The sequence below is a fragment of the Natrinema saccharevitans genome (assembly GCF_001953745.1).
GTDB classification, from domain to species: Archaea; Halobacteriota; Halobacteria; order Halobacteriales; family Natrialbaceae; genus Natrinema; species Natrinema saccharevitans.
Genome location: NZ_LWLN01000001.1, coordinates 224,584 through 280,413, shown reverse-complemented (window position 1 = coordinate 280,413; position 55,830 = coordinate 224,584). Strand labels below are relative to the sequence as shown.

Sequence of the window (55,830 nt, the reverse complement as noted above, 5' to 3'; positions counted from 1 at the left end):
TAGCGTCGTCCTCGCGGTCATCATGGTACTTGCCGTCCTCGGGATCGTCCCAGTCGTTGCCGCCCGCGTTCCGATGCCGCTCATGGTCGCGATCCCCGTCACGCCGCTGTTGTTACCCGGCTGGCGGATGCGCCAGGAAGAACAGAAGGTGAAAGATCGGGACGGCGAGTTCCCCAGTTTCATCCGGGCGCTTGGCACCGTCGAGAGCGTCAAACAGACCTCGACCGGCAGCGTCCTCGAGAGCCTGCGACGCAAGGACTTCGGCGCGCTGACGGACAACGTCGATGCGCTGTACAAGCGACTGAACATGCGAATCGACGACATCCGGTCGTGGCGACTGTTCGCCGCCGAAACGGGCTCCTACCTGATCCAGAAGTTCGGCGACATGTACGTTATCGGCCGCCAGATGGGCGGGGATCCGCAGGTCCTCGGCCGAGTCATCAGTGAGAACCAGAACGAGGTCCTCAAGGTCAGGGAGAAACGCGAGCAGGCGACGATGACGCTGATCGGCGTCCTCTACGGCATCACGGCGGCGGCCGTCTTCTCGTTTTTCGTCGGTCTCGAGGTCGTCGATATCATGATGGGAATCACAAGCGAGATGGACCTAGAACAACAGAGCGACGTCGCCGGGAACCTGCTCAGTACCGAACAGTACGACATTCAGACCATCGAGTACCTGTTGCTCCTGACGATCCTGATCAACGCCGCGCTCTCGGCGGTCATGATCCGGATCACCGACCGAGGACACATCATCAGCGGACTGGTCCATTTCGTGTTCATGACGTGGCTCGGGGCCGTCATCGCCGTCGTCACCCAGTACGTGGTCAACGTCGTCATTAGCGTCTAAGCGGGACCGTACGACCACCGCTCACCGGAATCGCTCTGCCCTCTCCTCTACCGGGAACGACTCACCGCTCGTAATGACGCGAATCTTCTTGACCGTTCCGCGACTGGAAACGTAGTAGACCGGCTTCGCCGGCCACCTATGTCACACGCAAAGCCCTACCTCGAGACGCTCGAACGATCGGCTGGGCGCACCGATGCCACCATCCAGTGGGCACGCTTTCTCGGCGAGACCTTCGGCACCACCGGCGCGTTGAACTGCCTGCGCTACTACGAGGATCTGGGCTGGATCAGTTCGCTGGTCCGCAAACAGATGACCTCGTACCTGCGCGGGCTCTCGATGGGGGAGATCCACAACAAACGTTACGACGAACCGACCACCCTCGAGTACCCCCTCGAGTCACTGAGCGGGACGCTCTTTAGCGCACACGCCCAGAGCCTCGAGTACATCGCGAAGATCCGTGGCGACGACCTCGAGGAACACGTGATGATCGCCCGAATGGCCGAACGGCGCGTCGAACGTCGGATCGACGACGACGAGCGGGACGGCCCCGACGAGATGGTCAGTATCATCCGCGATGGCCCATCGGCACACTGATCATATATCCTCCAAGTGGCCAGAACAGTTATCAATGACTTTGGGTTGGCCGATATAGTGTTACAAACGATTACTTTTAACCGGTTATCGTCCATATACTATAGATATTATTCCGGCGCAACTCGACTATCAGTCGCCGATCCCCGATTAGACAGTTCGTGTGTCAGTCACGAGTACTTGATTTATATTATTTTTGTACCGTTCACGTCCCTGCTACTTAATATGGGACGGTACCAGTAACCCAATAGTCGTGAACAGGCGTCCCCCTCGAAACACCGTCGACGGTGCGTGGTCGGCGGTTCCGAGCGGGACCACGTCACGAACTCCCACCTAGTGATCGTCAATGCGTGAGGACAGACCAGACACCGATTCCGTACTCGACGAACTATCGAGGGCGGCGACTGCGGACAACCAGTCGGAATCGTACGACATCTCGCTCGGGTCCACCGAAGACTCGACCAGAGACGTCGAGCGCGAACTCGACGAACTGATGGAGCAGGTAAACGGCGCGCTCCCGACCGACGAGGTTCAGTTCGACGAGGCCATCATCAAGGAGAACTTGGACGAGATCCTCCTGATGCTCATCGCGCTCCACGAGGAAACACACGGGAAGGAACTCCTCTCGGATCTAACCCACCTCTTCGGCGCCCAACTCAGCCCGGGCACCGTCTATCCGAGTCTGCACAACCTGGAGGACGAGGATGTCCTCTCGATGCACGCCAAGGTCCGGACCAAGGAGTACTCCATCGACGACGAGGAGTACGTCCGTGCGACCGTCGAACGGACGATGGTCCAACACCTGGCCTTCGGCCTGTTGCTGTACGCGTTCCTCCCCCGACTGTAGCATCGCTCGTCTCCGCTCCAACAGCGCTAACACTGTGTCTGCCCTCCGCTTCGGTCGACGACTTCCGACAGCGGCCGCGCCGTCACGACCGCCGCCCTCGAGCCGATCCGGCCGGCGACGGACAGGCCACCACGTCAGCGATCGCGCGTGGTTACTCGCCCTCGAGGTCCTTCGCGATCTCGCTCAGGCTGTCGCTTGGGGGCTCGCGGGCGGCGTAAAAGACCGTTTCGCCGGGCGCGCGACAGCCGTAGAGGAACTCGGGCTCGACGATGTCGATCAGTACCGAGCCGCCGGGAGACACGTCGTGATCGTCGACCCACGCCGGGAGTCGATCGGTTGCGCCGCTGGGATCGCGGGCGTCGTCCGGCGTCTCGTAGACGCCCGGTACCGACAGCTCGTCGCCGGTCAGCGCGCGCTCGATCTGTGCGAACAGTTCCTCGCCCTCGAGGACGATCCGGACGACTTCGTCGGTCGGAAACGCGTCGCGGTCGTCGGCCGGCACCTCGAGTTTGACCCCGGTGGCCGTCTCCGTACACGTCGCACGGACCGTCCGCACCGAGGGGTGATCGCTCGGAATTCGATCTGACATGGAAAACGAAAGGTGACGGGGGTTACTCGTCGTCGCCGTCGCCGAGGAGTTCGTCGACGTCGCTGCTGCCGCGCTCGGTGATCGAGGCGTTGATCTGAGCGACGGCGTCGGAGACCTCGCGGCCGCGGACGGTGATCCGGCGGCGCTCGCCGTCGCGGGACGGCTTGTAGCCGGTCTGTCGACCGTCCATCAGCACTTCCTTCAGGTTCGAACCGGCGACCTCCTCGTTGAGCGGGCGGCCCGCCTCGTCGGAGCCGCCGGTGATCTCGAGCGTGTAGCCGTCGAGACCGACGGCACCGCCGTCGACTTCCTCGCCGATCGACTTGCCGATAAAGCGGTTCGCGTCCTGTTCCTCCGCCTCGAGCTGGTAGGCCATCCCCGAGTCGGGATCGCCGACGACGACAGTGAAGCTTGCCATGCCCGACGGAAGACGGCGGTCGCTCAAAAGATCATCGATCGCCACCGAACTTTTGCGCTGCGGGCGCGGCACAGCCGCACCCTCGGCAAAAGTTCGATGAAAAGCCACCTTCCTCCGTTCCGAGCGCTCCGCGCTCTCCACATCGGTCGTCGGCCCGCTCGATCGCCCGTGAGCGGCGCGTAGCGCCGCGCACGGCCTCGGTCGCGGTGACAAACAGGGGGAGGCCTGCCCTTCCCCGGATCGGACGGCTCTCGCAGCGCTCGAGTCGTCCTCCCGGCCACTGATCCGAGGTCCGTTTCGATCCAGCGGTCAGTCCGCTCGAACAGTCAAGTAGCTGCACCGCCTACCTCGAGCCGTGTTCATCGATCCGGGGCGGCTCGAGATTCGCCTGCGCGAGGAGTTCGGCGGGACGATGGGGCAGTCGCGGGTCGTCGTCCGACAGGCCGTCGACCTCGCAGACTCGGGGAGGTACGAAGCGGACGTCGGGACCGCCCTGACCAACGAGATCGTCCTCGAGGAGTTGGCCGACGCCCCCGAGGGAACCCCGCCCGAGCGGTGGAACTGGTGGATCGGCTCGCTCGAGCTTGCATACGGCGGCTACGGCCGGTTCGACATTCGTCAGTATCGGAAATAACGTCCTGCAACGAAGAGTAACACCGATTGTCCTTCAGTCCGTAGGGGATCCCGATGAGCGAACTGTCGCGACCGGTCTGGCCGGCGTACCCGCTGTCGGTACTCGTCGCCGGCCTCGGCCACTGTTATCTCGGCCGGTGGAAACGCGGCGGAATCTGGTTTCTCTGTTACGGCCTCGCGCTCGTGTTCCTGAGCGCGCGAACCGTCTCGGGCGCGCTCAGCCTCGAGGAGCCGTTCGTGGTGACGGCGCTGCAGTTCGACGCCGTGCGCTACACCGACGTCGCGGTTCCGCTGACGATCCTGCTGGTCTGTCTGCTCGACGTCTATCTCATCGGGTTAGCCGAACGCACCGGCCTCCCGCCGGCCGGCGCGGACGACCGTCGCTCGAACAGTTCCTGACGATCCCGACGGCGACGTCGGTCCGTGTGATTACCCCGCGTGGTTTTTGTGCCCATCGACCGAACGACGACTATGGGACGTCTCAGTTCCGTCCTGTACAAAGGGCTCGGCGCGCTCGTCCTCGCGCTCGTCGTGTTGAGCGTCGTCGCGACGATCGTCGGTATCGCCCTCTCGGTGATCGCGTCCGTCCTCTCGCTGGTACTGACGCTTGCCGTCCTGTCGGTGGTCGTCCTGGCCGCCGTCGGACTGCACACGCTGTTCGACGCGGACTCGAGCGCCGGGAGCGACGCGGACGCCACGGCCGACAATCGACTCGCCCCCGAAGAACGCGTTCGCTCACGGTACGTCGACGGCGACCTCGACGACGAGGCGTTCGAACGGGAACTCGAGCGGGTTCTCGGCGAGGAGACGCTCGGTGTCGACGACGACGTCGAGACCGGCCGTTCGCGTCGCCGCCACCGGGAACGATAGCGCCGGTCCGGAGGCTACCGATCGGCCGCGGCCGTTACTCGTCCAGCGCTTCGATTCTGCGCACCACTTCGTCGGCCGTTTCGACCGACCTGTCGCCGGAGAACGCGTACAGGACGAGCCCGAGGACACACCAGCCGAGGACGATGAGCCACTCGTAGGGCCACAGCAACGCCGATTGACCGCCCGGCAGGTAGAGCGTGATGAAAATCGCCGTCGCCACGAACCCGAGGACGCCGACGACGGGACCGCCGGGGACCGCGTACGGCCGATCCATGTCGGGTTCACGGTAGCGCAGGACCAGAAACGAGACGACGACGATGAACCAGGCGACGACGATCCCGAGCCCGCCCGCGTTGACGATCCACGTGAGCATCCGTTCGCCGAAAAACGGCGCGAGCGCTGACAGACCGCCGACCAACAGGATCGCGTTGCTCGGGGTATTGTGTTCGGGGTGGACTTTCGAAAGCGGTTCCGGGAGCATCCCAGACTCGGAGAGCGCAAAGAGCGCCCGACTGCCGCCGATGATGAACGCGTTCCAACTCGTGAGGATCCCCGCGACACCCGCGAGAGCCATGAGTTGGCCGGCGGTCGGGCTGTCGTACAGTTCGGCCATCGCCGCCGCTGCGGGGAGCGAGCTGTCGACGAGGGCACCGCCGGAGAGCGCGCGACTCGAGCCCCAGATGACGGCCATGTAGAACAGGGCGGCCAGCCCGACGGCGAACACGATCAACAGCCCCAGCGTCCGCGCCGGAACGTCGGCTTCTTCGGCCGACTGCGGAATGACGTCGAAGCCGACGAACATGAACGGCGTCATCAACACGACGGTGAAGACGCCGGCGGTTCCGGCACCGAACGAGCTATCGGGCGACGGTTGCCCGTTGGTGACCGCCCCGGCGATCAGGACGACGCCGGCGAGCGCGATGACGACGGTCATGATGATCTGAAACTGCGCGGCGATCCGAATTCCGATATAGTTCAGGTACGTGATAGCGAGCGTGCCGAGTACGCCGACGAGAATCCACGTCGCGTACACCGGTTCGCCGGCGACGTCCCAGAGCGGGATCGCATTGAAGCCGGGAACGATAAACGCCATCGCGGACGGGAGCGCGACCGCTTCGAAGGCGGCGACGGTAACGTATCCGAAGACGATCGCCCAGGTACAGACGAACGAACCGATCGGTCCGAGCGCGCGGAGGCTATAGACGTGTTCTCCCCCGACTAACGGCATCGCAGCGGCGAGTTCGCTGTAAATGACCGCGACGATACCGACGACGACGGCCCCGCCGAGAAACGCGACGATCGCACCAAGCGGGCCCCTTCGTTGATCCAGTCGCCGGCGAGGATGATCCATCCCCACCCGATCATCGCTCCGAACGCCAGAATCAGCATCTCTTTGCTTCCGAGCGCCTTCTCCAGTCCGCTCTGTGTGGTCTCTGACATGGTGTGTCGTGTGTCTCCGTTACACATACTCCATAAATGGTATGCCACTTATATCTTCCGCACAGATAGGATTATTACCAGAATCTGTTCTCTATAATGCTGTTCATCCGATTTTTAGCCACAGTATTGGATTTTACATGGGGAACGGTCGTCCGACTGCCGGCGAGCGGACGCCCGACAATACGCGGCAACCACCCCTCGAGGAACGAGATATAGAGGTCAGTGAAACAATGCATTTAGATATAATCCTATTTTGTACCCTAATTGTAGCTTTTTACCTACAGTAAGGCGCTATAATCGTAACCAAACCAAATATATCCTAGGAGGGTGACTATGGCCCATGGCCGTAGGCCCATCGATCGACGAGCTTCACTTCGCGACCGAACCATCGGTCGACGAGGTGCCGGGACCGAACTCACGGACACTACTGAAACGCCAACGAGAGATCGACAGCAACGCGGTGGCGTATCCGCGCCGCGTCCCCGTCGCGCTCGAGGAGGCGCGGGGAGCGACGATCCGGGACGTCGACGGAAACACCTTCCTCGACTTCTTCGCGGGGATCGGCGTCCTGAACGTCGGGCACTCCAACCCCTACGTTCTCGAGGGGACCCAGGAGCAACTCGAGTCGATCGCGCACACGATCGACTTCCCGACCGAGGCGCGGGTCGATCTCATCGAGAAACTGCGAACGATCGCCCCGGGCGGTCTGGCCGGCTCGAGCAACGTCGTGTTCGGCGGTCCGAGCGGGAGCGACGCGATCGAGGGGTCGATCAAACTCGCCAAACACAACACGGGTCGCCACGGGATCCTGGGCTTCGAGGGTGCGTATCACGGGACGACCGCCGGCGCGCTCAGTCTCACCGCGGGCAAGAAGTACAAAGAGGGGTACGGGCCGCTACTGGCGGACGCCGTTCACGTCCCGTATCCGACGCGCAACGCGGGCGCGGGCGATCGAAACGCGTGTGAGCGGTGTCTCGACGCCGTCAAGCGAAAGTTCGAGGCTCCCTACGGCGGTCACGAGACGCCCGCCGGGATCTGGGTCGAGCCGATCCAGGGCGAGGGCGGCGTCGTCGTTCCCCCGGAGGGGTTCTTACAGGGGCTTCGCGACATCGCTGACGACAACGACGCGATGTTGATCGTCGACGAGATCCAGACCGGACTGGGACGAACCGGCGAGTGGTTCGCGACCGACCACTTCGACGTGACCCCCGACGCGATCACGATGGCGAAAGCGCTGGGCGGGACCGGCCTGCCGATCGGGGCGATGCTCTATCACGAGGACTTCGATACGTGGGGGCCCGGCGGCCACGTCGGGACCTTCCGCGGCAACGCGCCGGCGATGGTCGGCGGGCTGCGAGCGATCGAGTACATCGAATCCCACGACCTGCTGTCACACGCGACGACGCTCGGACAGTATCTCCGCGATCGGCTCGACGAGGTCGCGGAGACGACGCCGGAACTGGTGGACGTGCGGGGCAAAGGGCTCTTCGTCGGCGCGGAGTTCGTCGACGCCGACGGCGACCCCGACGCCGACCTGGTCGAAGCGATCCAGACCCGCTGTTACGAGAACGGGCTCCTCGTCTGGAACGCCGGCCGACACGGGAACGTGTTGCGGCTGATCCCGCCGCTCGTCCTCACCCGAGAACAGGCCGAGGTCGGAATGGACATCCTCTGTAACGCGATTCGAGCGAGTGCCACGGAGGGGACGAACTGATGTTCGATTTCCTCGACCTCGAGTCGGAACTCACGGACGAAGAGCGGCTGATCCGGGACACGGCCCGGGAGTTCGTCGACGACCGGGTGCGCCCGGACGTCGGCGACCACTTCGAGAACGGCACCTTCCCCACCGAGCTGATCCCGGAGATGGGCGAGATGGGGTTTTACGCCCCCAATCTCGAGGGCTACGGCTCGCCGAACGTCTCCGAGACGGCCTACGGCCTGTTGATGCGGGAACTCGAGGCCTGTGACTCGGGGCTGCGCTCGATGGCGTCGGTTCAGGGCGCGCTGGTCATGTACCCGATCCACGCCTACGGGAGCGAGGCCCAGAAATCGGAGTGGCTCCCGAAACTGGGCAACGGTGAGGCCGTCGGCTGCTTCGGTCTCACCGAACCCGAACACGGCTCGAACCCGTCGGCGATGGAGACCCGCGCCGAGCGCGACGGGGACGGCTACGTTCTCAACGGCTCCAAGACCTGGATCACGAACTCGCCGATCGCCGACGTGGCCGTCGTCTGGGCGCGCGACAAGTCGGCGGCGGACGACCCCGTTCGCGGGTTCCTCGTCGAGACCGACCGCGACGGCGTCACGACCAACAAGATCGACGACAAGCTCTCGCTGCGGGCCTCGATCACGGGCGAGATCGGCCTGAACGACGTCCACGTCCCCGAGGAGAACGTCCTCCCGGGCGTCGAGGGCATGAAGGGGCCGCTGTCCTGTCTCACGCAGGCCCGCTACGGCATCGCCTGGGGTGCCGTCGGGGCCGCCCGCGACTGCTTCGAGGAGGCCCGCCAGTACGCGAAAGACCGCGACCAGTTCGGCGGCCCGATCGGTCGGTTCCAGCTCCAGCAGCGCAAGCTCGCGGAGATGGGTACCCAGATCACGCTGGCGCAACTGCTCGCCCACCGGCTCGCCGAACTCAAAGAGCGCGGCGAGATGCGGCCACAGCACGTCTCGATGTCGAAGCGAAACAACGTCCGCATGGCGCGCAATCAGGCCCGGATCGCCCGCGAGATGCTCGGCGGCAACGGCATCACCACCGACTACTCGCCGATGCGGCACATGTCCAACCTCGAGACGGTCTACACCTACGAGGGAACCCACGACATCCACACGCTCGTCCTCGGCGAGGAGTTCACCGGCATCCCCGCCTACGAATGAGCGACCGGGAAGCGGTGGTGGGGACACCGCCGTCGTCCCGTCACCTCGAGGCGTTTCGGGCGACCGTCGCCGACTCTCGACGCCGGGATGGGACTCGAAACTCGAGACCCCCCGGCAAGCAGTAGCGGCGAGTCAGGAGCCGGCGATGGACGGCCGATTCGTGTGATACCGGGCGATAGCTACTCCGTCTCGTCCGCGAGGCCGTGTGCCTCGAGAAACGATTTCCGATCGTAGTCGCGCAGGGTGCCGATCCCCTCGCTCGTCTTGATCGTCGAGATGACGAACTTCGAACTCGTCCGGTTGATCTCGTCGATCGATTCGTAGTCCTCCACGAGTCGCTCGACCATATCCCGCGAGGTGAGCCGCCCGATGAGGACGAAGTCGGTGTCGCCCATCGTGAAATACACCTGATTGATCCCCTCGATATCGGCGAGCTGTTCGCCGACTCGTTCGTGATACCCCTCGTCGAACTCCGCCCAGACCTCGGAGATGACGGTCAGCCCCAGGCCGACCTCGTCGAGATCGAGTTCGTACAGATCGTTCGTGATGACGCCCGCCTCCTTGAGATTCTGCAAGCGGTAGTGAACCGTCGACTTCGGGATGCCCGTCTCCTCGTGGATGATTTCCGTGTTATCGGTCTCCCGATCGGCGATCGCAAAGAGAATCTTGACGTCCCGCTCGTCGAGTGTGTCGTTCATCCGTGCATTCCCTTGACGCACCCGAGCCTATTCTCTTTCGGTGACCAGTCCGTCGGGCCGTTCGCGAGGGCGCGCTCGCTCGAGCGCAGTCGGTGGTAGCCGATGGCGTCGAACGGTCCGGGCGGTTGCGTGTAATGGACGGACGGTTTCTCGGCGGTGCCGGCGAGATCGGTCGGAGCGCGCTCTGTATCGACGAGAGGCCCGTTCCCGATTTCGGGATGGACTCGGGGAATCCGCCGGCGTTTCCGATCGGCGACATCGGCCCCGAGACCGTCGTCGTCGACCGCGGCCAACTCGATCACGTCGGTACGGTCCCGGTGCTGCTGTCGGACGACGTCCACCCCGATATCCACCGGACGGCGCCGCTCACGAGTGGCTCCCAGACCAAATGCCGGTATGCACCTCTGACTCATCCTCGAGACGGACCCCGAGCGCGTCTGGAACGGATTTCGACTGGCGAACACCGCCCTCGATGCGGAACACGTGGTCGAGGTGTTCCTGCTGGGCGATGGCGTCGAAGCGCCCGACCTCGAGCACGAGAAGTTCAACCCGCACGGAGTCATGCGGAAGTACACGCAAAACGGCGGGGACCTCTTCGCCTGTGGTACCTGCCTCGACTCTCGTGACATCGACCCCGACGACCTCAGGCCCCGTTCGACGATGGGCGACTGCCTTCGCATCGTCGAAGACGCCGACGAAGTACTGACCATCGGCTGACGCGACGACGGCGTCGGCTCGTCGCGTGGTCAGTCGGCGCTCTGTTCGGGCGTCCGTGGTTGCTCGACGTGCAGTGGGTCTCCCGTGGACGTCGCCGTCACCAACCGCAAGAACTCGCCCGCGTTCGTGAGGAGTTTGTTCTCGGCTTTCCGAAGGTGCTCCTCGTACGTCGAGCGCGCAACGGACGTCCGCTCGGCCAACTCGCGTAGCGACGTCTTCCGGGGCTGTTCGTAGTATCCGCTCTCGAGGGCCAACCGGAGCGCCGCCAGCTGTCGGTCGGTGAGATCCTCGAAGAGCTGATCGACGGGCGCTAACATGCTGTGTGGGATCTGCTGTTCCTCGATGGCCGTCTTCGAGAGGACGTCGATATCCCGGTCGGACTCGAGGTCCCGAATCAGCGCTCGCACGTCGCCCTCGTCGAACGCGATCACCGAGTAGTGTTCCCAGCCCTGCCGATGGATCGTCGGCGGTTGGTACAGGCAGTTGTACTCCTCGAATCGGTCGATGATCGACCCCTCCAGCGAACAGAGACACGCCTGCGTGACGACGTGCAACCCGGAGTCGTCGATCGATCGGTGCAGGATCGTCCCCAGACTGTCGATCTCCGCGAGCAGATCGTCCGTCGGGGTTTCCGAGGACGTGATCTCGAGTACCTGGCAGTCGCTCAGATACCACTCGCGTATCGTGAGGTCCGGGTGCCGTTCCGAGATCTCCCGATAGGGACACTCGTGTTTCACCCGGAACGAGGCCTCGTACAGGCTCATACGCGCTATTCGATCGCTATCGCAATAGCTGTGCCGGTCATGACCGGCACCACCCATATGCAGATATGCCTCTTATCGGAGACCACCGATGACAGAAGTGACTCCGGACGAACTCAGTGGGCGATTGCAGGCCGACGGGGACGACGTTCTCGTCCTCGACGTTCGGCACCGAGCGGACTACGACGAATGGCATATCCCGGACAGCGTCAACGTCGACGTCTACGACGAACTACAGGACGATCCGGAGAGGACAGGGGATGCCCTCGAGGACCTGCCGGAAGGGAAAGAGATCGTCACCGTCTGCGCCGCGGGAGTCGTCGCGCAGACGGCGACGGACGTCCTGCGAGAGATGGGGTACGACGCCGCGACGCTGACCGACGGGATGAACGGGTGGAGCCGCGTCCACCGAAGCGCGCCCGTTGAAACCGATCTCGACGGGACGCTCGTTCAGGTCGCCCGTCCCGGGAAGGGCTGTCTCTCGCACGTCCTAGTTTCGGACGGCGAGGCCGCCGCGTTCGATCCCTCCCACTACCTCGACGAGTACGATGCGATCCTCGAGGAGTACGACGCCGACCTCGTCGGCGTTTTCGACACGCACGCGCACGCCGACCACGTCTCCGGCGGTGCGGAACTCGCCGAGCGGCACGACGTTCCCTACTACCTCCACCCGAAGGACGCGCTCGCGATCGACGCGACCCCGATCGAAGACGGCGAGTCGATCGAGATCGGGACCGTCGACGTCGACGTGATCCACACGCCGGGACACAGCGAGGGCAGCGTCTCGTTCGATCTCGAGGGCGAGGCCCTGCTCACGGGCGATACGCTCTTCCACGAGAGCGTCGGCCGCGTCGAACTCGGCGTCGAAGCCGGGATCGAAGAGTCCGACATCGAAGGGAACGCGGCCACGCTCTACGAGAGCCTCCAGCGCCTGCTGGATCGGCCGGACGACGCCGTCGTCCTGCCGGCACACGATCCCGGATCACCCGAGCCACCGGTGACTGCGACACTCGGTGACATCAAAGCGCAAAACGAGGATCTCGGCCGTGACCGCGAGGAGTTCGTCGAGACGCTCGCCTCGGACATCCCGAACCATCCGCCGAACTTCGAGCGCGTCAAGCGCACCAACGTCGGGCAGGAGGACGTCCCCGACGACGAACTGTCCGAGCTCGAACTGGGCCCGAACCGCTGTGCAGCCGAGTAATCGATGAGCGGGCAAACTGACCTGAAACAGGGCATTCGCGAACACCTCGGACAGTTCTCGCTGCACGTCCTGCTGGTGTTCGCGACGGGGCTGACGATCGGCTCCGAGCGCACGGTCGTCCCCGTCTTGGGCGAGGACGTGCTCGGCGTCGAGTCGTTTTTCGTCATCGGCTCGTTCGTCGTCTCCTTCGGCTTCGTCAAGGCGCTGCTCAACCTCTACGCCGGCAAGTGGGGCGAGGAGTACGGCCGCAAGCCGGTACTCGTTCTCGGCTGGCTCACCGCGCTGCCGATCCCGGTGATCCTCATCTACGCGCCGAGTTGGAGTTGGATCACCGTCGGGAACATCCTGCTGGGGATCAACCAGGCGCTGACCTGGAGCATGGCGATCAACGCCAAGATCGACCTCGCGAGTCCCGACCAGCGCGGGCTCGCCGTCGGCATCGACGAGGCCTTCGGCTACACCGGCGTCGCAGCCGGGGCGTGGATCACCGGCGTCATCGCCGGGCAGTGGAACCTCCGGCCCGAGCCGTTCTACTTCCTCGCCATCGTGGTGGTGCTGGCGTTCCTCATCTCGATCTTCCTGATCAAGGAGACGGTTCACCTCGCGCAACTGGAGGGCGACGACGACCACCACGATGCGAACCTGCCGTTCAACGAGGTCCTGAAGCGCGCGACCTACGGCGACAAGACGCTGTTCGCAGCGGCCCAGGCCGGTCACATCGAGAACTTCGTGGACACGCTGTTCTGGATCGCCGTGCCGCTGTATCTCACGAGTCAGGGGCTCGCAATCGAGGCCGTCGGCGTCGTCGTCGGCGTCCACAGCGCGATGTACTTCCTCCAGATCGGGACCGGCGGCCTCGCCGACCGCATCGGTCGCCGCCCGCCCGTCGTCGCGGGGATGTTCGTCGCCGGTGCCGGCGTCCTCGGAATGGTGTTCGTCGACAGCTACCTCCCGTGGGCCGTTTTAGCCGGCGTCTCTGGTCTCGGGATGGCGCTGCTCTACCCGAACCTGATGACGGTACCCAGCGACGCCGCCCACCCGACCTGGCGGTCGGCAGGCATGGGCGTCTACCGGATGTGGCGCGACTCGGGCTACGGCGTCGGCGCGATCCTGATCGGCCTCACGATGCAGTTCGTGAACACCGAAGCCGCGTTCTACATGACTGCGCTCTTGATGTTCGTCTCGGGGGCAGTCGTGTTCCTGTGGATGGAAGAGACCCATCCCGACTTCGGTACCCACGAGCCACCAGCACCTGCACGAGAAGCACCGGGGCAAGTCACGGCCGAGGATTGAGGAGGAACCTATCGTCGAGGGTGTCGTAGAACGCTTTCCACAGCATTGATTTCACCCATGCCTACAGTGAACGCACCAATAAGTAGGTCTGCGAAGTGAACAGCCGTTTCCCGAAAGCACTTGTAGACCGTGTGAATTACAACAAATATGAAAAGACGGATATTCCTTACTACAGCGATCGTCACTACCGCTACAATTGCAGGATGTAGTACCAGTAACGGAGGAACAGCAGAACCGTCTGAAAATGACTCAACAGAAGACAAGGATTCGGAGCAAGATACAGAAGACAAGGACTCGGAGCAAGATACAGAATCAGAGGAAGACGATGAAACGGTACCAAAGGGGACAATGAGAACGTTTTCGGTGGAGAACGGGTTCGATGAGGAAATAAAAGGAATAATTAAAATAACGAACATTAGTGGGGATGTCACTGGAGAGGCTTCATTTAGCATGAAGCCGAAAGAATCGTATGACAATCACGCACATATTGCGGATAAGAAAGGTATGTATACAGCGGAAGTTACGGTTGAGGGTCGAGGGACTGTAACAAATCGTTTCGATTATGCTAGTCCAATCAGTGATCCCCATCTGACAATTGCTCCAGCAGACCTTGGGCCTAATGAAGATGATCCATTTGCTGTTCAAATAGATCTGGCCCCTGACGTTTGATTTACTACTCCTCTGGATATATGTGAGCCGTCTGTACTTATCGCTTCCCGAGGTCAGCAGAGCAAGGTATGCAAACTGTTCTATGACACCCTCGTGAATGATTCTATGACACGCTGTATCGTCTACTAACGCCGAGGTCGTTTCGTCGCGAGGTTCCGCTATAGTAGCCGCTGAACGTCATTGCACACCTGATCGAACGACAGCGTTGCGACCAGTGTGTAAATCGTTTCAACGGCTACTATAGACTAGTCGCACGCCTTCGAACGACTCGTCGAGCGTGCAGTCCGAACCGACAGCCGTGTCTCACCACAGCGACGTCGAGGGGAGACCGAACTCGAGGCGAAACGGTCGGCTGGCATTTCCGTTTCGTTCCCTTTACCCACGACAGTGAGCGTTCGGCTCCCGACAAAGCGGAGCGATTCGACGTTGTCAAACGGCACGAGCGACTAGCAGTCGCTAATGGAGATTCGGTTTCTGGGCGGTGCGGGAGAAGTCGGCCGGAGCGCGATCCTGGTAAACGATCGCCTCCTGCTCGACTACGGGATGAAATCGGGAACCCCGCCGCAGTTCCCGGGCGACGCAGATCCCGACGCGGTCGTGGTAAGTCACGGTCATCTGGACCACGTCGGCGCGATTCCCTCGCTGCTCAGCGGCGACGCCCGCCCGCCGATCCACTGGACGCCGCCGACGCGCGAACTCGCACTGACGCTCGCGCGGGACACGCTGAAATTACACGGTGGAACGCTACAGTGTCCGTTCACCGAGACCGACGTGCAGCGAGCCACCCAGGTCTCGAGGACACACGGCTACCGGGAGACGTTCGAGGCCGCCGGTCACGACGTGACGTTTTTCGACGCCGGCCACATCCCGGGTTCGGCACACGTACTCGTCGACGACGGCGAAACGAGACTCCTCTACACCGGAGACTTCCATACGACCGACCAGCGGCTGGTGGCCGAGACGACTGCTCGTCCCGATGCGGACGTCGTGATCTGCGAAAGTACGTATTCCGATGTCGAACACGAGGATCGGCCGACGGTCGAAGACCGGTTCGTCGAGAGCCTCGAGCGGACGCTCTGGGAGGGCGGCACCGTCGTGATCCCCGCGTTCGCCATCGGCCGCACGCAGGAGATGCTGCTGCTCTGTGAGCGACACGACATCCCCTGCTACGTGGACGGGATGGGGAAACGAATCACGGAGATGCTGCTGCATCACCCCGAGTTCGTCCGCGACGCGGACGCGCTCGGGCGGGCGAAATCCCACGCACGGTTCGTCACAGGACGAGACGGACAGCGCGAGCGCATCGCCGAGCAGAACACGGCGATTATCACGACGAGCGGGATGCTCCACGGCGGCCCCGCGATGACGTACGTCCCCGCCGTCCGCTCGCATCCGACAAACAAGATCGCCATGACCGGCTATCAGGTCGAGGGAACGCCGGGCCGAGACCTGCTCGAGACCGGCAGCGCCGAGATCGACGGCCGGATGCTGGCGGTCAGCGCACAGGTCGAACAGTACGACTTCTCGGCCCACGCCGACCGCGACGGGCTCCGCGAGTTCCTCGCGGCCTACGAGGACGCTCGCGTCCTGATCAATCACGGCGACCGTTGCGAGGCGTTCGCCGAGGAACTGCGCGCCGACGGCGTCGACGCTACCGCCCCGGAACTCGGCGACCGCTGCGAGTGTTGACCGGCGGGTCCGGCAGGCTCAACGCCGACCGTTTTCACCCGCGTCGCCGTCGGTTCTCCCATGACAGATCACGACTCGACCGCCGGTCCCGAGACGGACGTCGACCTCGACGACCTCGAGCTAAGCGAGGCCGAACTGGCGGCGCTACACGAACTCCAGTTGGGGATCGAACACGTCCACCGCGCGTACGGTACCCTGCTCGAGTTCCACCACGAACTCGGGCACGCGATGGACCGGATGGGCGACGCGGAGGACCGACTCCGCGAGGCCGGCCACGAGGAGTGGGCCGACGCCCTCCGGGACGAGCATCTCCCCGCGGGCGCGATCAGCGACCAGTGGACCTTCGAACTCGTCGAGGAGTTCTCGGGGGAGTTCCTCGAGGCGGTCGACGGGTTCGAGGACGAGGTCCGGGAGGAGCTGGCCGACGGGATCGACCACGTGACCGAGCGCCGCCAGAAGCGGCAGTTGCGCGAGCGCGCCGAGGACGGCGACGGCGAGTGAGCCGCTACAGTTCGTCGACGATCTCGTCGGCGAACGTCGCCAGCGCGGCCTCGCGGTCGTCGTTTTGAATCCCGATAATCGCGTGATCGAGGCCGTAGGCCTCGAGTCGACGGAAGTAGTCTCGGAACCACTCGACACCGGCCCGAAAGCCCAGGTGAAGCGGTTCGGGATCGGCCGTCCGGTCGTCGGCCAACTCGACCCGGACGGCGATCGCGAAGGGCTTGTCGCCGGCGGCCGCGCGCCACTCGGCCAGATAGCTCTCGAGGGTCGACTCGGGGAGGTGATAGAACAGCCAGCCGTCGCCGTGGTCGGCGATCCACTCGCGGGACTGGCGGGCGTTGCCGGTCGGTAACAGGGGGATCGTCTCGGTCGTCGGCTTCGGCACGACGTCGAGGTCGCCCTCGAGTCGGCCCCATCGACCCTCGAGTTCGGGGAACTCCTCGCGCCAGACCGTTCGGAGGGCGTCGACGGACTCGCGAAACAGCGCGCCCCGCTCCTCGCGGTCGACGTCGAAGGCGGGGTACTCCGGGTCGCGGTCGCCGGAGGCGACTCCGAGGACGAGCCGGCCGTCGGAGAGCCGGTCGACCGTCGCGGCCGACTTCGCGACGTGAAGGGGATGCCGGAGCGTGAGGACGACGCTCGAGGTGCCGAGCGCGATCTCGTCGGTCCGGGCCGCGACGTGGGAGAGCCACGGCCAGGTGTCGAACGTCTGGCCCGAATCGCCGAACTTCGGCCAGTAGGTCGGCACGTCGCGGGCCCAGAGGCCGTCGAAGCCGACCGCCTCGGCGTGTTCGGCGAGGCGGAGTTCGGCCTCGATGTCGGGCGTCGATCGGTTCGCCCCCGTCAGGGGGAAGCCGGTCCCGAAGGTCAGACCGTCGGGCTCGAACAGGCGTCGGTAGCCAGCGTTTTCGTGTCCGTCGGCGGGCATTCGGTCGTGCTATCCGGCCGAACGGTATGACGGTGGCGTTGTCCGGTACCGTTGCCGGCATCGGTCGCCAGCCCGCGACTGTGATCGAAGAGCGGAACCGATCGACGGGAGCGTCGCCACTCGAGCCCGGTGAAAAAGACAGAATTGGGGTCGGCGACCGTCTCGGCGGGTAGCCGATCAGTCGTCGGCGGGCGTCGCGCCGCCCTCGCCGCTCTCGGCCTGTTCTTTCGTCCAGGAGAGCTTGCCGCCGGCCGCGAGGATCGCGCGTTCGCGCTCGGAGGCATCGAGCGTCGCCGTGTACTCATCGCCGTTGACGCGGACGGTGAACTCCTCCTGACCGGAGGTGACGGCGTCGTAGACGTCGTCGACGATCTCGACCTCGTCGCCCTGGTCGATGTCGGCGTAGGTGTCCTCGTCGATCGTCAGCGGGACGATCCCGAAGTTGAAGAGGTTCGCGCGGTGGATCCGGGCGAAGCTCTGTGCGAGGACGGCCTCGATGCCGAGGTACATCGGACACATCGCGGCGTGTTCACGCGAGGAGCCCTGGCCGTAGTTCTCGCCGGCGACGAGGACGCCGCCGTCGGCCTCACGGGCGCGCTCGGCGAACGTGTCGTCGACGCGCGAGAGGGTGAACTCGGAGAGCTTGTCGATGTTCGACCGGTACATCAGGATGTCCTGGGTCGCAGGAATGATGTGGTCGGTCGTGATGTTGTCCTCCATCTTGAGGAGGGCCTCGCCGGCGATGTCGGCGTCGAGCTGGTCCTTCAGCGGGACGTCGCCGATGTTCGGGCCCTTGACGAGTTCGTCGTCGGGGGCCTCCTCGGGCGTGATGAGGTCCGTCTTCGAGCCGTCGTACTCGTCGGGCAGCTCGATGCCGGGAGCCTCGAGACCCGCTTCCTCGTCGGCGAGGTCGCGCGGGTCGATGATTTCGCCCTTGATCGCCGCGGCGGCGGCGACCTCCGGCGAGCAGAGGAAGACGTTGTCGTCTTCGATGCCCGAGCGGCCCTCGAAGTTGCGGTTGAACGTCCGCAGCGAGACCGAATCCGAGGAGGGGACGTGACCGATGCCGATACAGGCACCGCACGTCGCCTCGGAGAAGTTGACGCCGGCGGCCATCATCTCCGCGACCCAGCCCTCGCGGGCGAGCATCTCGGAGGCCTGCTTGGAGCCGGGTGCGACGATCATCTCGGTCGTGGCGTTGACCTCGCGGTCCTCGAGCATCTTCGCGGCCGGGAGGACGTCCTCGTAGCCGCCGTTGGTACAGGAGCCGACGATGACCTGTTCGACGGACTGGCCGGCGACCTCGCGGACCGGCACGACCTTGTCCGGCATCGAGGGCTGTGCGATCAGCGGCTCGAGGTCGGAGAGGTCGACGACGATCTCGTCGTCGTACTCGGCGTCGTCGTCGGGCTGGAGCTTCTCGTACTCCTCGCCGCGGTCGAGACGCTCGAGGTAGTCTTTGGTCTGCTCGTCGGTCGGGAAGATCGACGAGGTCGCGCCCAGTTCCGTGCCCATGTTGGTGATGGTCATCCGCTCGGGCGCGGTCAGCGACTCGACGCCGGGGCCGGTGTACTCGAGGATCTTGCCGACGCCGCCTTTGACGGTCAGGCGACGGAGCAGCTCGAGGATGACGTCTTTCGCGGTGGCCCACTCGGGGAGCTCGCCCTCGAGGCGGACGTTGACGACTTCGGGCATCTCGATGTAGTAGGGTGCGCCGCCCATGGCGACGGTGACGTCGATCCCGCCGGCGCCGATGGCGAGTTCACCGAGGCCGCCGGGCGTGGGCGTGTGGCTGTCCGAACCCAGCAGGGTCTTGCCGGGGGCCGCGAAGTTCTCGCGGTGGACGTTGTGGCAGATGCCGTTGCCGGGTCGAGAGAAATAAGCGCCGTATTTGCCGGCTGCAGAACGCAGGAAACGGTGGTCGTCGGTATTCTTAAAGTCGAACTGATACGTCTGGTGGTCGCAGTACTGCGCGGCGATTTCGGTCTGGACCTCGTCCAGTCCCATCGCTTCGAACTGGAGCCAGACCATCGTTCCGGTCGTGTCCTGGGTAAGTACCTGGTCGATCTCGATCCCGATCTCCTCGCCGGTCTCGAGTTCGCCCTCGACGAGGTGGTCGTCGAGAATCTTTTCGGTGAGAGTCTGTCCCATAGCACCCAAAAGTCGGCCGTCCGTCCTGATAAATCCAGCGTGTTTCTACCGATGTGGGGCCCAATTCCCCCTCCCGAATGGGAAGGGGATCCGTGAATATTGCCGGCCCACAGATCGTTCGTCGAACGCGTTTTCAGCGGCCGCATGTGGCTCCTCGGTAGCGAAGCGACGACGGCGCGGACGGCACGAACCGACGGGCAGGAACCGTGGGACGAGCGGCGAGGGGGACGACGCGGCGTGACGGATGCTACCGCACCGTCGAGTCACCGCGAACGGATACGCTTTTCTCGTCGCCGCGGCGTCGAACCAACACGATGTTCCGTTCCGGTGCGTTCGTCGCCGACCACGTTTCGCCGACGACCGACGAGCAGGTCCAGCCCAACGGGGTGGACCTGACCGCCGACGTCGTCTTCGAGCAGTTGGAACCGGGCCGCATCACCCGGGACGGAAAGGAGATCGGCGACCGGATCGCCCGTCCGCTCGAGGAACTCGAGGAGGCCGATCCCGATACCTACTACCTGCCGAAGGGGGCCTACGTCGTTCGATACGGCGAGCGGATCGCCATCCCGGAGGGCCACGTCGGCTTCGTCTACCCCCGGTCGTCGCTCATGCGCAACTCCTGTATGCTCAACACGGCCGTCTGGGACGCCGGCTACGAGGGCCGCGGCGAGGGCCTGCTGCAGGTCCACCACGACATCGAACTCGAGCGCGGGGCGCGGATCGCCCAACTGGTGCTCGCCGGGGCCGACCACGAGGACGTCTACGAGGGCAGCTACCAGGGCGAGAACCTCGACTAACTGTTTTTGCTTCTCGCGCCCGTAGCCGACCGTACCGATGATGGCGACCACGCACGTGTTCACCGGGCTCGCAGTCGTCGCCCCCGTCGCGTACCACGTTCCCGAGTTCGGGACGGCGCTCGCGCTCGGGGCGATCCTCGGCGGGCTGGCCCCAGACCTCGACCTCGTGTTCGCCCACCGGCGGACGTTTCACTTCCCGGTCGCCGGGATCGCGGTCGCCGTCCCCACCGTCGCCGTCGCGGCCGTCGCCCCGGCGAGCGCGACGCTTGCGGTCGCCGCGTTCGCGGTTACGGCCTGGCTTCACGCCCTCAGTGACTCGATCGGCGGCGGGCCCGAGATGGACCCGTGGAACGAGCGTACCGATCGCGCGGTCTACGATCACGTGCGCGGCCGCTGGCTCCGCCCGCGGCGCTGGATCCGCTACGACGGCGCGCCGGAAGACGCCGTTCTCGGCGTCGCGCTCGCCGTCCCGACCCTGCTCGTCTTCGAGGGGTGGCTCGTCACCGCCGCCGCCGGCGGCCTCGCAGTGTCGCTGCTCTACGCGCTCTGTCGGCGACGCCTGGTCGCGTGGACGCCCGACTGGCTCGAGTGACCGCGGGCGAACGCGACAACCGCCGCGACAGTCGGGCGATCCGAAGTCGGAACGCTGATACGCCCGCTGTCCGACCGATCCCGTATGATCGACGTTCTCGCCGCCAGAACACTTCATCTCGTCTTCGCGGCCCTCTGGGCCGGCAGCGTCTGTTTCGTCGCCGCCGTCGTCCTGCCGCTGGCACGCGACGGCGCGTTCAACACGACCCACCCGCTCGAGGTGATCTCGGGGAAGCTGACGACCGTCTCGCGCGTGAGTTCGCTCGTTCTCTTTCTCTCGGGCGGACATCTGGCGGGACGGACCTACACGAGTGAGAGGCTCTTCGGCTCGACGAACGGCCACCTCGTCCTCGCGATGGTCGCGCTCTGGCTGGTGCTGACCGCCCTCGTCGAGATCGGTTCGAAGCGACTCGAGGCCGGCCTCACCGGCAAGAAGATCCGCGAGCCGGCTCGCGACGCCCTGCCCTTTTTCCGGGCGGCAGCGCTCGCGGCCGTCGGTCTGCTGGTAGTCGCCGGGCTGCTGTCGGGTAACGTCGCCAGTCTCCTGTAACGGCGATGGGGGATCGGTTTCCGTCGGAACACCTTAGCAACGAACGTTCTTGCGAAAGATACTTAATCGGTTACTGTAAGGTACTCGCTAATGATCAGGGGCAAGGACGTGGCACTATCACTGCTCGCGGTCGGGACGGCCGCCGTCGCCGGCTACGTACTCAGTTCGGAGCGGTCGGCGACCGGCGCCTCGCGATCGAAAGCCGACCTCGGCGCGCGGGTCATCGGCCCGGACGAAGTCCCCGCCGACGCCACGGTCGTCGACGCCTCGGCGGAACGGCTCGGCCGGATTCCCGGCGCACGACAGGCGCTCGAGCGCGCGGTCCGCAACGGCGCACACGAGGAGTGGGAACACGTCACGCTCGAGCGCGACGGCGCGTGGTCGGTCGTCGACCGGATCCGCCAGTCGCTGCCCTACTACGACGCCGACGGCGGCGAGTACAACGGGGTCTACGTCCGGTACAACGACCGCATCGTCGTCCTCGATGCGATCGGCTGGGCACGCCTCGAGGAACCGGTCGCGTAGGTCGCGCCTCGCCCCATGGTACCCTGCCACAACATTAATGACTAACGGCACCAACCGTCGGTCAGACCGTGTCCCGAGTCGGCCAGCGCGTCGTCTTCGTCGGTGATCCGACGCCGCCGCGTGATCTCGCTGGTGCCTTCGACGTGGTCAGGCCGGGAGACCGAGCGGCGGTAGTCGACTGCCTCGAGACGACCCCGGTCAATTGCGTGGTCGTCGATGGGACGGAAAGCGACCGGGTCGCGACCGTCGCCGCAGTCCGGGACGTCGCACCGGCAGTGCCGGTCATCTATACGACGGCGACGCCCGACGGGACCGTCGCGGCCGCGGCGACGCGAGCCGGCGCGACGGAGTACGTCGTCCGGACGGGTGGCCCCTCTCTCGCCGATCGCGTCGGAGCCGTCGCGACCGAACCGCCGACCGCGGCCGACGTGCGAACTGACTCTCCTCCTCGAACAGGAACGGCCGAAGAGCAGGCGCCGCCGGTCGGGTCCGCGGAGCGCTGCGAGACGATCGACGACGGCGTCATCGTCGTCGATTCGGACCGGCGGTTCGTCCACGTCAACGACGCCTTCGCCGATCTCGTGGGCGCTTCCCGGGAGCGACTCGTCGGACGTTCGGTAGCGCCGATCATCGGCGAGGACGCCTGCTGCGACTGGACGGCCGCAGTCGCGTCGCCGACCGGCGGCGAGACGGGGCACGAAACGTTCGAGACCGAACTCCGGCGTGTCGGCGGCGGGACCGTCCGCGTCGAGGCCAACGTCACGCCGCTCTCGGCGGCCGATCCGGACGACGTCGCGTTCGTCTGCGTCGTCCGCGACGTGACCGAACGCCGCCGCCGTGCGGACGTCGTCACCGGACTGCTCGAGACGACACGCTCGCTGTTCGCCTGCGAGTCACGCGCCGACGTCTCGGACGTCGTCGTCGAGGCCGCCGAACGCGTCCTCGGGTTCGATCTCGCCACGGTCCGGCTTCACGACGCCGACTCCGACGACCTCGTCCTGACGGCCGTCTCGGAAGCCAGCGGCGATCAAATCCGAGACCGCACGCGAGTCGCCCTCGACGAGGGGCCCATGGTGGAGGCGTTTCGCCGGGGCGAACCGGTCCTCATCGAGAACCTCCGAACCAACTCGCCACACGAGTACGAACAGTTGCAGGCCGGCATGTGCGTCCCGATCGGGGACCACGGGTTGCTCAACGTCGGGTCGCCGGTCGTCGACGCGTTCGACGACCAGCACGTCCAACTCGCACGGTTGCTGACCGCCAGCGCGGCCGCCGCCCTCGAGCGGGCCGAGCGCGGCGAGGAACTGCTGCGCCACGAACGGATCCTCGAGACCCTCGAAGGGATGGTGTACGCCATCGACGGCGACGCTCGCCTGACGCTCGTGACCGACCCGCTCGCCGAGCGGTTGGGCTACGAGCGGGACGAACTCGTCGGCGAGCCCGTGGCCCGCATCTTCGACGACGAGTCCTACGACCGCGCGGTCGAACACGTCGGAGACCTGCTCTCGGACGACGAGTGCGACAGCGGGGGCTTCGAAGCCACCTACACGACCGCCGACGGGGAGCGGTTCCCGGTCGAGATCGAGTGTTCGCTGTTGCCCCGCGACGACGACGGCGAGTTCCACGGCAGCGTCAGCGTCGTCAGGGACATCACCCAGCGCAAGGAGCGCGAACAGTACCTGCAGGTTCTCAACCGCGTCCTCCGGCACAACCTCCGGAACGACCTCACCGTCGTCATCGGCTACGCCGAACTCCTCCGGGAACGGCTCGACGATCCGGACCTGGCCGCCGCGGCCGACACGCTCAGAGAGACCGCGACCGACCTCGCGGGCACCAGCGAGAAGACCCGCGCCATCCAGTACGCGCTCGATTGCGACGGCGACCTCGAGCCGGTCGACGTCGCCGCGACCGTCACGGAGACCGTCGAGGGGCTCGACCCCGACGATGCGACCGTCTCCGCCTCGACGGCCGACGACTGCTTGGCCTGGGCCGATCCCGGACTGGGCCTGGTCGTCGAGAACCTCGTCGAGAACGCGATCCGACACGCGGGGCCGGCACCGACCGTCGAGGTCGCCGTGGCACGCGAGGACTGTCGGGTCCGGCTGGCGGTCGCCGACGACGGGCCCGGCATCCCGCCCGCCGAAATCGACGTCGTCACCGGCGCAAGCGACATCACGCAGCTGACCCACAGCAGCGGGCTCGGCCTCTGGCTGGTCCGGTGGATGGTCGACAACTACGGCGGCAGCGTCTCCTTTCGCGAATCGGACCTGGGCGGCAGCCGGGTCGAAATCTCGCTCGAGCCCGCGCCGTCGGCCTCGCGTCGCGGGGACTGACCCCGGCAACGCGCCCGCGAACCCGGAACCGCAACCCCTACCACACCGGCCGGCCGACCCCTATCCATGCAACTGGGCGTAATCGGACTCGGACGAATGGGACAGATCGTCGTCGACCGAACCCTCGCGGCGGGCCACGACGTGGTCGCCTTCGACCTCGACGAAGAGGCCGTCGCGACGGCCGCCGACGCGGGCGCGACCCCGGCCGACTCGATCGACGACCTCGTCGACCGGCTGGGCGCGGACAAGCGCATCTGGCTGATGGTCCCCGCCGGCGAGGCGGTCGACGTCACCCTCGAGGAACTCGCACCCCACCTCGACGGCGACGACGTCGTCGTCGACGGCGGCAACTCCTACTTCGAGGACTCGGTCCGCCGGGCCGAGTCCTGCCCCGCGGCCTACCTCGACTGCGGCACCTCCGGCGGCCCCGCCGGCGCGGAACTGGGCTTCTCGCTGATGGTCGGCGGCCCCCAGTGGGCCTACGACGAACTGACACCGGTCTTCGACGCCGTCGCGACGGGCCCGGACGGCCACGGGCGGATGGGCCCCGCCGGCTCCGGCCACTACGTCAAGATGATCCACAACGGCGTCGAGTACGCGCTGATGCAGGCCTACGGCGAGGGGTTCGAACTGCTTCACGAGGGCCGGTACGACCTCGACCTCGAGTCGGTCGCGTCGGTCTGGAACAACGGCGCGGTGATCCGCTCGTGGCTGCTGGAACTCTGCGAGGAGGCCTTCCGCGAGGAGGGCGGCGATCTGGGCACCGTCGCGGACCGCGTCGAGGGCGGCTCGACCGGCACCTGGACCGTCCAGGAGGGTCTCGAGCAGGAGGTCCCGCTGCCGCTGATCTACACCGCCCTCTCCGAGCGGTTCGGCTCGCGGGCCGACGACGGCCGGTTCTCGCGTCGGCTCGCCAACCGCCTGCGGTACGGCTTCGGTCGCCACGAGGTCCCCCGGCGGGAGTGACACTCGAGTCGGCGACGCCACGATCGGGGTACTGCGAGCGCCGCCGTCCCACCGACGCTCTGCCGCTCGCGTATCGGACAACCTGACTGTCGTTTCGTCCAGAACGGATCGGCTGCAACAGTGGGATATTTTCTTTACCGGCGGCCCCCCAGCAAGAGTGATGCAATCGATCGAGACGACAGCCGTTTCTCTCAGTGAAGGCGAGCAGCTCAGTATGGCCGTCATCGATCTCGTCGCCCGACTCGAGGACGCCGATCCAACGGCGCTCGAGCCGCTCTACGACGCGATCGATCCCGACCTGCTGGACTCGCTGCCCGATGCCGCGGGCTTCGAGAGTCTTGCGTTCGACTATCACGGCTACTCGATCACCGTCTCTGCTGAAGAGGGTGGGATCGAGGTCGCGCTCGAAGATTCGGCCGCGTCCGAACTCGGGCGGTAAGCGGCTCGGGGAGGGGATTGGTCTCCTTTTCGTGGTGATGGGTTCGCTCGAGGGCGCGTAGCGCAGTGGACGAAGTCTTTGGTTTCGTACTGAGAAGTCGAGGGTGAGCAGCCCCGACAGGAAAGGGTGCCCCTAAGGGGGCAGGGCAATTGCGCGGCGCGCAGAGCGCGCGCCGCGCTGAGAGAAGGGCGAACTGGTCGGTGCCAGACGGTACAACGGTGCTACTTCAGCATTAGATGAAGATGGCACCTCGATAACGATTGTTGTCGAGTCCGCTTAGGAGAGGAGAGATTAGACTGGGGCTGAGCGGTAAGTACAGGATGGCTATTTTTCAACCCGTTCGAGGACAACTCCTTCGTCGAAACGACCTCGCTGTTCTGCTTTTTGCGCTCGCTTTTCATTTAACTCGTCGACACTCACACCCTTTCTTTTCCGGATCGCGTGGACAACCTCCAAGATATCCGCCAACTCCTCCAAAGAACGTGATTCTCGGTACTCATCTACCTCTTCCTCTAACTTTTCCACTAATCGGTCAGAGTAGTCTTCGCCGGTAACTCTGCTGGTTACAGGCTTCTCTCCGTTCTGTTTGATAACCACCGGAATCTCGTCTCGGACAAGCTTGTCAAATTCGCGTCCCATAAGCAGCCCCTCAAAGAGTCAGCCGAAAAGGATGACGATGAGCGATCAATACGCACACATAGTTATCGGGACGTTCAGCCAACCACTGAGTGAATAGAAGATGGTAAATCACTGTTTCGATCCAACCCCCTGAGGTTGTACGTCGATAAAATCCGATTCCCGAATATGCACACGAGACGCGAATCCTCGTATGCATATCTCGAGTTCGGCTCCTGGTGAGAATAGAACGTATCTTCGAATGAGCGACAAGTTCCGCTGGTTTGGGGACAGAATGGGCCGTTCAGTGAGTCGAAAAACTAGGAGATACCGGATCGTGTGTACGAGCATGAAAATTCGAACCGTCGCTTCTCGGCCATCTGTGCCTGCGTCCCTGGATAGGTCTCACTAATTAGACCAGAATCGACCTTCAAGGAGCCGAAATCGAAGAAAGCCCGTACAATGAACCCTGACGAACGAAATCCGTTACCTATCCATCGCCGTCCCGCTGACGTTCCTGCTCGAGCGCCCCCGGCTCCGGACCTCGAAACGCCGTCGTGAGCGAGCGACTACGAGACACCCCCGGTGCATCGCCGTCGTGGGCCGCCGGGTCGTAGTGAATCGCCATCTCCGGGCCGAACAGCAGGAGGCCGACGTGGCTGGCCTCGGCCCTGATCTCCCGAACGTGTCGGCAGGCCTCGGAGCGATCGTCGGCGTCCCCGATCGGGGTGGCTCCCGCTCCGGCTTGGATATCGGCGAGCAACGACCGCGTGAGTCGGTCGATCATCTCGAGGCGCTCGCGGACGGTGCCATCCGTCAGTTCGCCATCGGACGCGGATGGGATCGATACGTCGGGTCGGTCGGGACCTTCATGGTCCCGTGAGTTGTCGTCGGACATGGCTTCCGTAGCGTGATACGGGAGCTGTCGCGGCCCGGTGTCAGGGCACCGAGCCGCTTTCTCCTGAGACGAGGGAGTCGCCTCACGATTCGTTCCCGTGTACCAACAAGTTCTGGCCGTTCCCTAATAACTTTTGTTACTAATTGGTAACACTGGTGAATTCTGTGGGTAGCGTGTATCTACCGTATCGATAGTCGTAAGGAGCTGTTTTGCTACCCAAAAACAATGCGACAACCCGGCGAGTGGATGCAATTACCCACCGACGAGAGAATTCTCGAGATTCTCAACTCGGGGTTGCTGCTCTCGCCGCAAGTCATCGCGAAGAATATCGACAAGTCGCGCGTCCACGTGAACCGCCGTCTCTCTGTCCTCGTCGAGTACGGACTCGTCACTCGAGTCGAGCGCGGCTACTACGAAATCGCTATGCCCGGAGTGCAGTATCTCGAGGGAGAACTCGATGCCGACGATCTCGAATCCGATGGTGAATAGGAGTCGACACTCACTGCGGTAGTTAGGGAGTTGCGGGAGCGGAATCACCGCCGTCGTGCGCGAAGGGACTGATGATGAGGTCGTCGTAGGGAAAGACCGGCCGCTTCGATTGCCCGTCGTCGTCGAACCGGATGATCCCCAAGGCCTCGAGGGTCGTCAGTTCCTCGTGGACGTTTTTCACGTCGCGACCGACGACCCGGGCCATCTCGCGGATGCTCTCGGGGTTTTCGTCGCGGATCACGCGAAGCAGCGCGTACGTTCGCTCGTTGAACACGTCGCTCAGTTGCTGCTCGTTCGCGACCGTTACCGTCGCCGGTCGGTCGACGGACTCGCCGCCCCGCAGCGTTCGAATCGCCTCGCGGCCCTCCTCGGAGAGTCCGTCGGCGTCCCCGATCGTGACCAGGAGTACGTTCGTGGTGGACATGATGTATCACCTGCTGTCGTCGGATGACTCGAACTGAGGCTTCGGAATCTCGTCCCAGAAGCGCTCGTAGAGTTCACCAGTCCGGGAAACTCGATCGACTGGGGCGCTGAATCCGGCGCGACGTGGCATTCGTGGCCCTTCGTATCCTCGTTGGCGTTATCGTAGCGACGGATCGTCCCGTCCTCGAGCGACCCCGGATCCAGAGCAAGAAAGACCATCGTGAGCCGCTGGGTCGTAGGGAATCGCCATCTCGGGACCGAACAGCAGGAGGCCGACGCGGCTGGCCTCGGCTCTGATCTCCCGAACGTGTCGGCAGGCCTCGGAGCGATCGTCGGCGTCCCCGATCGGGGTGGCTCCCGCTCCGGCTTGGATATCGGCGAGCAACGACCGCGTGAGTCGGTCGATCATCTCGAGGCGCTCGCGGACGGTGCCATCCGTCAGTTCGCCATCGGACGCGGCTGGGATCGATACGTCGGGTCGGTCGGGACCTTCATGGTCCCGTGAATTGTCGTCGGACATGGCTTCCGTAGCGTTGGTACGGGAGCTACCGCGGATCGGTGCCGTGAACACCGATCCGTTTCTCGGCTGTCCCAGTGGGAACTGTAGCTGCCGTCCGAGTAGCGTTTCGTGACTGATTCACTTAGATTCTTCGCAGATACGAACCTGAAGATTCGCAGATGCGTATGTGCGAGTGTTAGAATTCGCATATGCAAGCATTTTCGTTTGCATGAACGGGTTCTATAGCCGAGTAGAACACGGGCCCCGGTATGCGAAACCGCGCTGACTGGATGGTGCCCACCGACGACGCTATTCTCGAGTACGTTCGGGACGCTGGCGAAGTACCGCCGGCAGTCATCGGCCGCAACATCGATTCCCACCCGAATTACACCGGGCAGCGCTGTCGAACCCTCGCCGATCACGGCCTGCTCGACCGCGAAAGCGACGGCTACTACTCGCTCACCGAACTGGGTGCCCGCTATCTCGACGAATCGCTCGAGTCGGGCGAGTTAGAAGAGGACTGAAGCAGTCGCGTCTCACACCGGCTCCCGAAGCGCCCAGCTGTCCGCGAGCGGCTCGAGCCGGTGCGGCTCCCTCCCGCGCGTATCGAGAATCCCCGCGTGGAACAGCATCGTCTTCAGCTGGAAGACGGTCGGCGAGTGGTAGATCGAACCGTCCTCGAGGGGCCCGCGCCGCAGATCGCCGTCGTCGGTCAGGACCCGGCCGCGGACGCCGTCGTCGCCGCGGACGAACAACTCGACGGTGAAGGAGGGGTGGAGTGCGTGAAGATACTCGAGGACGTCGACCAGCGACGGATCGGCGATCCCGTCCTCGTGCATGTGCTGGAGTTCCCGGACGAGCAGGCCCGTCGCCTCGTAGTCGAAGAGGACCCGCCGTGCGAGCCGGCCCCACGCCGGCGCGAGGTCGACGAATCGCTTCCGCGAGCGGTACCAGTCCGCGAACTCCGAAAGCGCTGCCTCGACCGACCCGCTGTGGCTCTTCGCGAACCGGACGACTTCCTCGCCCAGCGGCGTCAGGGAATCGCCCTCGAGACCGGGCCGGTCCTCGAGCAGGCCAAGGAACGCGGCCCCGCGGCGAGCGTCGTCGACGGCCCCGACGACGTCGTACTCCGACAGCAGCGTCGCCGTCTCGCCGGCCGCGTAGTGAGCCAGCGGATACCCCAGGTAGTTCTTGGGATGGTTCAGCCCGAAGGAGGCGTCGGCGACCCCCTGGACGCTCGCCTGAAACCGCAGCGCCGTCGCCTCGGTCGACGTCCGGTTGCCGACGACGCGGGGCACCTCGAGGGGCTCGACCGAGCCCGCGCCGTCGACGCCGAGGATCCCGACGTTCAGTTCGGTCGCGAGCGTGCGATCGGTCTCGGCGATCGCGTCGATCGGGGCGGCGAGATACGCCGCGTTCGCCTCGCCGAGCCGGTCGTAGGCCTGGACGATCCCGCGCTCGGTGTCGACGCCGCCGCTGGTCTCGCCTTTCGCCTCGATCGCGATCAGGGGCGGCTCGTCGCCGACCCGCTCGACCGCCAGCAGGTCGGGCTCGAGGGCGCGAACCCCGACGAGGTCGGGGTAGCCGCTACCGAGTCGGACGTGGTTGAACGGGGCCAGCCGCTCGCGGATCGCGGGCGCGACCGGGCGGCCGGGGAGCCACTCCTCGCTGGCGAACTGGGTGTCGGCCACCGCGTAGGCGGGCGACTCGTCGTCGGCGGGAAAGAGCCGCCGCTTGGCGTGGGCGAGTACCCGCGGTTCCGACAGCGGCCGGGCCGCGCTGCTCATGGCACAGGATTGCCCAGCTGTTTCAAGAAGGTTCCGGCGGAGAACCAGTCGCCACGGGCGGCGAACGCAGCCGACTCGCGTTCGCTCGCAGCGCCGGCCCGAACTCCCCTCGCTCGAGAACAACCGTTAGTAGCGTCGGGCCCCCAGATGGGGTATGAGCGAGGCGACGCTCGTCTACGACGACGACTGCGGGTTCTGTACGTGGTGGGCCGACTTCTTCGACGACCGGACGGAGCTCCGGATCGTCGGCTTCAGCGACCTCACGGACGACCTGCGGGGGCGGCTGCCCGACGACTACGAGGACTGTTCGCACCTGGTGACCGACGACGAGGTGTACTCCTGCGGGGCCTCGATCGAGGAGGCGCTCAGGCGGACGGACGTGGTCGAACCCGCCGGTGACGCCGTCGAATTCCTCCGGCAGTTCGAGGACTACGAGCGGTTCCGCGAGCGGGTCTACCGGTGGGTCGCCGACAACCGCGGCCGGTTGGGGACGTACCTCTCGAAGACGCCGCCGGCCCGACGGAAGTCGCGCGATGGCTAATCGCTCGGCCGCGGCTCGCGACCCTGCAGTTCCTCGAGCGAGGCGGTTCCGTGGCCGGTGCGGTCGCGGCCGTCAGGAATCGCCGTACCGAAACCGCAACGCGCCGCCGGCGACCGCCACGACGAGCCCAGCCGCGGCCAACAGCCCCAGCCCCGGCGCGTACGATCCGGTGCGGTCGTACAGCGTCCCGACCAGCACCGGCCCGAGGAAGCCGCCGATCTCGCCGACGGCGAAAATGAACCCGACCGCGGTTCCGGTCAGGCGCGCGCCGATCCCCTCGAGTTCCGGCGGGATCGCCCGGACGAGCGGCGAGAGACCGCCGTAGCCGAAGCCGGTGACGAGGACGCTGCCGAGCAGGAGGAGGCCGAGGCCGCTCGAGAGGATGCCGGAGACGCCGATCCCGGCGATCAGCCCGCAGGCGATCAGGGCGGTCCGGCGAGCTCCCAGCCGGTCGGCGACCGCCGGGACGGTCAACACGCCGACGACGTTCGCGGCCACCAGCAGGCTCGTCGTCCGGCCGGCCCGATCGGCCGAGTAGCCACGGGCCTCGAGCAGCGTCGGGAGCCAGCTCTGGGTGCCGTGGGCGATCAGCAGGTACATCGTCCCGACGACGACCACCAGCTGCAGTTCGCGGTGGGTGAGGACGAGTTTCAGGTCTCGAGCGATCGATCGCGGCGAGAGCGAGGAGTCGGCCGCGTCGGCGTCGTTAGCCGCGCGGTTGCGGGCGTCGATCCCCAGTCGGTGCGCGACGCCGAACCACAGCAGGCCGTACGCGATCGCGACGACGCCGCTCCAGAAGAAGAGGGGCCGCCAGCCGCCGAGCAGCGGGCCGAGGACGGGCCGGCCGACGGCGAAGACGCTCGCGGTCCCCGTCGACGCGCCGACGAGGTAGATCGACGAGGGGAGGCCGGTCTCGTCGGGCGGGAAGAGTACGGAGACGAGTTTCGGGAGGCCGAAGGTGATCGCGGTCGCGCCGACGCCGATCAGGAGGGTCGCAGCGAGCAGGGAAGGGAAGCCGGCCGCGACGCTGCGAGTGACCTGTGCGAGACCGTAGATCAGCACGCCCGCGGCGAGGCTCCGACCCGGCCCGACCCGGTCGACGACGACGCCCGAAAACAGCGCGATCGGGATGTAGGTCAGCGGCACCGCCCCGGCGACGACGCCGGCCTGCGTGCCCGAGAGCCCGAGGTCGGCGATGATCGTCGAGAGATAGGCCGGCAGCGAGAACCAGACGAACATCAGGCAGGTGTAGCCCAGCGTCCCGACGACGACGGCCGCGTACGCGCGGCGGCGATCCATCCGTCCAGTCATCCGGCCGTGGATGGGTGACCGCGGGCCGTGTAGTTTGGCCTCCCGGTACGTCTCCCCGGGATCGGACTCCGAACCGTCGGCTCATACGGTTTACTGTCAGTCAGTACCGATGTACCCGCAGGACAGTCGCAGGTACACCGGTAAACAGTGACAATAATCCGTATCAGTCCGCGAGCAGCGATCGCTCGGCGTTGCCGACGATCAGCAGCGTCCCGACGACGACCGCGACGGTTGTCACCAGCGGGTTCACGAGCCCGAGGACCGCCGGCGGGATCGCGAGGGCGTTGTAGGCGAACGCGAGCCCGAGGTTCTGTCTGATCCGGTCGCGGGCGGCTCGAGCCAGCGCGAAGGCCCGCTCGACCGCGGCGAGGTCGTCGTCGGCGATGGCGACGTCCGCCGCGTCGGCGGCCAGCGCTGTCCCGCTACCCAGCGAGATGCCGAGGTCGGCCGCGGCCAGCGCGGGCGCGTCGTTGGTCCCGTCGCCGACCATCGCCACGCGGCCGTCGGCCCGCAACCGCTCGATCGCCGCCGTCTTCCCGTCGGGCGAGACGCCGGCGAAGACGCGATCCACGCCCGGATGGTCCGCGAAGGCGTCGGCCGCCGTCCCGTCGTCGCCGGTCAGGACCACGACCCCGACGCCGGACTCGGAGAGCGCCGTCACCGTCTCCTCCCACCCCTCGCGGGGTTCGTCGCCGACGACCACGACCCCCTCCGCGCTCCCGTCCCGGCCGACGACGACCGGGAGCCGCCCCGCTTCGCGAGCGCGCTCGACCCGCTGCTCCAGGCCCGCCTCGAGCGTCCAGTCCCGTTTCCGAAAGAGGTCCGGATGGCCGACAAGCACCTGCTGCCCGTCGACGGTGCCCTCGACGCCGGTCGCGTGCGTGTGAAAGTCCCGGACCTCGAGGTCGCCCGTCGCGGCCGAGCCGCCGTCGGCCCGCGCCGCACCGTCGGCCTCGCCAGCCGTTCCGCTCTCGTCGCCGAACGCCGCCGCGATCGCCGCCGCGGCGGGGTGGGCCGCCCGCCGCTCGAGGGCGGCGGCGGCCGCCAGCAGGTCTGCGGGGGCGTCGGCCTCGCGGACGGACATCTCGCCGGTCGTCAGCGTGCCGGTCTTGTCGAAGACGACGACGTCGATCGCGCGCAGGCGCTCGAAGACCGTCTCGTCGAAGACGACGACGCCCCGCTCGAGGGCCGCTTCCAGACTGGTGGCGACGGTGTACGGCGTCGCGAACCCGAGCGCCCACGGGCTGGCGACCATGAGCGTCAGCAGCGCCGCGAGGGCGGTCGCGGTCGTGCCGGCACCGAGCAGCAGCGATCCGATACCGACGACGACGGCGGCCGCGAGGACGACGGGGACGAGCCGGGCGGCGAGTTCGTCAGCCTGCCGGGTGACGCCGTGGTCCGCGCTCTGGACGTTCCAGACGACCCGGGTGAGCCGCTCGATGCTGCTCGTCGTTCGGTCGCCGACGTCGACGATGGCCGCGTCGGTCGTGACGACCGAACCGCCGACCACCTCGTCGCCGGCTTCTTTCGGGACCGGAAGCGACTCGCCGGTGACGACGGCCTCGTCGACGGTACACTCGCCCTCGGCCAGCCGACCGTCGACCGGGATGCGCTCGCCCTCGCGGACGAGCAGGCGGTCGCCGGACTCGAGGTCTGCGACGGGGATCTCGGCCGTGGAGCCGTCCGACGCGTACAGCCGGGCGGTGTCGACCTGCGAGACGGTGAGGTCGGTCAGCCGGTCGGTCGCGCGGCGCTTGACCGTCGACTCGTAGTAGGTCGCGCCCATCACGAGCGCGGCGACGACGATGGTCAGATCGAAGTAGACGTCCGTGCGGCCGAGCGCGGCGGTGACCGAAGCGTAGGTGTACGCGCTCAGGATCGTCAGGGCTGCGAGCAGGTCCGTCGTCGGCCGCCGGAGCGTCAGGCTGACGTACGCGCCACGGAGGACGGGGCCGCCGGTCAGGTAGACGATCGCCCCGGTCAGGACGACGAACAGCGGGAGATAGAGGGAGCCGCCGAGGCCGGTGAACGACCCTTCGAAGTGGGCGATGGCTCCCCAGTCGGTAAACGCGGTCAGGTACATCGGATAGAAGACCGCCACGAACGGCAACAGGAGAAAGGAGCCGAAGACGACGCCGACGACGTAGCGCATCTCGAGCATGTCGTCAGTGCGGCGCTTCCGGAGCCCGTCCATCTCCCGGGAGCGGCGGGTTCCCCCGGCGTCCTCGTCTGTACTCGCGTCCTCGCGCCGGTAGGCGGTGTAGCCAAGCGTACTCAGCGCGTCCTCGATGGCGTCCGCGCCGATCCGGTCGGGGTCGTGATCGACCCGGACCGTCTCGGTGACGTAGCTCGCCTCGGCATCGGTCACGCCCGCCCGGCCCTCGGCGACGGACTCGAGGTAGGCCTCGCAACTGGCCGAGTGCATACCGTCGACCCGGAAGAAGGCCCGGGCGGTCCCGTGGGTCTCCGACGCCGAATCCGGGCTCGCGTCGGCCGGCCGGTCCGTCGAACGGGGGCCGGCATCCGCGCTCGTTCCGTACTCGGCGGCGATATCGCGACAGCTACTCGAGCAGAAGCCGTCGGCGGCCCGGTCGCCGGTCTCCGAAAGCGGAGTCCCGCAGAGCCGACAGCGGTCGGTTCCGTCGCCCGTCGCGTCTCGATCGCTCACGCTAGGCGCTGCGGGTTCGACGGCAATAACAGTGGCCGATCCGGCCGGCGGACGGGCCGTCGCTCACCGCCGTTCGACGACGGTCCCCTCGTCGCCGACCGCGACCGCCCGCCGGCCGTCGGGCGCGACCGCGACGCCGATCAGCGACTCGAGCGGCCCCGCGTCGACCGCCGTCCAGTCGCCCTCGCTGCGCTCGTAGATCGCGCCGTCGGCGTCGCAGGCGATCGTCTCCCCCTCCCGGCGGGCCAGCCCGCAGATCGCTTCCTCGCCGACCCGTTCCGGCGTCCACGTCGACCCGCCGTAGCGGTGGACGACGCCGTCGTCGGCGCTCACCAGACAGTCGCCGCGGCCGAGCGTCGCCACGGCCTCGAGCGTGCCGCCGGCCCCGACGGGGCCGACGCCGTCGAACGACGCCCCGCCGTCGGTCGTCTCGAAGACCGCGTCGTTCGTGTCACAGCAGTAGCCGACCGAGGCGTCGGCCAGCGCCACCCCGCTCAGGCTCGAGCCGCTGCCGGGGGTGACGGGCTCGTCCCACGCCATCTCGCCGTCGCGGTAGCGCCCGCGGCAGACGGCGCCGGAGCCGTCGATCAGCAGGATCGTCTCGTCGCCGCTCCGGCCGGCGACCGCGACCCCAAGCCAGTTGTTCGTGATCTCGAGCGGGGCCGTGTAATCGGTGTGGAGCCCCGCCTCGGGCTCGAGTCGCCCCAGCGCGCCGCTGTCGCCGGCGACCCAGACCGCTTCGCCGTCGGCCGTCGCGTCGACCCCCTGAAGTTCCTCGCCCTGCGCTGCCGGGCCGTCCGCGAGCGCGACCGCCCACTCGGCGTCGACGCCGGCGGCCGAGAGGACCACCCCGTCCTCGCCGACCGCGTGGGCAGCACCGCCGTCGGTCACGCAGACGTCCCGCAGCGTCGACTCCGTCGGAACGTCGACCGACCGCCACTCGCGGGGGCGGTCGATCGTTCTCGCGGCGTCGGTTTGGCCCGCCCCGTCGTCGGTGTCGTCGGGACGGCCGTCGTCCGGTCCGGAGGCGACATCGTCGGGTCCGTCGCCGTCACCGGCTTCGGCCGCCGCGCCGGGGCGCTCGACTTCGCCGGTCGCCGCTCGTGCGCCGGCCGTCGGTTCGGGTTCCCGTGGGGTCGCGGCGTCCGCGTCGTCCCGGCCCGCTGACGGTCGCCACAGGTACAGCACGATCGGCGGGGCGACGTAGGCGGCCAGCGCGATGGCGATGAACCCGCGGTGATAGACCGACAGCGTCCCGAACGCGGTCAGTCCGGCCGCCGCGACCGCGTGGATCCACGTCTTCGTGTAGCCGCGGAAAAACGAGAGGAAGCCGTCGATCGAGCGTTCGTCGTGGGTTGCCATCGGTTCCGTGACTGTCGTCTTGCCTACCGGACTGGGGCGCAAAAACGTGCTGCAGGCAGCCCGCAACCGACCGCTCACGGCGAGACAGACTCGGCGTCGCTATCGGTCGGCGGCCGACGACGCGGGCGTCACGACTGCGTCTCGAGCGAGACGGTGAGGACGCCGCTGTTGTAGAACGCGCGTCGGTCGTCCCCGAACTCGAGGCCGGGCGGGAGCGGCGTGACGGTGCGTTCGACGACGCGGTCGTCGCTCTCGGGGTTCGCGTCGCCGTCGTGGCCGTCGAAAGCGCTCTCACCGCGGTCGACCGCGATCCGGAGGCGACGCGAGCCGACTGCGACCGTCACGTCGTCCATCGCCGCGGGGGCGACGTCGACGGCGGCGCGGAGTCGGTCGGCCGACCCCTCGTAGACGACCTGCGTCGGAAACGGGAACGACGCCGATTGGGCGGGGCCGCTGGAAGACATGGCCCCACGTTGCGACGGCGGCGGGAAACCGCCCCGCGTGTACAGGTGTGCGCTTGATACCGGGCGCGGCTATGGCCGTTGCCCATCGTGCAGTGGCGCGGTGGCGCGCGCTGTCGACTATCCGAACGCCAGTGAGGATCGTCGACGACACTGTGCGAGGGGTGAGCGAGCGACTCCGGAGCGAGCGAACCGGCTGGGGAGGGTGAGGCGTCTCCGTATTGCCACGATAGCAGGACGCTCCTCTCGAGTCGATTTTCTCGAGAGACCGTACAACGAGTGTCCTGCTATCGTGGCTACTAGGAGTACCACGTCCTCCCCAGCCGATTTCTCCTCACGGCGCTCCGCGCCGTTCGGATGGTTCGCGGGACCTGCGGTCCCGCCCTAACGCTCACTGCGCTCGCTCATCCCTCGCGCAATGGTAGCGGCCGCCCTCGAGAATTCTCGGTCGGCCGCCAGCGCGCGCCACCGCACGAGGTGTGAACGGTCGAGACGAGACTGAGCGGTCACCGGCCGATCACGCCGTCACAGATAGCCCAGATCCGCGAGCCGGTCTTTGGTCCCCTCGCGCATCTCGATCTCGCCCGAGGCGTCGGCCGCCTCGAGCGGGTCGAATCGCTCCTCGAGCCGCCGCCGTAACGACCGGACCCGGTCGGGTTCCTCGTCGGCGACGTTCGTCCCCTCGAGCGGGTCCGACCGAACGCGATGGAGCCGTTCGAAGCCGTCGTCGCCGCGGACGTACTTGTAGTCGACCGTCCGGACCGCCCGCAGCCGGCGGTCGAACCCGCGGACCCGGTCGGGTATCTCGCCGAAGCGGGCCTCGAGGCGCTCGATCGAGGGCTGAGGGGCGACGTACTCGGCGAAGACGGCCTCGCGGGGGTCGGCGTCCGAGTCGGGATGTAGCGACCGGCTCGACCACCCTTCGCGGAGCGCGGGGTCGTCGACGCCGGCCGTCTCGAGCAGGGTGGCGGGGAGATCGAGCAGACTCACGAGGTCGTGGCGGGCGTCGCCGCCGGTGAAGGGACCGCCGTGAGCGACGAGGGGGACGTTCAACAGGGTGTCGTAGAGGTTGTACTGGTGGCCGAAGAAGCCGTGTTCGCCGACGTGTTCGCCGTGGTCGCCACAGACGACGAACAGGGTGTCCTCCCACTCGCCGGCGTCGGAGAGCGCGGTCCGGAGCCGGCCGAGTTGGTGGTCGACGTAGGCCAGTTCCGCGCGATAGAGGCCCCGCAGCATGGCGAACTCGCGGTCCGATATGTGGTAGTCCTCGCAGTCGTAGGCGCGGGGATCCTGCCTGATCGCCGTCGCCGCCTCGTAACTGGCACCCTCGGGGAGGAACCGCTCGGCGTACTCGCGGGGCGGGTCGTACTCGACGTGGGGCTCGATGACGTTACAGAACAGGAAGAAGGGGCGGTCGTCGCTACGACTGCGGAGCCAGTCGGCGGTCCAGTCGACCGCGCGGGCCGAGCCGTCGTCGCCGGCGGGCTGGAACAGTTCGCTGTAGAGGATGTTGGCGGCGTTGACGACGGGGTTGCCGTCGAAGAGTCGCTCGCGGGTCGCGGCGAGTTTCTCCCGGAGGTCCTCGCCGCGGACGACCGCGCCCATGTCGGCGTCTGCCTGGATGTACTGCCAGCCCTTCCGCAACTGTTCGAAGCCCCGATCGAAGCCGAACTCCTCGGTGATCCAGGTGTTGTTCGAGACGCCGACCGTCTCGTACCCCGCGTCGGCGAAGGCCGCCGGCAGCGTCCGCAGGTCGGCCTCGAGGTAGGTGTGGTCCCCGTGAGTGCCGTGTTCGGAGGGGGAGGTGCCGGTGAACAGCGACGCGTGGGAGGGCAGCGTCCACGGCGCGGTCGCGAAGGCGTTCTCGAAGGCAACGCCCTCGGCGGCGAGTCGCGCCAACGCGGGCGTCGGGCGCGCGCCCCCGCCGTCGTCGTTCACCGCCCGGTCGCTCGGCGGGGATTGCGCGCCGACGTGATCGGTGCCCGCTGCGTTCCCCTCCGAAAGCCCCTGCAGGCCGACGCTTTTCGACCGCGCCGTGTCGAGAACGACGAGAACGACGTTCCGCACGGTCCGATGTGACACGTCGTCACGTCCGTTCGAGTCCGACATGGATGGGGGTACCTCCACGCGGTGGAGGGAAGGCCACCGGCCCGGAGTATGCAGGGCCGTAATCAATCCTATCGGCCGATTTGCCGTCGAATGCGCTCCAGAACCGCAATATCCGATATCGCTCGAGGCGAGCGGCGACCGACCCCGTCCCGACCGGGTAGTCAGGTGCCGGTCGAATCTTCATCCGGCCGGACGGCGTACCAGCGGTGAACGGATGACTGCACATCACGACGACGACGCGACGACCGACGAGTCGATCGACGAACTGCCCGGCCTCGAGGATCCCGAGGAACTCGCCGACGCAGCGAGCGGACTCGCGGCGGCGTCCGACGCGCTCGGGGGCGGGACGCTCCCGGTTCTCGGCGGCGGTCTCTTGCTCGCGGCCGCCGTCCGCTCGCTGGCCGCGAACCGCCGGCGGGCGGTCCCGCTCGCCGTCGCCGGGGGCGCGCTCGCCGGCTACGGGCTTCGCAGACGCCGCTCGAGCGCCGAAGGCGGCGACGTGCCGGACGTCGAGGAGGGTACCGAGGGGAAAGACGTCTCGGACGCGGCCGGTGCGGCCGCCGAGAGCGTCGACTCCGGCCGCGAGTCCGAGATCGAGGGCGACGGCGAGATCGCGGACCCGGGGATGGACGACCCCGCGGACTCGGGCTCGCGGATCGAGTTCACCGACGAGCCGGACGAGGACCCCTCGCGGTCCGGACCCGACCTCGGAAGCGACGAGGGAGAGCCCCGACGCGAGACCGGGACGGACGAGGTGGAAGTCGACGTCTCCGACACCGCGATGGCCGACGAGACCAGCGAGGCGACGGGGCCGGACCCCACGCAGGCCCAGCCGACCCAGACGGCGGACACGGAGCCGGAGGCGAGCCCCGCGGAGGACGACTCCGAGATGAAAGTCGAGCCGCCCGAGGACGACGACTCCGACGCGGAGACGGCCGACTCGGAAGCGACTGCCGACGACGAGTCGGACGACGAGGAGTCGGACGGCGGTCGGTGACGCCGACCGCCGGCGCGCTCGAGTTGGCGTCGATCTACCGCGAGCGAGCGGGCGTTCGCTCCCTCCGACCGCCGGCGCGCTCGAGCCGGTAGACGACGGGGGCGATGACGAGCGCGGCGACGACGAGCCCGAGGGGGCCGCTCCCGGCGAAGAGAGGCGCGGGCCAGTAGTAGCCGGTGAGCGCGACGAGGGCGGCGAGCGCGGCGGCGACGGCCGCGGCCCTCGCCGCGAGTCCCCGGTCGGTCCGTATCGGCCCGCGTCCGGCGGCGACCGATCGGACGAGGACGCCGAGTTCCCAGCCGGCGAAGGCACCGACGGACGTCCCGACCAGGAGGACGGCGTCGCGGGCCGCACCGCTTACGATCATTGCGCCGACGGCGAGGACGACCGCGAGCCCGAACCCGAGCGTGCCGCGGTGGGCGGGATAGCGATCCAGCAATCGCCACGCGAGCGCCGCGAACGCCAGCCCGACGCCGACCCCCGCGACGACGTCGACGAGGTAGTGAACGCCGAGCCCGATCCGCGAGAGCGAGACGACGGTCACGGCGGCGGCGGCACCGAGATACCGCTGGCGGCGCGTCCCGACGGACAGGGTCTTGGCCAGGCTGAGGTAGACGACCGTCGTAATCAGGGCGTGGCCGCTCGGGAAGCCGTAGCCGGTCGCCGTCGCAGTGGCCTCGTACAGCGGGTGGATCGAGTCGGGAAGCGCCCCCATTCGAACGAGTACCCGTTCCGGTCGCGGGAGCGCGAAGACGTGTTTCAGCCCGACGATCAGCGACAGGCCCGCCAGCAACAGACCGGCGACCCCGGCGGGAACGGCCCGGTCGTCCGTCTCGAGACAGTAGAACGCCCCCACGAGCAGGCCGAGAAGCCACACGTCACCGAGCTGGGTCACCAGCCCGAGGACGACGACGGCCCACTCCGGCGCGATCTCGCGGAACGCGTCGAACCAGTCGATTCCTCTGGACACGTGCGGAGTACGGGCGACCGGACACATAAACGGTACCGATCGACCAGACGGCCCGGCCGCGGCTACCGGGGCTCGGACGCCGCCATCCGTCTGTAGGAACCTATTTGTCCCTGAACGAGCAACCGCCGGCGTATGGGAAACGGAGCATTCGAAGGGTACGGCGGACGGCACGTGCCGGAGCCGCTGCTGGATCCGCTCGAGCAGTTGGCCACCGCGTACGACGACATCGCGGCCACCGACGAGTTCCAGTCGGAGCTACGCGACCTGCTCGAGACGTTCGCCGGCCGGCCGACGCCGCTGTACTACGCGCGGAACCTGAGCGAGCGCTACGGGGCCGACATCTACCTCAAGCGGGAGGACCTGCTCCACGGCGGCGCACACAAGATCAACAACTGTCTCGGACAGGCCCTGCTGGCCAAGCGGGCCGGCCGCGACCGGCTGATCGCCGAGACCGGGGCCGGCCAGCACGGCACCGCGACTGCGATGGTCGGGGCCCTGCTCGACCTCGAGACGGAGATCTACATGGGGAAGAAAGACGTCGAGCGCCAGGAGATGAACGTCTTCCGGATGCGCCTGATGGGCGCTGAGGTCAACGAGGTCACCCGCGGCGACGAAGGGCTGGCCGACGCCGTCGACGCCGCGCTCGAGGACTTCGCCGAGAACGTCGACGACACGCACTACCTCGTCGGCAGCGTCGTCGGCCCGGACCCGTTCCCGCGGATGGTCCGGGACTTCCAGTCGGTGATCGGCCAGGAGGCCCGCGAGCAGATCCGCGAGCGGACCGGCGACCTGCCCGACGCCGCGGTCGCCTGCGTCGGCGGCGGCTCCAACGCGATCGGGCTCTTCCACGCCTTCCGCGACGACGACGTCGACTTCTACGGTGCCGAAGGCGGCGGCGAGGGGTCCGACTCGAGTCGCCACGCTGCTCCGCTGGCGGCGGGGAAAGACGAGACGATCCACGGGATGAAGACCCGGGTCATCGAGGACGACGTCGAGGTCCACTCCGTCTCGGCGGGACTCGACTACCCCGGCGTCGGCCCCGAACACGCCATGTTCCGCGACGTCGGCCGCTGTGAGTACACCGGCGTCACTGACGACGAGGCGCTTGCGGCCTTCCGCGAACTGAGCGAGACCGAGGGGATCATCCCGGCGCTCGAGTCGAGCCACGGGATCGCTCGCGCGATCGAGCTGGCCGAGGCCGGCGACCACGACACGATCCTGGTGAACCTCTCCGGGCGCGGCGACAAGGACATGGAGACGGCGGCGGCGAAGTTCGACTTATAGGGTCGACCGGACCCGCCCCGTCAGGTCGGCCGCCGCGTCGGGCTCGAGCGGCGTCCGCGACAGCGACAACCGCACGTCGTCGTCCGTTCGGCGGGGGACCAGGTGGACGTGGGCGTGGTCGACGCTGCCGACCAGCGGGCCGCTGGTGTGGAAGACGCTGAACCCGTCCGACTCGAGGACGGACTCGAGCGCGGTCGCGACGGTTCGGACCGTCTCGAAGACGGCGGCCCCCGTCGATCCGTCGGCGGTCACCACCTCCTCCTCGTGGGCCCGCGGAACGACGAGGGTGTGTCCCGTCGTGGCCGGGTTCTCGTCGAGGAAGGCGAGTGTCAGTTCGTCCTCGTACAGGACGTGGGCCGCTTGCTCGCCGGCGGCGATCCGGCAGAACTCACAGTCGTTATGCATGGCCGAATGTTCTCGTGCACTAACAAATAGCTATCTCCGACCGCGTCGCGATCACAGCACGCCGTACTCGTCCCGAACCGTTCGGTACAGTTCGAGGTACCGCTCGGCCACCGCCGAGCGGTCGTAGTCGGCGAAGCGGTCGTCGAACTCGCGATGCTCGAGGTCGCGCGCCGCGAGGATGGCCTCGACGAGTTCGGTCTCGCTGGTGGTCCGGAACCCACGGTCCCAGCCCTCGACGAGTTCGTGCGCGCTCGAGTCGACGTGATACTCCACGACGCCGACGCAGCCGGCCGCGAGCGCCCACAGCATCTCCGTGGGGAACACGCAGTGGTCGGCCGTCTGGGCGAAAACGTGTGCGCCCCGATAGGCCGCGATCCGCTCCTCGAGATCGAGGTCGCCGGCGAAGGTCACGCGGTCTTCGATCCGGAGGTCGCTCGCGAGTCGCTCGTAGGTGTCCCGTTCCGGTCCGTCGCCGACGACCGTCGCCCGCCAGTCCCGCCCTCGCAGTTCCGCGAGGGCCAACAGCAGGCTCTCGAGGTTGGCCCCCTCGTCGAGCCGGCGGGCGTAGATCACGTCGACCTCGTCGGCCGGCTCCACCGCCCGGATGCTGTCGCAGTCGATCGGGTTCGGGACGGCCGCGACGCGGTCGCCGTCCGCGCCGAGTTCGCGGACCCACGTCGTGACGAGCGACGACGGAGTGACGATCCGAGCCGGCCGCCGGGCGGCGGCCCGCGTCCATCGCGTCTCCGCGACGCCGCCGTCGCCGTACCACTCGAGGACGAGCGGGGCCCGCGCGAGCCGCGCGCCCCACTTTGCGGCGACAACCTGACTCGCCGGCTCGGCGCTAGCGTGGATCACGTCCGGCCGCGCGGCGGCGAGGACGAAAGGGAGACGGAGCAGGAACGAACTCCGGGCCTCGAGGCCGCTCGAGACCGCGTGATAGGTGATCCCGTCTCGCTCGAACGTCGCGTCCTCGCCGGCCCAAAAGCCCGCACAGTAGCAGTGGACGTCGTGGCCGTTCTCGGCGAGGATCTCGCAGACGGTCCGGAACCGCTGGTTCGTCTCGGTATCGCGGTGGTGAGCCGTTTCGAACGAGACGAACGCGATTCGCATACTCGGCGGCAACGAAGCCCCGGGCTATAAAATCACTTTTTTCATTCGATTCGTCGGCCCGCGGGTCCGAATGAGCGGGCGGCCGCCGGTCCCCGTCGGGAACCGTACTGGCCCGGCCCGAACCGTGACAGCCGACGGCGGAACTTCCGTCGCGGGGTGCCCGAGACGGTCGGGCACGTGAGCCGAGACCAATACGATCCCAGGACGTCAGTCGTGGGAAGCGTCAGTCGCCGCCGTCGTCGGCGGAGTCGTCGTCGCCGAAAAAGGAGTCGACGCCCTCGAAAAAGCCGTCGTCGTCGCTTTCGGCGTCGGTATCGTCGGTCTCCGTCTCGCCGTCACCGCCGTCCTCGTCCACGGTATCGCCCTCCGCCGTGTCCGATCCGCCGTCACCGTCGGCCGTCTCGTCGCTGTCTCCGTCGCCATCGTCACTCCCGGTCGCCCCGTCGCTGTCTTCGTCGTCATCGTCGCCCCCGGAATCGTCCGCTTCGTCCGTCTCGTCGTCCCGGTCTTCACCGTCCGTCTCGTCACTTTCGCCCCCGTCCGATTCGTTCCCGTCGTCCGGATCTCCGTCTCCGAACACTCCCTCGCCGTCCTCGCCCCGCTCGCCGTCGTCGTCCGAAGCGCCGCCGTCACCGTCGTCGCGGTCGAGCTCATCGAACTCCGGCTGCTCGGTCCCGCCGTCGGCCGTCGAGTCCTCGACCGGATCCCCCACGAACAGTTCCGGCCCGACGGCCGCGACGGTGAGCCCGAAGGCCGCGAGGATGAGAACGGTCGTCAGGAGGACGACGCCGACCGACGAGGCGTCGGTTTCGGTTGCCATCGAGCGACGCCACTCCCCCGGAGGGCTTTGTTAACCGATGCAATTTCGCGACGGGGACGGAGCCGACCACGGCGCTCGAGCGAGCGTCCACGGGCCGATCGCGAGAAATCGATCCCTACTGGGGGCGCGAGGGGTCCAGCGACCGAAACGATTACTCCCCCGCGTCCGTACGACCCCGGCATGAGCTACGATATCGAGCGTTACCTCAATATCCGCAGTGCCTACGGCGGCTCGTTCGGTCCCGAGGGGGACCGACTCTCCTTCCTGATGGACACGACCGGAACGTCACAGGTCTGGACCCTCGAGGGGGCCCGGGAGTGGCCCGAACAGCGGACCTTCTACGACGAGCGGGTGACCTTCGCCTCGTGGTCGCCCGAGCGCCCGGAGCTGATCTTCGGCATGGACGAGGGCGGCAACGAACGCGTCCAGCTATTCAGGCTCGACGCCGAGACCGGCGAGATCGAGAACCTGACGGCGATGCCCGACGCCAAACAGCGTTGCGGCTCGGGGAGCCGCAACGACCCTCGCGCTCGCATCGCTCGCGCGAAACACCGCTGGGGCGGCTGGAGCCACGACGGCGAGCGGTTCGCCTTCACCTCGAACCGCCGCGACGAGTCCGTCTTCGACGTCTACGTACAGGGTCGGAACGAGTACGGAGACGACGCCGAACTCGTCTGCGAGGGCGACGGCTGGCTCTCGCTGTCCGGCTGGAGCCCCGACGACTCCCGGCTGCTGGTCTCGCAGGCCTACTCCAACTTCGATCAGGACCTCTACGTTCTCGACCTCGAGCGCGACGAACCAACCCTCGACCACCTCACGCCCCACGAAGGCGACGTGCGGTACCAGAGCGCCAGCTGGGCACCCGACGGCGAGGGGATCTACCTCGTGACCGACGAGGGCGACGCCGACACGCTCTATCTGGCCTATCTGGGCCTCGAGGGCGAGGCGCGAAGCGCCCCGGAGACCAACGACCTCGAGACGGTCATCGACGGAGGGGAGTGGAACGTCGACGGGATCGCGCTGGACGACGAGACCGGCCGGTTCGTCTGCTCGCGCAACGTCGAGGGCTACACCGAGTTGACCGTCGGGGCGTTCGATCCCGACGAACCGACCGACTACGAGACCTTCCCCGAACCGGACCTGCCGGGCGGGGTGGCCGGCGGCGTGAGCTTCGACCCCGACGCCGAGCGGTTCGCCTGCTCGACGAGCGGCGACACGGTCAACACGAACGTCTTCGTGGTCGACGTCGAGACGGGCGACGCCGAGCGCTGGACGGACGCGCCGACCGCGGGCATCCCCCGCGAATCGTTCGACGGCTCCGATCTCGTGAGCGTCGAGAGTTTCGGCGTTGACGGGCAGCGCCCGTCAGCCAGTGGGACTCCTCCGGAGTCCCACGCTGGTCTCGAGGTCCCCGGCTTTCTCACCCTCCCGGACGAGTACACCGAGGGCGAGACGCCGGTCATCGTCGACATCCACGGCGGCCCCGAGAGCCAGCGCCGCCCCTCGTTCTCTTCCGTCAAGCAGTACTTCCTCGATCGGGGGTACGCCTACTTCGAGCCAAACGTCAGGGGCTCGTCGGGCTACGGGTCCGACTACGCGGCGCTGGACGACGTCGAGAACCGGATGGACTCGGTCGCCGACGTCCGGGCCTGCGTGGAGTGGCTGCAGGACCACCCCGCGGTCGATCCCGATCGAATCGCCGCCAAAGGCGGCTCCTACGGCGGCTTCATGGTGCTTGCCGCGCTGACCGAATACCCGGATCTCTGGGCCGCCGGGATCGACGTGGTCGGGATCGCCAACTTCGTCACCTTCCTCGAGAACACGGGCGACTGGCGGCGCGAGTTGCGGGAAGCCGAGTACGGCAGCCTCGCCGCGGACCGCGAGTTCCTCGAGGAGATTTCGCCGATCAACAACGTCGAAAACATCGCGGCCCCGTTGTTCGTCCTCCACGGCGAGAACGACCCCCGCGTCCCGGTCGGGGAGGCCGAACAGATCGCCGATCGGGCGGCCGAGCAGGGCGTTCCCGTCCGGACGCTCATCTTCGAGGACGAAGGCCACGGCTTCTCGAAACTCGAGAACCGCATCGAGGCCTACAGCGGGATCGCGGACTTCCTCGACGAACACGTCTGATCGGCCGCTCGTCGCCGAATCTGTTCGAGAGATTATTACAAAAGCTATACTTGATTCGATGACGGACTGACAGGTATGGCCGCCATTCGAACGACCTCGCTGACCAAGCGGTACGGCGACTCGGTCCTCGCCGTCGACGACCTCGACCTGACCGTCGCGGACGGTGAAGTGTTCGGCTTCCTCGGCCCGAACGGGGCCGGCAAGTCGACGACGATCAACATGCTGCTGGACTTCGTCCGACCGACCCAGGGCTCGGCGACGGTCCTCGGACTCGACGCCCAGTCGGAGACCGGCGAGATCCGCCATCGGATCGGCGTCCTCCCCGAAGGCGCGACCCTCTACGACCGGCTCACCGCGCGTGAACACCTCGAGTGGGTCATCGACACGAAAGGCACCGACGACGATCCGGACGCCATCCTCGAGCGGGTCGGCCTCACCCCCGCGGACGGCGACCGCCCCGCCGGGGGGTACTCGAAGGGAATGGCCCAGCGCCTCGGGTTCGGGATGGCGCTGGTCGGCGATCCCGACCTCCTGATCCTCGACGAGCCCTCCTCCGGACTCGACCCCACCGGAATGCAGGAGATGCGCGAGATCATCGCCGACGAGGCCGACCGCGGCACCTCCGTCTTCTTCTCGAGTCACATCCTCGGGGAGGTCGAAGCGGTCTGTGACCGCATCGGCATCATGAACGAGGGGCGACTGGTCGCGACCGGAACCCTCGACGACCTCCAGGGCGAACTCGATCTCGGCGTGCCCATCTCGCTCGAGGTCGAGTCCGTCCCCGGAGACCTCGCGCTCGAGGCCCTCGACGGCGTCCGCTCGGTCACCGTCGAGGACGGAACGATCACCGCGACCTGCGCCGACCCCTCGGTCAAGATCGACGTCGTCGAACACGTCGCCGACGCGACGACCGTCCGCGACATCGTCTCCGAGGACGTCTCGCTCGAGCAGTTGTTCAACACGTACACGAACGGCGGCCGCGAGGAAGACGCCGCGGCGCCGGAGGTGACGGCATGAGTACCCTCGACGTCGCCAGGAAGGACTTCCTCGACGTCCGCCGGGCCAAGATCGTCTGGTTCGTCGGCGCGTTGTACACCCTGTTCATGCTGTTGCTGGTGTACTTCGGGCAGAACAACCGACCGGACCCGTCCATCCTGAACGCGCTCTGGAACCTGACCGCCGTCGGCGCGATGTTCATCCCGCTGATCGCGCTCGTGACGGCGTATCTCTCGATCGCCGGCGAGCGCGAGTCCGGCGCGATCAAGTACCTCCTGTCGATCCCCAACAGCCGCACCGACGTCGTCCTCGGGAAGTTCGTGACCCGGACGGCCGTCGTCAGCGCGTCGATCCTGCTCGCGTTCCTGATCGGCGGCGCGCTCACGCTGGCGTGGTACCCCTCGCCCGAGATGGACACGTTCGCGCTCATGGCGGCGTTGACGGTCCTGTACGCGCTGACCTACGTCGCCGTCGCGATCGCGATCTCGGCCGCGACGGCCTCCCGGTCGCGTGCGATGGGCGGCTCGATCGCCTTCTTCTTCGTCACGAGCGTGTTGAACGTGTTCGGGCCGCTCCAACTGGCGATCGACTACCTGCTCAACGACCTCGCGGGCCTCGAGGTCTCGGTGAACCAGATCATGTTCGTGCAGTCGCTGATCAGTCCGACGGCGGCGTACGTCAACGCGACCGGGCTCGCGTTCCCCGACGGATTCAACACCATCCCGCCGGACCTGCCGTGGTTCCTGCAGGGGGAGACGATGCTCGTCGTCTTGCTCGCCTGGCTCGCCGTCCCGCTCGCGCTTGGCATCTGGCAGTTCCAGCGGGCCGACCTCGGATAACTCGTCCTCGAGGGCGACTCGGCCCACGAATCGCTCCGTCGCGTCGGTCAGTCGATGACGCCCGTTTTCGTCGCCACGTCTCGAGCGGCCCGCTCGTTCATCCCGCCGCCGAGGATCGTGTAGCGATCGCGGATCTCGTGGCAGGTCGTCAAGGCCTCCACCACGGTCTCGTCGTCGATCCCCAGTTCCGCCGCGGTCGTCGGCGCGTCGATACTCGCCAGCGCCTCCCGGATGTCGCGCCAGATTCCCCGGTCGCCGCCGTGGAGGTAGGCGGTCATGATCGAGCCGACGCCGACCTGATGGCCGTGCAGGGCCGCGTCGGGTTCCAGTCGATCGAGCTGGTGGGAAAAGAGGTGTTCGGCCCCGCTGGCCGGCCGCGAGGAGCCGGCGATGCTCATCGCGACGCCGGAGGACATCAGCGCCTTGGTGACGACCCAGGCCGACTCTTCCAGACCCGGCCGGATGAGGTCGGCGTTGTCGACCAGGATCTCGGCGGTCATCTCCGAGAGCGCGGCGGCGTACTCGGAGTACTCGACGTCTTGCAGCCGCTGGGCGAGCCGCCAGTCCATGACGGCGGTGTAGTTGGAGATAATGTCGGCACAGCCGGCGGTGGTCAGCTCCCAGGGGGCCTCGGCGAGGATCCCGGTGTCGGCGACGACCGCCAGCGGCGGTTCGGCGGCGACGCTGTGTCGGGAGTCGCCGTCCGGCACCGATCCCCGATTGCTGACGATCCCGTCGTGGCTCGCGGCCGTCGGGACCGAGAGAAAGCCCATCTCGAGGTGGTGGCTGGCCAACTTCGCGATGTCGATGGCCTTCCCGCCGCCGATGCCGACCAGATAGGACGCACCCTCGGCCTCGGCGACCTCTATCACCCGCTCGACGGCGTCGAAGGTCGCTTTCTCGATCGTGACGATCGCGGGGTCGATCCCGGCGGCCTCGAAGTCGGCCGCGATTGGATCGGCGGCGACCTCGCGGGGCGTCGGACTCGTGACGAACAGCGGCCGCCCCTGCAGGTGGAGATCGTCGACCACGTCGACGACGTCGCTGCGAACGCCGTGGCCGACCACGACGTTTCGCGGGAGGCGGATCCACGTCGACTTCTCGAACATACCGGGTCCCACACACCCTCGAGACATGTGCTTTTCCTCATCGGAGTGAGCGGAGCGATCACCGATCTTATAATATTTCCAACTGCAACGGTCGCGTATGCTCGGCTTACTCGCGCTCTGGTTCGGACTGCTCGCCGTCGGCTACGGCAGCGGCCGACTCTATGGCCGGTACTCGCTCCGACGCGCCGACGAGGGCGACCGCTCTCGCGGGACGTATCGACTCCTCACCGTCGTCGGCCTCGTGGCCCTGCTCGCACTCGCGTTCGCCGGTCTCGTCGACGCGACCGAGCGCGCGATCGCGGCCGTCCATCCGGCGCTGGCGGGCGGGTTCGCCGCGCCGCTTTCCTGGCTCCCGACCGCGGGCGGAACGATCGCCGCCGTGTTAGTCGCGTACCGCGGCGTCTTCCCCTACGCACGACAGCGCCGCGACCTCGATATCAGCGCCGTGACGGCGGTCGGCCGGCTCGCAAAGTACCTCGCGACGATCGCGCTCTTCGTGGCGGCCGCGCTCGCGCCGTTCACGGCGCTGGTCGCCGCGTCCGACCCCAGCCCGCTGCTGATTCCCCTCCTGTTTGCCGCCCTCGCCGTCGGGTGCTACGCCTGGGTACAGTACAGCGTCCGGCTCTCGCAGACGATCGCCGCGCCGACGTCCGACCAGCGCCGACGGCTCGAGGCCGCGGTCGACCGGGCCGATCTGTCGGCGGCGATCGGTGGCGTGATGCCCGGCCGCGAAACCGATACCGCCGGCTGCTATCTCGACGGGCCGTTCTGGAATCGGCGAGCGTACGTCACCGACTACGCGCTCGACGCTCTCGATGACGAGGCGCTGACGGCACTGTGTGCGCGGGCAAAGATCGCAGACGAACGTCGGCTCCTCGAGCGACGGGCGCTGGTCGTAGCGGCCCTCTTCGGGCTGTTCCTGACGCTGACCGTCTGGGCGTCGCTGGCCGCCGGGCTCGTCGGCCTCGCGGTCGCCGGGCCGCTGCTCGCCCGAACGCTCCAGCGTACCGAGTTCGCCGCCGATCGGCGCGCCGCGCGGGCGGTCGGTACGGACGCCCTCGCGAGCGCGATCGAGGCCGGCACCGACCTGACCGACGACCGGAGTCGAGTCCACGAACGGCTCGCGCCACGGCCGTCGACGAGCCGGCGGCTCGAGCGGCTCCGCGACGCCTAAAGCGTCTCGAGGATCGCCAGCACGCGCTCCTCGTCCTCGCGGGCCGGCCCGTTGTCGTCGCCGTTTCGATCGCTCTCGAGGTGCTCGTCGACCGTGTGAGCCAGCGCCGCCTCGAGCGGCGTCGATTCCCAGCCCAGTCCGGCGAGTTTCGCCGTCGAGAGGACGTGCGGGTAGGACCGGTAGAGCGGGTAGTCCTCGAGGGCGAGTTCGCCGGCCGCGAGTTCGCGCGGTCCGGCGTGGACGATCTCGACCGCCGTCTCGAGGGCGTCCGCGAGTGATTCGACCAGTTCCTCGAGCGGGACGAGCCGGCGGTCGCCGACGTTGTAGGCCTCGCCGGGGTCGCCGCGTTCGGCGACGATCCGGAGGGCGGCGGCGACGTCCTCGACGTAGACGAGGTGACGGAGGTTCGTCCCGTCGCCGGGGACGACGACCCGGTCGAAGCGGTTCACGCGGTCGATCCACCAGTTCAGCCGCTCGGTGTAGTCGTGGGGGCCGTAGACGATCGGCGGCCGGACGACCATGGCGGGCACGCCGTCGTCGGCCGCCGCGAACGCCGCCCGGTCGCCCTCGGCCTTCCGGTTGCCGTAGGTCTCGACGGAGTCGTCGGTCGCCTGCTCCGGCGTGCAGTCGTGCAAGGGCGTCTCGCCCTCTCGCTTGGGGATCTCTTCGCGCCCGTAGGCCGCGCCGCTCGAGACGTAGACGTACGCCTCGCAGTCGTCGAAGATCCGGGTCGCGGCCCGGACGTCCTTCGGGTGGTAGGCCACGCAGTCGAAGACGGCGTCGGGGTCGACCGTCGTCGCGGCCGCCTCGAGGGCGGTGTCGTTCGTCCGGTCGCCCTCGACGTGGTCGACGCGGTCGTCGTCCGCGAAGGGGTTCTCGCGGGTGCCCCGCGTGAACAGGGTCACGTCGTAGTCGTGGTCGAGCAGTTCCGCGACGAGGTGGCGGCCGATAAAGCGCGTGCCGCCGATGACTAGGGCGTCGTCCATAGCGAATCGTCACCGCTGTCGGGGAAAACGGTGGCGGACGAGCGGTCGATATAGCGCGGTTCGGGGGCACCGAGACTGCGCGAGTCACGTGACGAATACGGACCCACACATCAGCCGACGCGACCGGAACGCGCGGTGGCGTGCGCTGTCGAGCGGCCGAACGGCAGTGAGGGCGATCGACGACGCTGCGCGAGGGATGAGTGAGTGACCTCCGGGAACGAACGAATCGGCTGGGGAGGGCGAGGCCCCTCCGTGTTGCCACGATAGCAGAACGCTCGTTGTCACGCAATCACGAACGATCCGTTGAGAGAAAGCGCCGAAGAAGTCGTCTGCTATCGTGGCTAATAGGGGTTACCACGTCCTCCCCAGCCGATTCGCTCACTCTCGTTCGAAAGACGCTCCGCGTCTTTCGTGATGACGAGAGAGCTTCGCTCTCTCGAACCATGTTCGCTCATCCCTCGCGCAGTGTCATCAACTGCTCTCGCCGTCGCTCGAGCAGTCGACAGCGCGCGCCACCGCAGGTCGACTGAGCGGGCCAGAGAGAGTCGCTGACCGAACTGGCTGTCTCGTCGAACGAGCGCCGTCCCGAGACGATCGGCTCGGTCGCCTGCAGGGGCGGGTTCTTTGCCGGCGTCGGTGGTAGGGCGGGTCGATATGTCCGATCAGCTCTGGACGGATCGCGCCCGGGAGTACCCCCTCGAGTGCGATCACTGCCACTATCCGATCCCCGGCGAGCCCGAGGCGGGCGAGGACGGCCGCTACTGTTCGGCGGCCTGCCGCGAGGCCGCCGCCGACGGTTCGACGATGCCCGACCCCGACGCCTACAAGCGAGTCGTGACCGGGGTCGAGCCGCTGGACTCGCTGGTCCCGAACGGGATTCCGGCCGACTCGTTGGTACTCCTGTCGGGCGACGAGGGCACCCGCCGGGCCGAACTCGAGACCGAACTCGTCTGGCGGGCCTTAGAGCGCGGCGAGCCCGCGGTCGTCTGTTCGGTCGCGAACCCGCCGACGGCGGCGCTCGAGCGCTTCTACGAGAACGGCTGGAACGTCCTGCCGGCGCTGGAGACCGACCGCCTGCGGATCGTCGACTGTTTCACCCGTCGGCTCGACGACCGCGACGAGTTTCGCGCCGGGCGAACCGAGTGGGCGACCTTTCTCGGCGAGGCCGCCGCCGACGCGGTCGTCGAGGTGGCCGATCCGAGCGACCGCCGCGAGGTAGCGAACGGGATCCACCGGGCGATCGACGACCTCGAGATGTCCGAGACGGGACTGGTGACGATCGACTCGCTGGACGAACTCGAGTCGCTGGCGGGTGGCGGGCTCGTCCACGATTTTCTCAAAGACGTCCGATCGACGGTCTGTACGGCCCGTTTCGTCCCGATCGTCGCCGCGGCGACGACGGCGGGACAGGCGGAGCATCCGGAACCCGAGCGCGTCTTCGACGGGATCGTCGACCTGCGGCTGACCGACGGGAACGCGGCGGGGACCCGGCTCAAACGGCTCGCGGTCCGAAAGCTAACCGGGGCGGCGGTTCTCCCCCAGTGGGTGACCTACGACCACGAGCCCGCCCGCGGGCTGTTCGCGTTCGGTCCGAACACGGACGCGCGACAGGTCTACGACCGCGGGAACGGCCCCGTCGCGTCGACCCAGCGCCGGTAGCGGCCGGGTATGGGGTGCAGTATCGACGACGGGGCGGCGCTCGAGCCACCGCGCGGTCGCCGTTCCCGACCGGGCGTGGTCCCGCCCGGCCCCGCTTTGGCTGCACGCAAAGGCGCGCTCAGGCTTTATCCGGACGTTGAGTATAGGATCGGCCGCAGTCACACACCGACCAGCGACGGGCGCGTCGCTCGAAGCGACAGTGAGAGACGACGCTACCGACCGACAGCCACATCATGACCGATCGAAACCGGGACCGAGACCGGCGGCGTACCGAGCGATCGACCGAGCGCGGACGCGGCACGCGGGACCGAGGCGGCGACCGGGACCGCGAGGGCGCCGATCGCGGCTGGCTCCACGGCCTCTTCAGCCGCGGCGGGAGCGACGATCGGGAGGCGCAGGGGCCCGACCGCGGGCGGGAACAGCGCCGGGCCGAAGGCCGTCAGCCCGACCGCCAGCAGAGCCAGGAGTCGGGCCCGCATCGCGAGCGCAGCCAGAGCGCCGGCCAGCAGGGCCGACAGTCCGGCCGGCGACGGGGTGGAACCGGCCAGGGGAGCGGTCACGGGCAACGCAGTGGCTTCGAAACGAACGCGATGCAGGAAGCGGCCCTCGAGTACGGCGGCGAGGCCCGACACGAGAGCCACCGCGGCGGCCAACGCGGGCAGGACCAACGGCGGGGCGGGACGCGTGGACGACACGAACAGGGTCAGCAGCGTCGACAGCCCGGCGAGCAGGATCGACACGAGCAGGGCGGCCAGCGCGGCCCCGTGGAACGGGGCCACCGGACGGAGGATCGGACCCAACAGCGTCGGGGGGAGACGCGACGCGAGGACGACCGGCAGGGAGCCCAACAGCGCTGGCACGAGGACCGCGAGACCCGGACCGGTGCGACGTCCGACCGAGGCGGGCAGAACCGACAGCATCGCGGGCAGCAAAGCGGCATCCGGGGCGAGGACCAGGGGAGCCAGTCCCGGTGGACCGGCGAGCAACACGGCAGTCAGTACCAGCGGGGTCAGCCCGAGCCCCGTCGCCACCAGCGAAGCGCGGGCTACGAGCGCGGACGGCAGCGGGATCGCGGCTCGCAGGAGACGGACCGCTCGCAACGGGACTACGGCGACGCCCAGCAGTTCGACCGCGGCGGGGAACGCGATACCTCCGGCGGCCGCATGAACCGCGAGCAGCAATCCGGCGGCGGCCTCGAGTACCGCCAGCGGGGACGCCGCGCCGAGTCGGGTGACTGGACCGACTCTCGCGAGTCTCGGGGCTCGAGCGACGCGGAGGCCCAGCGACGGGACGACGACACGAGCAACCGCCGGCACGTCAACGAGGGCGATCCGACCGCCGACGAGGACCACGGCCGAACCGAGGATCGGTCGCGCTGAGACGCGACTCGCCACGCGGAATCCCGCGGGCCGACATCACCCCCGTTTTTGCCGCTCCCGTCCCGAGGGGCTGCCACGGACGGGACGTACGTTCTCGTGATCGAGGCGACGCGAGCCGCGACCATCGAGGTCGGTGCGCTGGGCGACCTGGCGTTCGAAGCGGGGGCGTACGCCTACGTCGGCTCGGCGTTCGGCCCCGGCGGCTTCAGCCGGGTCGATCGCCGTCGGAGCAAAGCACCGACGAGGTCTCACTCGCTTCGCTCGCGAGACCGCCACCGCGAACTGGCCGCCGGCGACCGGGAGACGCGCCACTGGCACGTCGATTATCTGCTCGGTCATCCAGCGACCCGGCTCGAGACCGCGATCACGTTCCCCGACGCCGATCGGGAGTGTGAACTGGCGACCGCGTTGCCGGGCGAGCCGGTCGAGGGGGTCGGCGCGTCGGACTGTGACTGTCCGGCGCATCTCCTCGCGGCCACTGACACGACAGCGATTCGAACCGCCGCGGTCGACGCGGGCGGCGTCGTCGACGAGTAGCGCGTGCAATCGCCGATGCGTTCTTGAGGCTAGATTGTGAACCGGTAGCTATGGCCAATTCAGACGCCGACTCGACGTCCCAACCGACGCCGGAACTCGACGACGACGCGATGTCCCGCTTTCCCGTTCCGGAGTTCGAAGAACTGCCGTCGGATCTCCAGGAACGAATCGAAGAAGAAACCGAACGGTCCGGGTTCACGCCGAACGTATTCTCGGCGTTTGCGTACAAACCCTCGCACTTCCGGGCGTTTTTCCAGTATCACGACGCGCTCGTCGAGGACTCCGCCTTAGAGCGCGAGGAGGTCGAGATGATCGTCGTCGCCGTCTCCGGCGTCAACCACTGCT

Annotated in this window: 56 protein-coding genes and 3 pseudogenes (2 of these 59 cut by a window edge); 36 read left to right on the top strand and 23 right to left on the bottom strand. The window is 67.3% G+C overall.

All coding sequences use genetic code 11. The features are described from left to right. From flaJ to A6E15_RS01435, 3 genes are all read left to right on the top strand, one after another. On the top strand, positions 1-847 hold the 3' portion of the coding sequence (flaJ, locus tag A6E15_RS01445) for an archaellar assembly protein FlaJ (protein ID WP_076143072.1). It extends 881 nt beyond the left edge of the window; only the last 847 of its 1,728 coding nucleotides appear in the window; its start codon lies beyond the left edge, outside the window; it ends in the stop codon at positions 845-847. 138 nt (positions 848-985) lie between these two features. Further along, positions 986-1,441: a FlaD/FlaE family flagellar protein gene (locus A6E15_RS01440; RefSeq protein WP_076143071.1), complete on the top strand. Its 456-nt coding sequence runs from the start codon at positions 986-988 to the stop codon at positions 1,439-1,441. Between the two features lie 343 nt (positions 1,442-1,784). Then, the gene (locus tag A6E15_RS01435) at positions 1,785-2,285 is read left to right on the top strand and encodes a helix-turn-helix transcriptional regulator (protein WP_076143070.1); all 501 of its coding nucleotides are present in this window, start codon (positions 1,785-1,787) and stop codon (positions 2,283-2,285) included. A 151-nt stretch (positions 2,286-2,436) separates the two neighbouring features. On the opposite strand, the gene A6E15_RS01430 is transcribed toward A6E15_RS01435, so the two are convergent. Together A6E15_RS01430 and A6E15_RS01425 are read right to left on the bottom strand one after the other, a co-directional pair. Continuing rightward, positions 2,437-2,874, bottom strand: a complete 438-nt coding sequence (locus tag A6E15_RS01430; RefSeq protein WP_076143069.1) for a DUF7112 family protein — start codon at positions 2,872-2,874, stop codon at positions 2,437-2,439. A 22-nt stretch (positions 2,875-2,896) separates the two neighbouring features. Then, the gene (locus tag A6E15_RS01425) at positions 2,897-3,292 is read right to left on the bottom strand and encodes a 30S ribosomal protein S6e (protein ID WP_076143068.1); all 396 of its coding nucleotides are present in this window, start codon (positions 3,290-3,292) and stop codon (positions 2,897-2,899) included. Positions 3,293-3,647: 355 nt separating this feature from the next. On the opposite strand from A6E15_RS01425, the gene A6E15_RS01420 reads away from it, so the two are divergent. The 3 genes from A6E15_RS01420 to A6E15_RS01410 all read left to right on the top strand — a co-directional run bounded on the left by A6E15_RS01420 (position 3,648) and on the right by A6E15_RS01410 (position 4,795). Beyond that, positions 3,648-3,926, top strand: a complete 279-nt coding sequence (locus A6E15_RS01420; protein WP_076143067.1) for a hypothetical protein — start codon at positions 3,648-3,650, stop codon at positions 3,924-3,926. A 53-nt stretch (positions 3,927-3,979) separates the two neighbouring features. Beyond that, on the top strand, positions 3,980-4,324 hold the full coding sequence (locus A6E15_RS01415; RefSeq protein WP_076143066.1) for a hypothetical protein: 345 nt from the start codon (positions 3,980-3,982) through the stop codon (positions 4,322-4,324). A 72-nt stretch (positions 4,325-4,396) separates the two neighbouring features. Further along, a complete protein-coding gene (locus A6E15_RS01410) occupies positions 4,397-4,795 on the top strand; it encodes a hypothetical protein (protein ID WP_076143065.1) in 399 nt (132 codons plus the stop codon). A gap of 34 nt (positions 4,796-4,829) precedes the next feature. Here A6E15_RS01410 and A6E15_RS01405 read toward each other — a convergent pair. Then, positions 4,830-6,184, bottom strand: a pseudogene (locus A6E15_RS01405) (APC family permease). Positions 6,185-6,575: 391 nt separating this feature from the next. Here A6E15_RS01405 and A6E15_RS01400 point away from each other — a divergent pair. Next, the gene (locus tag A6E15_RS01400) at positions 6,576-7,949 is read left to right on the top strand and encodes an aspartate aminotransferase family protein (protein ID WP_076143064.1); all 1,374 of its coding nucleotides are present in this window, start codon (positions 6,576-6,578) and stop codon (positions 7,947-7,949) included. Continuing rightward, on the top strand, positions 7,949-9,112 hold the full coding sequence (locus A6E15_RS01395) for an acyl-CoA dehydrogenase family protein (protein ID WP_076143063.1): 1,164 nt from the start codon (positions 7,949-7,951) through the stop codon (positions 9,110-9,112). Before A6E15_RS01400 ends, A6E15_RS01395 begins: the two co-directional genes overlap by 1 nt. A gap of 179 nt (positions 9,113-9,291) precedes the next feature. Here the strand turns inward: A6E15_RS01395 and A6E15_RS01390 are convergent, their stop codons facing one another. Continuing rightward, positions 9,292-9,810, bottom strand: coding sequence for an Lrp/AsnC family transcriptional regulator (locus A6E15_RS01390; protein ID WP_076143062.1), 519 nt, complete (start codon positions 9,808-9,810; stop codon positions 9,292-9,294). 134 nt (positions 9,811-9,944) lie between these two features. Here A6E15_RS01390 and A6E15_RS21280 point away from each other — a divergent pair. Then, positions 9,945-10,175, top strand: a pseudogene (locus A6E15_RS21280) (MBL fold metallo-hydrolase); the annotation flags it as partial. 46 nt (positions 10,176-10,221) lie between these two features. Further along, positions 10,222-10,527 carry a DsrE family protein gene (locus A6E15_RS01380; RefSeq protein WP_277612943.1) on the top strand — a complete coding sequence of 102 codons (306 nt, stop codon included), beginning with the start codon at positions 10,222-10,224 and terminating at the stop codon, positions 10,525-10,527. Positions 10,528-10,556: 29 nt separating this feature from the next. Here A6E15_RS01380 and A6E15_RS01375 read toward each other — a convergent pair whose 3' ends face one another. Beyond that, positions 10,557-11,291: a helix-turn-helix domain-containing protein gene (locus A6E15_RS01375; RefSeq protein WP_076143061.1), complete on the bottom strand. Its 735-nt coding sequence runs from the start codon at positions 11,289-11,291 to the stop codon at positions 10,557-10,559. An 88-nt stretch (positions 11,292-11,379) separates the two neighbouring features. Here A6E15_RS01375 and A6E15_RS01370 point away from each other — a divergent pair, with 88 nt between their 5' ends. The 5 genes from A6E15_RS01370 to A6E15_RS01355 all read left to right on the top strand — a co-directional run bounded on the left by A6E15_RS01370 (position 11,380) and on the right by A6E15_RS01355 (position 16,644). Next, complete coding sequence (locus A6E15_RS01370; protein ID WP_076143060.1) at positions 11,380-12,492, top strand: MBL fold metallo-hydrolase; 1,113 nt, start codon at positions 11,380-11,382, stop codon at positions 12,490-12,492. Between the two features lie 3 nt (positions 12,493-12,495). Further along, positions 12,496-13,785 carry an MFS transporter gene (locus tag A6E15_RS01365; protein WP_076143059.1) on the top strand — a complete coding sequence of 430 codons (1,290 nt, stop codon included), beginning with the start codon at positions 12,496-12,498 and terminating at the stop codon, positions 13,783-13,785. A gap of 147 nt (positions 13,786-13,932) precedes the next feature. Continuing rightward, the gene (locus A6E15_RS20190) at positions 13,933-14,454 is read left to right on the top strand and encodes a hypothetical protein (RefSeq protein WP_139326551.1); all 522 of its coding nucleotides are present in this window, start codon (positions 13,933-13,935) and stop codon (positions 14,452-14,454) included. Between the two features lie 459 nt (positions 14,455-14,913). Further along, positions 14,914-16,143 (top strand): MBL fold metallo-hydrolase, encoded by a 1,230-nt coding sequence (locus A6E15_RS01360; RefSeq protein ID WP_076143058.1) that lies wholly within the window; start codon positions 14,914-14,916, stop codon positions 16,141-16,143. A 60-nt stretch (positions 16,144-16,203) separates the two neighbouring features. Next, complete coding sequence (locus A6E15_RS01355) at positions 16,204-16,644, top strand: hypothetical protein (protein ID WP_076143057.1); 441 nt, start codon at positions 16,204-16,206, stop codon at positions 16,642-16,644. A gap of 4 nt (positions 16,645-16,648) precedes the next feature. Here the strand turns inward: A6E15_RS01355 and A6E15_RS01350 are convergent, their stop codons facing one another. Continuing rightward, positions 16,649-17,572: an LLM class oxidoreductase gene (locus tag A6E15_RS01350; protein WP_076143056.1), complete on the bottom strand. Its 924-nt coding sequence runs from the start codon at positions 17,570-17,572 to the stop codon at positions 16,649-16,651. Positions 17,573-17,749: 177 nt separating this feature from the next. Further along, positions 17,750-19,723 carry an aconitate hydratase gene (locus A6E15_RS01345; RefSeq protein WP_076143055.1) on the bottom strand — a complete coding sequence of 658 codons (1,974 nt, stop codon included), beginning with the start codon at positions 19,721-19,723 and terminating at the stop codon, positions 17,750-17,752. Positions 19,724-19,929: 206 nt separating this feature from the next. Between A6E15_RS01345 and A6E15_RS01340 the strand changes: the two genes are divergently transcribed. From A6E15_RS01340 to A6E15_RS01310, 7 genes are all read left to right on the top strand, one after another. After that, the gene (locus A6E15_RS01340) at positions 19,930-20,520 is read left to right on the top strand and encodes a deoxyuridine 5'-triphosphate nucleotidohydrolase (RefSeq protein ID WP_277612873.1); all 591 of its coding nucleotides are present in this window, start codon (positions 19,930-19,932) and stop codon (positions 20,518-20,520) included. Between the two features lie 37 nt (positions 20,521-20,557). Continuing rightward, the gene (locus A6E15_RS01335) at positions 20,558-21,112 is read left to right on the top strand and encodes a hypothetical protein (protein WP_076143053.1); all 555 of its coding nucleotides are present in this window, start codon (positions 20,558-20,560) and stop codon (positions 21,110-21,112) included. 84 nt (positions 21,113-21,196) lie between these two features. Beyond that, positions 21,197-21,661, top strand: coding sequence for a copper resistance protein CopD (locus A6E15_RS01330; protein WP_076143052.1), 465 nt, complete (start codon positions 21,197-21,199; stop codon positions 21,659-21,661). A gap of 90 nt (positions 21,662-21,751) precedes the next feature. Beyond that, entirely contained in the window at positions 21,752-22,186 is a 435-nt protein-coding gene (locus A6E15_RS01325) for a hypothetical protein (protein WP_076143051.1), read from the top strand. A gap of 68 nt (positions 22,187-22,254) precedes the next feature. Beyond that, positions 22,255-24,519 carry a PAS domain-containing sensor histidine kinase gene (locus tag A6E15_RS01320; RefSeq protein WP_076143050.1) on the top strand — a complete coding sequence of 755 codons (2,265 nt, stop codon included), beginning with the start codon at positions 22,255-22,257 and terminating at the stop codon, positions 24,517-24,519. 66 nt (positions 24,520-24,585) lie between these two features. Further along, positions 24,586-25,485 carry a phosphogluconate dehydrogenase (NAD(+)-dependent, decarboxylating) gene (gnd, locus tag A6E15_RS01315; protein WP_076143049.1) on the top strand — a complete coding sequence of 300 codons (900 nt, stop codon included), beginning with the start codon at positions 24,586-24,588 and terminating at the stop codon, positions 25,483-25,485. A 160-nt stretch (positions 25,486-25,645) separates the two neighbouring features. Beyond that, positions 25,646-25,924: a HalOD1 output domain-containing protein gene (locus A6E15_RS01310; protein ID WP_076143048.1), complete on the top strand. Its 279-nt coding sequence runs from the start codon at positions 25,646-25,648 to the stop codon at positions 25,922-25,924. A gap of 324 nt (positions 25,925-26,248) precedes the next feature. Here the strand turns inward: A6E15_RS01310 and A6E15_RS01305 are convergent, their stop codons facing one another. Together A6E15_RS01305 and A6E15_RS01300 are read right to left on the bottom strand one after the other, a co-directional pair. Next, a complete protein-coding gene (locus tag A6E15_RS01305) occupies positions 26,249-26,563 on the bottom strand; it encodes a nucleoside triphosphate pyrophosphohydrolase (protein WP_006650796.1) in 315 nt (104 codons plus the stop codon). Between the two features lie 466 nt (positions 26,564-27,029). Then, positions 27,030-27,437 (bottom strand): hypothetical protein, encoded by a 408-nt coding sequence (locus A6E15_RS01300; RefSeq protein ID WP_076143047.1) that lies wholly within the window; start codon positions 27,435-27,437, stop codon positions 27,030-27,032. A 225-nt stretch (positions 27,438-27,662) separates the two neighbouring features. Here A6E15_RS01300 and A6E15_RS01295 point away from each other — a divergent pair, with 225 nt between their 5' ends. Beyond that, the gene (locus A6E15_RS01295; RefSeq protein ID WP_076143046.1) at positions 27,663-27,926 is read left to right on the top strand and encodes a helix-turn-helix domain-containing protein; all 264 of its coding nucleotides are present in this window, start codon (positions 27,663-27,665) and stop codon (positions 27,924-27,926) included. 22 nt (positions 27,927-27,948) lie between these two features. On the opposite strand, the gene A6E15_RS01290 is transcribed toward A6E15_RS01295, so the two are convergent. Then, positions 27,949-28,350, bottom strand: a complete 402-nt coding sequence (locus A6E15_RS01290; RefSeq protein WP_076143045.1) for an HVO_A0114 family putative DNA-binding protein — start codon at positions 28,348-28,350, stop codon at positions 27,949-27,951. Between the two features lie 6 nt (positions 28,351-28,356). Then, a pseudogene (locus tag A6E15_RS21840) lies at positions 28,357-28,547 on the bottom strand (toxin-antitoxin system TumE family protein); the annotation flags it as partial. A gap of 22 nt (positions 28,548-28,569) precedes the next feature. Between A6E15_RS21840 and A6E15_RS20705 the strand changes: the two are divergent. Further along, positions 28,570-28,854, top strand: coding sequence for a hypothetical protein (locus tag A6E15_RS20705; protein ID WP_175607187.1), 285 nt, complete (start codon positions 28,570-28,572; stop codon positions 28,852-28,854). A 263-nt stretch (positions 28,855-29,117) separates the two neighbouring features. Next, positions 29,118-29,372: a hypothetical protein gene (locus tag A6E15_RS01280; RefSeq protein ID WP_076143043.1), complete on the top strand. Its 255-nt coding sequence runs from the start codon at positions 29,118-29,120 to the stop codon at positions 29,370-29,372. Between the two features lie 12 nt (positions 29,373-29,384). Here A6E15_RS01280 and A6E15_RS01275 read toward each other — a convergent pair whose 3' ends face one another. Then, entirely contained in the window at positions 29,385-30,635 is a 1,251-nt protein-coding gene (locus A6E15_RS01275) for a hypothetical protein (RefSeq protein ID WP_076143042.1), read from the bottom strand. Between the two features lie 154 nt (positions 30,636-30,789). Here A6E15_RS01275 and A6E15_RS01270 point away from each other — a divergent pair, with 154 nt between their 5' ends. Next, positions 30,790-31,176, top strand: coding sequence for a DCC1-like thiol-disulfide oxidoreductase family protein (locus A6E15_RS01270; protein WP_076143041.1), 387 nt, complete (start codon positions 30,790-30,792; stop codon positions 31,174-31,176). Between the two features lie 72 nt (positions 31,177-31,248). On the opposite strand, the gene A6E15_RS01265 is transcribed toward A6E15_RS01270, so the two are convergent. The 5 genes from A6E15_RS01265 to A6E15_RS01245 form a co-directional block, all read right to left on the bottom strand. Further along, positions 31,249-32,487: an MFS transporter gene (locus A6E15_RS01265; protein WP_076143040.1), complete on the bottom strand. Its 1,239-nt coding sequence runs from the start codon at positions 32,485-32,487 to the stop codon at positions 31,249-31,251. A 163-nt stretch (positions 32,488-32,650) separates the two neighbouring features. Then, entirely contained in the window at positions 32,651-35,155 is a 2,505-nt protein-coding gene (locus A6E15_RS01260) for a heavy metal translocating P-type ATPase (protein ID WP_076143039.1), read from the bottom strand. A gap of 63 nt (positions 35,156-35,218) precedes the next feature. Continuing rightward, the gene (locus A6E15_RS01255; protein WP_076143038.1) at positions 35,219-36,517 is read right to left on the bottom strand and encodes a sialidase family protein; all 1,299 of its coding nucleotides are present in this window, start codon (positions 36,515-36,517) and stop codon (positions 35,219-35,221) included. Positions 36,518-36,645: 128 nt separating this feature from the next. Continuing rightward, complete coding sequence (locus tag A6E15_RS01250) at positions 36,646-36,981, bottom strand: Hsp20/alpha crystallin family protein (protein WP_076143037.1); 336 nt, start codon at positions 36,979-36,981, stop codon at positions 36,646-36,648. A gap of 522 nt (positions 36,982-37,503) precedes the next feature. Next, entirely contained in the window at positions 37,504-39,087 is a 1,584-nt protein-coding gene (locus A6E15_RS01245) for a sulfatase (protein ID WP_076143036.1), read from the bottom strand. A 214-nt stretch (positions 39,088-39,301) separates the two neighbouring features. On the opposite strand from A6E15_RS01245, the gene A6E15_RS01240 reads away from it, so the two are divergent. Further along, positions 39,302-40,084 carry a prolipoprotein diacylglyceryl transferase gene (locus A6E15_RS01240; protein ID WP_076143035.1) on the top strand — a complete coding sequence of 261 codons (783 nt, stop codon included), beginning with the start codon at positions 39,302-39,304 and terminating at the stop codon, positions 40,082-40,084. Positions 40,085-40,118: 34 nt separating this feature from the next. Here the strand turns inward: A6E15_RS01240 and A6E15_RS01235 are convergent, their stop codons facing one another. Further along, a complete protein-coding gene (locus tag A6E15_RS01235; protein WP_076143034.1) occupies positions 40,119-41,054 on the bottom strand; it encodes a phosphatase PAP2 family protein in 936 nt (311 codons plus the stop codon). 132 nt (positions 41,055-41,186) lie between these two features. Between A6E15_RS01235 and trpB the strand changes: the two genes are divergently transcribed. Then, positions 41,187-42,338, top strand: coding sequence for a tryptophan synthase subunit beta (gene trpB / locus A6E15_RS01230; RefSeq protein WP_076143033.1), 1,152 nt, complete (start codon positions 41,187-41,189; stop codon positions 42,336-42,338). On the opposite strand, the gene A6E15_RS01225 is transcribed toward trpB, so the two are convergent. The 3 genes from A6E15_RS01225 to A6E15_RS01215 form a co-directional block, all read right to left on the bottom strand. Further along, entirely contained in the window at positions 42,333-42,743 is a 411-nt protein-coding gene (locus tag A6E15_RS01225) for an HIT family protein (protein WP_076143032.1), read from the bottom strand. The genes trpB and A6E15_RS01225 overlap by 6 nt on opposite strands. A gap of 51 nt (positions 42,744-42,794) precedes the next feature. After that, on the bottom strand, positions 42,795-43,856 hold the full coding sequence (locus A6E15_RS01220) for a glycosyltransferase family 4 protein (protein WP_076143031.1): 1,062 nt from the start codon (positions 43,854-43,856) through the stop codon (positions 42,795-42,797). Between the two features lie 223 nt (positions 43,857-44,079). Further along, the gene (locus A6E15_RS01215; RefSeq protein ID WP_076143030.1) at positions 44,080-44,676 is read right to left on the bottom strand and encodes a hypothetical protein; all 597 of its coding nucleotides are present in this window, start codon (positions 44,674-44,676) and stop codon (positions 44,080-44,082) included. 180 nt (positions 44,677-44,856) lie between these two features. Between A6E15_RS01215 and A6E15_RS01210 the strand changes: the two genes are divergently transcribed. The 3 genes from A6E15_RS01210 (at position 44,857) to A6E15_RS01200 (ending at position 48,641) form a co-directional block, all read left to right on the top strand. After that, positions 44,857-46,806, top strand: a complete 1,950-nt coding sequence (locus tag A6E15_RS01210) for a S9 family peptidase (protein WP_076143029.1) — start codon at positions 44,857-44,859, stop codon at positions 46,804-46,806. A gap of 75 nt (positions 46,807-46,881) precedes the next feature. Continuing rightward, positions 46,882-47,823 (top strand): ABC transporter ATP-binding protein, encoded by a 942-nt coding sequence (locus tag A6E15_RS01205; protein ID WP_076143028.1) that lies wholly within the window; start codon positions 46,882-46,884, stop codon positions 47,821-47,823. After that, positions 47,820-48,641: an ABC transporter permease subunit gene (locus tag A6E15_RS01200; protein ID WP_076143027.1), complete on the top strand. Its 822-nt coding sequence runs from the start codon at positions 47,820-47,822 to the stop codon at positions 48,639-48,641. Before A6E15_RS01205 ends, A6E15_RS01200 begins: the two co-directional genes overlap by 4 nt. A 47-nt stretch (positions 48,642-48,688) precedes the next feature. On the opposite strand, the gene A6E15_RS01195 is transcribed toward A6E15_RS01200, so the two are convergent. Continuing rightward, on the bottom strand, positions 48,689-49,750 hold the full coding sequence (locus tag A6E15_RS01195) for an NAD(P)-dependent glycerol-1-phosphate dehydrogenase (RefSeq protein ID WP_076143026.1): 1,062 nt from the start codon (positions 49,748-49,750) through the stop codon (positions 48,689-48,691). A gap of 97 nt (positions 49,751-49,847) precedes the next feature. Here A6E15_RS01195 and A6E15_RS01190 point away from each other — a divergent pair, with 97 nt between their 5' ends. Further along, the gene (locus A6E15_RS01190) at positions 49,848-50,924 is read left to right on the top strand and encodes a peptidase (RefSeq protein ID WP_076143025.1); all 1,077 of its coding nucleotides are present in this window, start codon (positions 49,848-49,850) and stop codon (positions 50,922-50,924) included. Here the strand turns inward: A6E15_RS01190 and A6E15_RS01185 are convergent. Continuing rightward, positions 50,921-51,910 carry an NAD-dependent epimerase/dehydratase family protein gene (locus tag A6E15_RS01185; protein WP_076143024.1) on the bottom strand — a complete coding sequence of 330 codons (990 nt, stop codon included), beginning with the start codon at positions 51,908-51,910 and terminating at the stop codon, positions 50,921-50,923. The genes A6E15_RS01190 and A6E15_RS01185 overlap by 4 nt on opposite strands. 654 nt (positions 51,911-52,564) lie before the next feature. On the opposite strand from A6E15_RS01185, the gene A6E15_RS01180 reads away from it, so the two are divergent. The 4 genes from A6E15_RS01180 to A6E15_RS01165 all read left to right on the top strand — a co-directional run. Beyond that, on the top strand, positions 52,565-53,569 hold the full coding sequence (locus A6E15_RS01180; protein WP_076143023.1) for an RAD55 family ATPase: 1,005 nt from the start codon (positions 52,565-52,567) through the stop codon (positions 53,567-53,569). Between the two features lie 233 nt (positions 53,570-53,802). Next, positions 53,803-54,948: a hypothetical protein gene (locus A6E15_RS20700; RefSeq protein ID WP_076143022.1), complete on the top strand. Its 1,146-nt coding sequence runs from the start codon at positions 53,803-53,805 to the stop codon at positions 54,946-54,948. 96 nt (positions 54,949-55,044) lie between these two features. Continuing rightward, positions 55,045-55,485, top strand: a complete 441-nt coding sequence (locus A6E15_RS01170; RefSeq protein ID WP_245800508.1) for a GIY-YIG nuclease family protein — start codon at positions 55,045-55,047, stop codon at positions 55,483-55,485. 50 nt (positions 55,486-55,535) lie between these two features. Next, a protein-coding gene (locus A6E15_RS01165) for a peroxidase-related enzyme (RefSeq protein ID WP_076143020.1) crosses the window boundary here: on the top strand, positions 55,536-55,830 show its beginning. It continues 320 nt past the right edge of the window; 295 of the gene's 615 nt are visible here — the first part of the coding sequence; its start codon is at positions 55,536-55,538; its stop codon lies off the right edge, out of view.

Coding starts and splice junctions, on each gene's coding strand:
- A6E15_RS01440 (WP_076143071.1), top strand. CDS start 986: ATGTCACACGCAAAGCCCTACCTCGAGACGCTCGAACGATCGGCTGGG.
- A6E15_RS01435 (WP_076143070.1), top strand. CDS start 1,785: ATGCGTGAGGACAGACCAGACACCGATTCCGTACTCGACGAACTATCG.
- A6E15_RS01430 (WP_076143069.1), bottom strand. CDS start 2,874: ATGTCAGATCGAATTCCGAGCGATCACCCCTCGGTGCGGACGGTCCGT.
- A6E15_RS01425 (WP_076143068.1), bottom strand. CDS start 3,292: ATGGCAAGCTTCACTGTCGTCGTCGGCGATCCCGACTCGGGGATGGCC.
- A6E15_RS01415 (WP_076143066.1), top strand. CDS start 3,980: ATGAGCGAACTGTCGCGACCGGTCTGGCCGGCGTACCCGCTGTCGGTA.
- A6E15_RS01410 (WP_076143065.1), top strand. CDS start 4,397: ATGGGACGTCTCAGTTCCGTCCTGTACAAAGGGCTCGGCGCGCTCGTC.
- A6E15_RS01400 (WP_076143064.1), top strand. CDS start 6,576: ATGGCCGTAGGCCCATCGATCGACGAGCTTCACTTCGCGACCGAACCA.
- A6E15_RS01395 (WP_076143063.1), top strand. CDS start 7,949: ATGTTCGATTTCCTCGACCTCGAGTCGGAACTCACGGACGAAGAGCGG.
- A6E15_RS01390 (WP_076143062.1), bottom strand. CDS start 9,810: ATGAACGACACACTCGACGAGCGGGACGTCAAGATTCTCTTTGCGATC.
- A6E15_RS01375 (WP_076143061.1), bottom strand. CDS start 11,291: ATGAGCCTGTACGAGGCCTCGTTCCGGGTGAAACACGAGTGTCCCTAT.
- A6E15_RS01370 (WP_076143060.1), top strand. CDS start 11,380: ATGACAGAAGTGACTCCGGACGAACTCAGTGGGCGATTGCAGGCCGAC.
- A6E15_RS01365 (WP_076143059.1), top strand. CDS start 12,496: ATGAGCGGGCAAACTGACCTGAAACAGGGCATTCGCGAACACCTCGGA.
- A6E15_RS20190 (WP_139326551.1), top strand. CDS start 13,933: ATGAAAAGACGGATATTCCTTACTACAGCGATCGTCACTACCGCTACA.
- A6E15_RS01360 (WP_076143058.1), top strand. CDS start 14,914: ATGGAGATTCGGTTTCTGGGCGGTGCGGGAGAAGTCGGCCGGAGCGCG.
- A6E15_RS01355 (WP_076143057.1), top strand. CDS start 16,204: ATGACAGATCACGACTCGACCGCCGGTCCCGAGACGGACGTCGACCTC.
- A6E15_RS01350 (WP_076143056.1), bottom strand. CDS start 17,572: ATGCCCGCCGACGGACACGAAAACGCTGGCTACCGACGCCTGTTCGAG.
- A6E15_RS01345 (WP_076143055.1), bottom strand. CDS start 19,723: ATGGGACAGACTCTCACCGAAAAGATTCTCGACGACCACCTCGTCGAG.
- A6E15_RS01335 (WP_076143053.1), top strand. CDS start 20,558: ATGATGGCGACCACGCACGTGTTCACCGGGCTCGCAGTCGTCGCCCCC.
- A6E15_RS01330 (WP_076143052.1), top strand. CDS start 21,197: ATGATCGACGTTCTCGCCGCCAGAACACTTCATCTCGTCTTCGCGGCC.
- A6E15_RS01325 (WP_076143051.1), top strand. CDS start 21,752: ATGATCAGGGGCAAGGACGTGGCACTATCACTGCTCGCGGTCGGGACG.
- gnd (WP_076143049.1), top strand. CDS start 24,586: ATGCAACTGGGCGTAATCGGACTCGGACGAATGGGACAGATCGTCGTC.
- A6E15_RS01310 (WP_076143048.1), top strand. CDS start 25,646: ATGCAATCGATCGAGACGACAGCCGTTTCTCTCAGTGAAGGCGAGCAG.
- A6E15_RS01305 (WP_006650796.1), bottom strand. CDS start 26,563: ATGGGACGCGAATTTGACAAGCTTGTCCGAGACGAGATTCCGGTGGTT.
- A6E15_RS01300 (WP_076143047.1), bottom strand. CDS start 27,437: ATGTCCGACGACAACTCACGGGACCATGAAGGTCCCGACCGACCCGAC.
- A6E15_RS01295 (WP_076143046.1), top strand. CDS start 27,663: ATGCGACAACCCGGCGAGTGGATGCAATTACCCACCGACGAGAGAATT.
- A6E15_RS01290 (WP_076143045.1), bottom strand. CDS start 28,350: ATGTCCACCACGAACGTACTCCTGGTCACGATCGGGGACGCCGACGGA.
- A6E15_RS01280 (WP_076143043.1), top strand. CDS start 29,118: ATGCGAAACCGCGCTGACTGGATGGTGCCCACCGACGACGCTATTCTC.
- A6E15_RS01275 (WP_076143042.1), bottom strand. CDS start 30,635: ATGAGCAGCGCGGCCCGGCCGCTGTCGGAACCGCGGGTACTCGCCCAC.
- A6E15_RS01270 (WP_076143041.1), top strand. CDS start 30,790: ATGAGCGAGGCGACGCTCGTCTACGACGACGACTGCGGGTTCTGTACG.
- A6E15_RS01265 (WP_076143040.1), bottom strand. CDS start 32,487: ATGACTGGACGGATGGATCGCCGCCGCGCGTACGCGGCCGTCGTCGTC.
- A6E15_RS01255 (WP_076143038.1), bottom strand. CDS start 36,517: ATGGCAACCCACGACGAACGCTCGATCGACGGCTTCCTCTCGTTTTTC.
- A6E15_RS01250 (WP_076143037.1), bottom strand. CDS start 36,981: ATGTCTTCCAGCGGCCCCGCCCAATCGGCGTCGTTCCCGTTTCCGACG.
- A6E15_RS01245 (WP_076143036.1), bottom strand. CDS start 39,087: ATGTCGGACTCGAACGGACGTGACGACGTGTCACATCGGACCGTGCGG.
- A6E15_RS01240 (WP_076143035.1), top strand. CDS start 39,302: ATGACTGCACATCACGACGACGACGCGACGACCGACGAGTCGATCGAC.
- trpB (WP_076143033.1), top strand. CDS start 41,187: ATGGGAAACGGAGCATTCGAAGGGTACGGCGGACGGCACGTGCCGGAG.
- A6E15_RS01225 (WP_076143032.1), bottom strand. CDS start 42,743: ATGCATAACGACTGTGAGTTCTGCCGGATCGCCGCCGGCGAGCAAGCG.
- A6E15_RS01220 (WP_076143031.1), bottom strand. CDS start 43,856: ATGCGAATCGCGTTCGTCTCGTTCGAAACGGCTCACCACCGCGATACC.
- A6E15_RS01215 (WP_076143030.1), bottom strand. CDS start 44,676: ATGGCAACCGAAACCGACGCCTCGTCGGTCGGCGTCGTCCTCCTGACG.
- A6E15_RS01210 (WP_076143029.1), top strand. CDS start 44,857: ATGAGCTACGATATCGAGCGTTACCTCAATATCCGCAGTGCCTACGGC.
- A6E15_RS01205 (WP_076143028.1), top strand. CDS start 46,882: ATGGCCGCCATTCGAACGACCTCGCTGACCAAGCGGTACGGCGACTCG.
- A6E15_RS01200 (WP_076143027.1), top strand. CDS start 47,820: ATGAGTACCCTCGACGTCGCCAGGAAGGACTTCCTCGACGTCCGCCGG.
- A6E15_RS01195 (WP_076143026.1), bottom strand. CDS start 49,750: ATGTTCGAGAAGTCGACGTGGATCCGCCTCCCGCGAAACGTCGTGGTC.
- A6E15_RS01190 (WP_076143025.1), top strand. CDS start 49,848: ATGCTCGGCTTACTCGCGCTCTGGTTCGGACTGCTCGCCGTCGGCTAC.
- A6E15_RS01185 (WP_076143024.1), bottom strand. CDS start 51,910: ATGGACGACGCCCTAGTCATCGGCGGCACGCGCTTTATCGGCCGCCAC.
- A6E15_RS01180 (WP_076143023.1), top strand. CDS start 52,565: ATGTCCGATCAGCTCTGGACGGATCGCGCCCGGGAGTACCCCCTCGAG.
- A6E15_RS20700 (WP_076143022.1), top strand. CDS start 53,803: ATGACCGATCGAAACCGGGACCGAGACCGGCGGCGTACCGAGCGATCG.